General features: G+C 50.4%; 46 protein-coding genes, 1 tRNA gene and 1 pseudogene (1 of these 48 running past the window's edge). 14 read left to right on the plus strand and 34 right to left on the minus strand.

All coding sequences use genetic code 11. The annotated features are described in order from the left end of the window. Positions 1-363: hypothetical protein (locus tag C8N40_RS22925; RefSeq protein ID WP_211318067.1), on the plus strand; the 363-nt coding region annotated here is incomplete at its 5' end. A 389-nt stretch (positions 364-752) separates the two neighbouring features. On the opposite strand, the gene C8N40_RS08715 is transcribed toward C8N40_RS22925, so the two are convergent. The 4 genes from C8N40_RS08715 to C8N40_RS08730 are packed head-to-tail and all read right to left on the minus strand — an operon-like array spanning position 753 to position 5,087. Then, positions 753-2,036: an adenylosuccinate synthase gene (locus C8N40_RS08715; RefSeq protein ID WP_108211413.1), complete on the minus strand. Its 1,284-nt coding sequence runs from the start codon at positions 2,034-2,036 to the stop codon at positions 753-755. Positions 2,037-2,044: 8 nt separating this feature from the next. Then, the gene (locus C8N40_RS08720) at positions 2,045-2,395 is read right to left on the minus strand and encodes an STAS domain-containing protein (protein ID WP_108211414.1); all 351 of its coding nucleotides are present in this window, start codon (positions 2,393-2,395) and stop codon (positions 2,045-2,047) included. Further along, on the minus strand, positions 2,367-2,867 hold the full coding sequence (locus C8N40_RS08725; RefSeq protein WP_092104610.1) for a Fur family transcriptional regulator: 501 nt from the start codon (positions 2,865-2,867) through the stop codon (positions 2,367-2,369). Before C8N40_RS08725 ends, C8N40_RS08720 begins: the two co-directional genes overlap by 29 nt. Positions 2,868-2,894: 27 nt before the next feature. Further along, positions 2,895-5,087, minus strand: a complete 2,193-nt coding sequence (locus tag C8N40_RS08730) for a RelA/SpoT family protein (RefSeq protein ID WP_108211415.1) — start codon at positions 5,085-5,087, stop codon at positions 2,895-2,897. 243 nt (positions 5,088-5,330) lie between these two features. On the opposite strand from C8N40_RS08730, the gene C8N40_RS08735 reads away from it, so the two are divergent. From C8N40_RS08735 to clpX, 4 genes are all read left to right on the plus strand, one after another. Next, a tRNA-Leu gene (locus C8N40_RS08735) sits at positions 5,331-5,412 on the plus strand. An 86-nt stretch (positions 5,413-5,498) separates the two neighbouring features. Continuing rightward, positions 5,499-6,821: a trigger factor gene (gene tig / locus C8N40_RS08740; RefSeq protein WP_108211416.1), complete on the plus strand. Its 1,323-nt coding sequence runs from the start codon at positions 5,499-5,501 to the stop codon at positions 6,819-6,821. A gap of 93 nt (positions 6,822-6,914) precedes the next feature. After that, entirely contained in the window at positions 6,915-7,610 is a 696-nt protein-coding gene (locus C8N40_RS08745; protein ID WP_262502478.1) for a ClpP family protease, read from the plus strand. Between the two features lie 366 nt (positions 7,611-7,976). After that, positions 7,977-9,200, plus strand: coding sequence for an ATP-dependent Clp protease ATP-binding subunit ClpX (gene clpX, locus C8N40_RS08750; RefSeq protein WP_108211417.1), 1,224 nt, complete (start codon positions 7,977-7,979; stop codon positions 9,198-9,200). A 286-nt stretch (positions 9,201-9,486) separates the two neighbouring features. Here clpX and lpxB read toward each other — a convergent pair whose 3' ends face one another. The 4 genes from lpxB to C8N40_RS08770 all read right to left on the minus strand — a co-directional run bounded on the left by lpxB (position 9,487) and on the right by C8N40_RS08770 (position 12,994). After that, the gene (gene lpxB, locus C8N40_RS08755; protein ID WP_108211418.1) at positions 9,487-10,608 is read right to left on the minus strand and encodes a lipid-A-disaccharide synthase; all 1,122 of its coding nucleotides are present in this window, start codon (positions 10,606-10,608) and stop codon (positions 9,487-9,489) included. Positions 10,609-10,676: 68 nt separating this feature from the next. Further along, positions 10,677-11,099, minus strand: a complete 423-nt coding sequence (locus tag C8N40_RS08760) for a 6-pyruvoyl trahydropterin synthase family protein (protein ID WP_108211419.1) — start codon at positions 11,097-11,099, stop codon at positions 10,677-10,679. Further along, the gene (locus C8N40_RS08765) at positions 11,100-12,110 is read right to left on the minus strand and encodes a FecCD family ABC transporter permease (protein ID WP_245905051.1); all 1,011 of its coding nucleotides are present in this window, start codon (positions 12,108-12,110) and stop codon (positions 11,100-11,102) included. After that, positions 12,107-12,994, minus strand: a complete 888-nt coding sequence (locus C8N40_RS08770) for an ABC transporter substrate-binding protein (RefSeq protein ID WP_108211420.1) — start codon at positions 12,992-12,994, stop codon at positions 12,107-12,109. Before C8N40_RS08770 ends, C8N40_RS08765 begins: the two co-directional genes overlap by 4 nt. Positions 12,995-13,079: 85 nt before the next feature. On the opposite strand from C8N40_RS08770, the gene rfaD reads away from it, so the two are divergent. Next, on the plus strand, positions 13,080-14,045 hold the full coding sequence (rfaD, locus tag C8N40_RS08775) for an ADP-glyceromanno-heptose 6-epimerase (protein WP_108211421.1): 966 nt from the start codon (positions 13,080-13,082) through the stop codon (positions 14,043-14,045). Between the two features lie 133 nt (positions 14,046-14,178). After that, complete coding sequence (locus C8N40_RS08780) at positions 14,179-14,637, plus strand: YciI family protein (RefSeq protein WP_108211422.1); 459 nt, start codon at positions 14,179-14,181, stop codon at positions 14,635-14,637. Positions 14,638-14,723: 86 nt separating this feature from the next. Here the strand turns inward: C8N40_RS08780 and C8N40_RS08785 are convergent, their stop codons facing one another. From C8N40_RS08785 to C8N40_RS08875, 19 genes are all read right to left on the minus strand, one after another. Continuing rightward, a complete protein-coding gene (locus C8N40_RS08785; protein ID WP_245905052.1) occupies positions 14,724-15,158 on the minus strand; it encodes a GxxExxY protein in 435 nt (144 codons plus the stop codon). A gap of 134 nt (positions 15,159-15,292) precedes the next feature. Then, complete coding sequence (locus C8N40_RS08790) at positions 15,293-18,781, minus strand: TonB-dependent receptor (protein ID WP_108211424.1); 3,489 nt, start codon at positions 18,779-18,781, stop codon at positions 15,293-15,295. After that, entirely contained in the window at positions 18,771-22,481 is a 3,711-nt protein-coding gene (locus tag C8N40_RS08795) for a sensor histidine kinase (protein WP_245905053.1), read from the minus strand. Before C8N40_RS08795 ends, C8N40_RS08790 begins: the two co-directional genes overlap by 11 nt. A 187-nt stretch (positions 22,482-22,668) precedes the next feature. Next, positions 22,669-22,935: a hypothetical protein gene (locus C8N40_RS08800; RefSeq protein ID WP_245905054.1), complete on the minus strand. Its 267-nt coding sequence runs from the start codon at positions 22,933-22,935 to the stop codon at positions 22,669-22,671. A 29-nt stretch (positions 22,936-22,964) separates the two neighbouring features. Further along, positions 22,965-23,519, minus strand: a complete 555-nt coding sequence (locus C8N40_RS08805; protein ID WP_108211425.1) for a DUF420 domain-containing protein — start codon at positions 23,517-23,519, stop codon at positions 22,965-22,967. After that, positions 23,497-24,156, minus strand: a complete 660-nt coding sequence (locus C8N40_RS08810; RefSeq protein ID WP_108211426.1) for an SCO family protein — start codon at positions 24,154-24,156, stop codon at positions 23,497-23,499. Before C8N40_RS08810 ends, C8N40_RS08805 begins: the two co-directional genes overlap by 23 nt. A gap of 17 nt (positions 24,157-24,173) precedes the next feature. Then, positions 24,174-24,515, minus strand: a complete 342-nt coding sequence (locus tag C8N40_RS08815; RefSeq protein ID WP_092104635.1) for a cytochrome C oxidase subunit IV family protein — start codon at positions 24,513-24,515, stop codon at positions 24,174-24,176. 66 nt (positions 24,516-24,581) lie between these two features. Next, complete coding sequence (locus C8N40_RS08820; protein WP_108211427.1) at positions 24,582-25,328, minus strand: cytochrome c oxidase subunit 3; 747 nt, start codon at positions 25,326-25,328, stop codon at positions 24,582-24,584. 24 nt (positions 25,329-25,352) lie between these two features. Continuing rightward, entirely contained in the window at positions 25,353-25,934 is a 582-nt protein-coding gene (locus C8N40_RS08825) for a cytochrome c oxidase subunit 3 (RefSeq protein ID WP_245905055.1), read from the minus strand. A gap of 8 nt (positions 25,935-25,942) precedes the next feature. Then, complete coding sequence (cyoE, locus tag C8N40_RS08830; RefSeq protein ID WP_425440655.1) at positions 25,943-26,839, minus strand: heme o synthase; 897 nt, start codon at positions 26,837-26,839, stop codon at positions 25,943-25,945. Then, complete coding sequence (locus tag C8N40_RS08835; protein ID WP_108211430.1) at positions 26,836-27,912, minus strand: COX15/CtaA family protein; 1,077 nt, start codon at positions 27,910-27,912, stop codon at positions 26,836-26,838. The genes cyoE and C8N40_RS08835 overlap by 4 nt, the downstream gene beginning before the upstream one ends. A gap of 8 nt (positions 27,913-27,920) precedes the next feature. Continuing rightward, the gene (locus C8N40_RS08840; RefSeq protein ID WP_108211431.1) at positions 27,921-29,750 is read right to left on the minus strand and encodes a cytochrome c oxidase subunit I; all 1,830 of its coding nucleotides are present in this window, start codon (positions 29,748-29,750) and stop codon (positions 27,921-27,923) included. A 55-nt stretch (positions 29,751-29,805) separates the two neighbouring features. Continuing rightward, positions 29,806-30,843, minus strand: a complete 1,038-nt coding sequence (locus C8N40_RS08845; protein WP_108211432.1) for a cytochrome c oxidase subunit II — start codon at positions 30,841-30,843, stop codon at positions 29,806-29,808. A gap of 24 nt (positions 30,844-30,867) precedes the next feature. Then, positions 30,868-32,118, minus strand: coding sequence for a quinol:cytochrome C oxidoreductase (locus tag C8N40_RS08850; RefSeq protein ID WP_108211433.1), 1,251 nt, complete (start codon positions 32,116-32,118; stop codon positions 30,868-30,870). Positions 32,119-32,143: 25 nt separating this feature from the next. Then, complete coding sequence (locus tag C8N40_RS08855; protein WP_108211434.1) at positions 32,144-32,797, minus strand: c-type cytochrome; 654 nt, start codon at positions 32,795-32,797, stop codon at positions 32,144-32,146. Beyond that, positions 32,797-33,321, minus strand: a complete 525-nt coding sequence (locus tag C8N40_RS08860; protein ID WP_108211435.1) for a DUF3341 domain-containing protein — start codon at positions 33,319-33,321, stop codon at positions 32,797-32,799. Before C8N40_RS08860 ends, C8N40_RS08855 begins: the two co-directional genes overlap by 1 nt. Further along, positions 33,314-34,741 carry an NrfD/PsrC family molybdoenzyme membrane anchor subunit gene (gene nrfD, locus C8N40_RS08865; RefSeq protein WP_108211436.1) on the minus strand — a complete coding sequence of 476 codons (1,428 nt, stop codon included), beginning with the start codon at positions 34,739-34,741 and terminating at the stop codon, positions 33,314-33,316. Before nrfD ends, C8N40_RS08860 begins: the two co-directional genes overlap by 8 nt. A 20-nt stretch (positions 34,742-34,761) precedes the next feature. Further along, positions 34,762-37,752, minus strand: coding sequence for a TAT-variant-translocated molybdopterin oxidoreductase (locus C8N40_RS08870; RefSeq protein WP_108211437.1), 2,991 nt, complete (start codon positions 37,750-37,752; stop codon positions 34,762-34,764). Positions 37,753-37,795: 43 nt separating this feature from the next. Then, positions 37,796-39,067 carry a c-type cytochrome gene (locus C8N40_RS08875; RefSeq protein ID WP_425440658.1) on the minus strand — a complete coding sequence of 424 codons (1,272 nt, stop codon included), beginning with the start codon at positions 39,065-39,067 and terminating at the stop codon, positions 37,796-37,798. Positions 39,068-39,643: 576 nt separating this feature from the next. Here C8N40_RS08875 and rpsF point away from each other — a divergent pair. From rpsF to C8N40_RS08900, 5 genes are all read left to right on the plus strand, one after another. Continuing rightward, positions 39,644-40,012 (plus strand): 30S ribosomal protein S6, encoded by a 369-nt coding sequence (gene rpsF, locus C8N40_RS08880; protein WP_092104661.1) that lies wholly within the window; start codon positions 39,644-39,646, stop codon positions 40,010-40,012. Continuing rightward, complete coding sequence (rpsR, locus tag C8N40_RS08885; RefSeq protein WP_092104663.1) at positions 40,012-40,263, plus strand: 30S ribosomal protein S18; 252 nt, start codon at positions 40,012-40,014, stop codon at positions 40,261-40,263. Before rpsF ends, rpsR begins: the two co-directional genes overlap by 1 nt. Before the next feature lie 12 nt (positions 40,264-40,275). Beyond that, positions 40,276-40,719 carry a 50S ribosomal protein L9 gene (rplI, locus tag C8N40_RS08890; RefSeq protein ID WP_108211439.1) on the plus strand — a complete coding sequence of 148 codons (444 nt, stop codon included), beginning with the start codon at positions 40,276-40,278 and terminating at the stop codon, positions 40,717-40,719. Between the two features lie 249 nt (positions 40,720-40,968). Next, positions 40,969-41,949 (plus strand): GSCFA domain-containing protein, encoded by a 981-nt coding sequence (locus C8N40_RS08895; RefSeq protein ID WP_108211440.1) that lies wholly within the window; start codon positions 40,969-40,971, stop codon positions 41,947-41,949. A 191-nt stretch (positions 41,950-42,140) separates the two neighbouring features. Then, positions 42,141-44,207 (plus strand): thioredoxin domain-containing protein, encoded by a 2,067-nt coding sequence (locus C8N40_RS08900; RefSeq protein WP_108211441.1) that lies wholly within the window; start codon positions 42,141-42,143, stop codon positions 44,205-44,207. A gap of 46 nt (positions 44,208-44,253) precedes the next feature. On the opposite strand, the gene C8N40_RS08905 is transcribed toward C8N40_RS08900, so the two are convergent. After that, positions 44,254-44,991, minus strand: a complete 738-nt coding sequence (locus C8N40_RS08905; protein WP_108211442.1) for an SDR family oxidoreductase — start codon at positions 44,989-44,991, stop codon at positions 44,254-44,256. Positions 44,992-45,201: 210 nt separating this feature from the next. On the opposite strand from C8N40_RS08905, the gene C8N40_RS08910 reads away from it, so the two are divergent. Continuing rightward, on the plus strand, positions 45,202-48,504 hold the full coding sequence (locus C8N40_RS08910) for an amidohydrolase family protein (RefSeq protein ID WP_425440656.1): 3,303 nt from the start codon (positions 45,202-45,204) through the stop codon (positions 48,502-48,504). Between the two features lie 133 nt (positions 48,505-48,637). On the opposite strand, the gene C8N40_RS08915 is transcribed toward C8N40_RS08910, so the two are convergent. After that, entirely contained in the window at positions 48,638-49,168 is a 531-nt protein-coding gene (locus tag C8N40_RS08915; RefSeq protein WP_108211443.1) for an REP-associated tyrosine transposase, read from the minus strand. Between the two features lie 114 nt (positions 49,169-49,282). Further along, complete coding sequence (locus tag C8N40_RS08920) at positions 49,283-50,464, minus strand: serine hydrolase domain-containing protein (protein WP_108211444.1); 1,182 nt, start codon at positions 50,462-50,464, stop codon at positions 49,283-49,285. Between the two features lie 112 nt (positions 50,465-50,576). Here C8N40_RS08920 and C8N40_RS08925 point away from each other — a divergent pair, with 112 nt between their 5' ends. Further along, complete coding sequence (locus C8N40_RS08925) at positions 50,577-51,170, plus strand: DsbA family oxidoreductase (RefSeq protein ID WP_108211445.1); 594 nt, start codon at positions 50,577-50,579, stop codon at positions 51,168-51,170. A gap of 162 nt (positions 51,171-51,332) precedes the next feature. Here the strand turns inward: C8N40_RS08925 and C8N40_RS08930 are convergent, their stop codons facing one another. The 4 genes and pseudogenes from C8N40_RS08930 to C8N40_RS08940 form a co-directional block, all read right to left on the minus strand. Next, positions 51,333-52,121, minus strand: coding sequence for a TerB family tellurite resistance protein (locus C8N40_RS08930; protein WP_108211446.1), 789 nt, complete (start codon positions 52,119-52,121; stop codon positions 51,333-51,335). 228 nt (positions 52,122-52,349) lie between these two features. Further along, on the minus strand, positions 52,350-53,075 hold the full coding sequence (locus C8N40_RS22625) for a T9SS type A sorting domain-containing protein (RefSeq protein WP_211318068.1): 726 nt from the start codon (positions 53,073-53,075) through the stop codon (positions 52,350-52,352). Positions 53,076-53,462: 387 nt separating this feature from the next. Next, positions 53,463-54,677: pseudogene (locus C8N40_RS23425) on the minus strand (Ig-like domain-containing protein); the annotation flags it as partial. 550 nt (positions 54,678-55,227) lie between these two features. Continuing rightward, positions 55,228-57,671, minus strand: partial view of a T9SS type A sorting domain-containing protein gene (locus C8N40_RS08940; RefSeq protein ID WP_108211448.1) — the 3' end only. 4,735 nt of this gene lie beyond the right edge of the window; only the last 2,444 of its 7,179 coding nucleotides appear in the window; its start codon lies beyond the right edge, outside the window — the gene reads right to left on this strand; its stop codon occupies positions 55,228-55,230.

Genomic DNA, 57,671 nt, shown 5'->3' on the forward strand with positions numbered 1-57,671 from the left:
GACAACTTCCCTTGTTTGCCCATCTCACTCGATGGTGTCTTTCTTTATTTCCCTCCGGAGCCGTTCGCTCCGTGGCGGGGTGCAAAGGTCGGAAACTTCTTTTCAATCTCCAAAACTTCGCTCAACTTTTTTTTCTTTTCTTTTTCTCCAGGACAACCTCCCGAAGGCTTCTCGCTGAAGCGGGCTGCAAAGGTAAGCAACTTTTTCCATCCCGCAAGCACTTTCCAAAACTTTTTTTCTGACGCTTCCCGTCAGCGGCCTTCCTTCCGGAAGCGAGGACAAAGGTACGAACTCCTTTTTATCCGCCAAGCCTTTTTTCAAAAGTTTTTTCCTTCCTTCCCGGAGGCCTCCGCCAGGACGTGAACCCTGTGTTAAGAACCTCTCCTTTCAAGCGCTCCCGGTTGAAGCGGCTGCAAAGGTACGCATCCTTTTTTAACCCGCAAGCATCCGTGGAAACTTTTTTTTCAGCGGGCGGACTCTCGTCCTTTCCCCTGCCCCACTCCTGCTGAACGGGGAGGCAAAGGTAAGTAGAGTTTCCCCAGATGCAAGGCCCCCGCCCCTAAAAAAATGTTACCACAGCGGATATCGCTGAAAGCGAGGGGGAAAGTTTTTCCCGGGCTTGCCCTAGCTGCCCCCGGGCGTGGGAAGGAAACACCTCCACAGGCGCCCTTTGCTCCCCTAAGGGGCCACGAAAAAGCCCCGGATTGCTCCGAGGCTTGTGTTTTCTTTTCTTCAAGTACAGCTTTTATACTTTAAGCACTTACGGCTTCTCTTCTTAGTGTGCTTTTTCTGTCTGGACCTACCGATACAATGGTGATAGGCACCTGCAGGTGCTTCTCTAAAAACTGTAAGTAATTATTGAATGCCTCAGGCAACTCATCCACTGACTCTATCTTATTCAGATCAACCTTCCATCCTGGCAGCGTTTCATACACAGGCTGTAGTCCTGCTTCTTCTAAAGAGTGCGGTACTTTATCCGTTATCTCGCCAGATGGCAGCTTATAGTGCGTACATACCTGAATGGTATCGAACTCTGTCAGCACATCGGCTTTCATCATGTTCAATTGCGTTACCCCATTCAGCATGATACTATACTTTAGCGTTGGCAGATCTACCCAGCCCGTGCGGCGAGGACGACCAGTAGTAGAACCAAACTCACGACCAGCCTGGCGGATCTCCTCCCCTACTTCATCCAGAAGCTCTGTTGGGAAAGGGCCGCTGCCTACGCGGGTGCAGTATGCTTTGAATATACCGTATACTTCGCCGATGTGCTTTGGCGCCACGCCCAAACCAGTGCAGGCCCCTGCTACTATCGTGCTGGAAGAAGTCACAAACGGATAGGTACCAAAGTCTACGTCGAGCAATGCGCCCTGGGCGCCCTCGGCAAGTATGCGCTTCCCGTTCTGCAGGGCTTCGTTGATCATATACTCAGAATCCACCAACTGTAAGGAGCGCAGTTGTTCTACAGCCTCGAAGAAAGCCTCTTCCTGCTCACTTATATCCAGCGTCTGCCCGTAGAACTCTACCGTCTTGCGGTGACGCTCCACAAGCCTGTTATAACGATCACGGAAATCGTCAGCCAATATATCGCCTACTCTAAGGCCAACGCGGCCAATTTTGTCCTGGTACGTTGGGCCTATGCCTTTCAGCGTTGATCCGATCTTGCCACTTCCCAGCGCCTCTTCCGAAACGCGGTCAAGCACCTTATGCGACGGAAGTATAAGCGAGGCCTTCTTGGAAACGTAGAGGTTCTTAGTGGCATCTACTCCGCGGTCCTGCAGTTTCTGAAGCTCGGTGCGGAACACCACCGGGTCCAGCACTACGCCGTTGCCAATAATGTTCTTAATCTCTGGATGGAAGATACCCGAAGGGATTTGGTGCAATACATGCTTGGTGCCTTCGAATTCTAATGTGTGGCCTGCGTTCGGGCCTCCCTGGAAACGGGCTACTATATCATAGGTCGGGGCCAGTACGTCTACAATTTTGCCTTTGCCTTCGTCGCCCCACTGCAGACCTATTAAAATGTCAACTGCCATTTAAGTGTTTAGTATGTTGATTCCTTTAAGAATTGTGCTGCGAACTCGTCGTTCTCAGCTATTGTAAATATCGCGTTCAGCTTGGTAACTATAAGGAGTTTGCGGATGTGGTCAGATGGCTTTATCAGCACGAGTTCTCCGCTCCGGTTCCTGAACTTAGTCAGCAGCGACACCAGCACGCCCATCCCACTGCTGTCCATAAAGCGCACGTGAGACAAATCTACAGCACAGAGCAGCACCTTTCCCTCCTGCAAGCCGTCTACAGCATCAATCATCTGCTGCGTGTCCTTGCCCGCTATAAGGTCGCCCTCCAAGCGGATGTACAGAATCTCATCCTTCAGCTCTGTCTGATACTTCATGCTTTTGTTCCTCTGTCGCTTTTTTTGCCCGGCAATCGCCGCACACACCATATAAGTTCAGGGAGTGGTGCAAGATATGAAAATTTAGCAGTTCGCCCACCATACTTTGAATCTGATGAACCCGCGGATCACAGAACTCCACCACCTTGTGGCATTCGGTGCAGATAACGTGGTCGTGCTGGCGGTAGCCATAAGATTTCTCGTACTGCGCCAGGTTACGCCCAAACTGATGCTTGCTTACCAGATCGTTCTCTACCAGCAGGTCCAGGGTGTTGTATACGGTGGCCCGGCTCACGCGGTAGTTCTTGTTCTTCATGCTAATATAAAGCGATTCCACATCAAAGTGGCCGTCGCTGGAATAGATCTCCTCCAGGATGGCATAGCGCTCAGGTGTTTTACGTAAACCTTTGCTCTCCAAGTATGCCGTGAAGATCTTTTTTACTTCCTCGAACTTCTTTTTATCCAATGCCATTTTCTTTTTCTAAAGTATAAAACCTCTCTAGTCGAAGCGCTCCACGGTAAGTATACCGTTTACCTTGCTCATGCGCTGGATTAGTTTGTCGAGATGGTTGGTGTCGTTTACGAATACCATGATGTTTCCCTCAAAGATGCCGTCATTGGAGTCGATGGTGATGGAGCGCATGTTTACCTTAAGGCTCGTCGATATTACTTTCGTCAGGTCGTTCACCAGGCCCACGCGGTCAGTACCCTTAATGCGGATACCCACCAGGAAGGCCAGCTCCTTCTGCTCCGTCCACTTGGTTTTAACAATGCGGTTACCGTAGTTGGACATAAGCTCTATAGCCCGTGTGCAGTTGGTGCGGTGTATCTCGATACCGTCCTCCTCCGTCTGGAAGCCAAACACATCGTCGCCCGGAATGGGATTGCAGCACTTAGACATGCGGTAGTCCCAGTTATCGGTGGTCTCTCCTATCACGAGCATGTCCGAGTTCACCCCTCTAATCTTCTGCACTTCCCTGTCAAAGGATTTCGGATCGAGCATGGAAGCGGCCTTATCCGTGGCAGCCGTAAAGATAACCTCCTTGATGTTCTTGATATCGATATGGCCGGTGGCAATTCTATAGTATAAATCCTGCAGTGCAGCCACATTAAAGAAGGCCTGCAGCTTGTTCATGTTCTGCTGGTTGTCGGCCACACCTATGTGCTGCAGCCTGGCCTCCAGCATGGCCTTGCCCTGCTCCGACTTGTTTTTGCGTTCCTCGCGCAGGGCATCCTTTATGCGGGTGCGGGCCTTGGAGGTAACCACATACTGCAGCCACTCTTCGTTTGGCTTCTGCTTCTGCGAGGTCAGGATCTCTACTTGGTCCCCGTTCTTCAGTTTATAGCTGAGCGGCACCAGTTTCTGGTTTACCTTGGCACCCAGGCAGTGCAGGCCGATCTGCGAGTGGATCTCAAATGCAAAATCCAGGGCCGTGGACTTATCCGGAAGTATAATGAGCTCGCCTTTCGGTGTAAACACAAACACCTCTTCCACGAAAAGGTTTTTGCGGAACTCGTCCATGAACTCCAGCGCGTTGGCCGTGTTGTTCTCCAGCATGTCGCGCACCTTGTTTATCCACTGCTCCAGGGCCGACTCTGCCGAGGCGGCGCCTTCCGCTTTATACTTCCAGTGGGCTGCGTAACCGCGCTCGGCAATTTCGTCCATGCGCCGGGTGCGTATCTGCACCTCCACCCACTGCCCCGACTTACTCATCACGGTGGTGTGCAGCGATTCGTAGCCGTTGGACTTAGGCGTGTTTACCCAGTCGCGCAGTCGGTCGGGGTTCGGCTGGTAAAAGTCTGTTATAATAGAGTATACCTGCCAGCAGGCGGCTTTCTCGTTCTCCAGCGGCACGTCAAGTATAATCCGGACCGCAAACAGGTCGTAGATCTCATCAAAGGTGATGTTCTGCTTCTTTATCTTTTTAAGGATAGAGTAGATGGACTTAGGCCTGCCCTTGATGTTGAACTTAAAGCCATACTTGCGCAGCTCCTCCTCAATGGGATGTATAAAGTCTTTAATGAACTTGTTGCGGGCGCTGCGCGTCTGCCGGATCTTCCGGGAGATGTCTTTATAGGTAGCGGTGTCGGTATACTTCAGGTATAAATCTTCGAGCTCAGATTTAATCGCGTACAGGCCCAGGCGGTGCGCCAGCGGCGCATACAGGTACATGGTCTCGGAGGCTATCTTGAGCTGCTTGTGGCGCGGCATGCTGCCGAGCGTGCGCATGTTATGCAGACGGTCAGCCAGCTTGATAAGTATAACCCGCACATCGTCGCTCAGCGTGAGGAGCATTTTCCGGAAGTTCTCGGCCTGCTGGGAGCTGCCGTAGTCGAACACGCCGGAGATTTTGGTCAGCCCCTCGATAATCTTGGCTACGCTCGGGCCAAACTCGCGCTCAATGTCCGATATCTCCAGGTCGGTGTCCTCCACCACATCGTGCAACAGGGCGGCCACGATGGAGGTGGTTCCCAACCCAATCTCCTCCACGGCTATCTGGGCCACAGCCAGGGGGTGCAGAATATAAGGTTCGCCAGACTTCCGGCGCATGTCCTTGTGCGCCTCCAGGGAGGTATTAAAGGCTTTTTTGATAATCTTGGCATCGTTGTCCTTTAAAAAAGGCTTCGCATGCCGGAGCAACCTTCTGTAATGCCGCAGTATTTCTTTACGTTCTGCTTCTAAATCAATCATGTTTTACAACTATGACACGCATGTAGCCCGCTCTGCCGGCCCATACCTATAAGTATAAATAAGCTGGCTGTGTTATAAGTTTCAAATATAAGTGATTAAAACATGCTGCCAATACAACCTGCCTCCGAAAACTGAGGCCAAAATATGAGCCGGTGCAAAAATATTTAAGAAATTTAGAGCAGTATATTGCATTTAAGAAATCGTTGCTTACCTTTGCAACACTAAAACAAAGAGCACACGCAAGCGGATGTGGCGAAATTGGTAGACGCACTAGACTTAGGATCTAGCGCTGCGAGGCATGGGGGTTCGAGTCCCTCCATCCGCACAAACAAAACACGACGAACCCTCAACATTCCCTGTTGGGGGTTTGTTTTTAGTAGGTTATTCAGAAATCTTAAAAATTTATAAGCCTTGAATATTACATTAAACCAAACCGACAGCACCAATGCGCAACTGAAGGTGGTACTGGAAGAGGCGGACTACGCACCAAAGGTAGACCAGCAGGTAAAAGAATATAGCAAAAAAGCCCAGATCAAAGGTTTCAGACCTGGCAAAGTGCCTGCAGGGCTTGTAAAGAAAATGTACGGCAAGAGCATCCTGGTGGAGCAGATCAACAAGACGCTTCAGGAGGAGATCTCTAAGTACATCCGTGAAAACGACGTGAAACTGCTGGGCGAGCCGCTTCCGGTGGCAGAGCAGCCAGAAATAGACTGGGACAACCAGAAAACATTCGAGTTTACGTATGAGGTAGGCTTGCTGCCAGACTTCAACCTTCCGCTGGACAAAAGCGTAGAGGGCTACAAAGTTGAGCTGGACCAGAAAACAGTAGACGAGGCATACGAGAACCTGAAGCGTCAGTTCGGCAAAACAACTAACCCGGAAACAGTAGAGCAAGGCGACTTTGTGTCTGGCGAGCTGAAGCAGCTGGAAGGTGATTTCCAGTCTAAAACGCTTATCCCGACGAGCCGTATCGTGGATGGCGCAGACAAGTTTGTTGGCGCTAAAGTGGATGACGTTATCCGTTTCGACATCCGCAAGACGTTTGGCGACGACAACGCTGCCCTGGCACACGTAACCGGCCTGAGCAAAGAGGTGGTAGCTGACCTGAACGGTGAGTTTGAGTTTATCGTGGAGAAGATCAACCGCACAGAGCCTGCCGAACTGAACGAAGAACTTTTCGACAAGCTTTTCGGTAAAGACGAAGTAAAAACAGAGGAAGAGTTTGACGCCAAGATCCGTGAGACGATCCTGGAGAACTACGAGCGTGAGGCTGACAACCTGCTGTACCGCAACATCATCGACACCCTTGTTGACAACGTAGAGGCTGAAATCCCGACTGAGTTCTTCAAGCGCTGGATACAGGTAACGAACGACGGCAAGCTGACTGCCGAGCAAATCGAGGAGAACTTCGACAAGTATGTTCGTGAGCTGAAGTGGTCCATGATCAAGAACAAGGTAGTTGAGGAGAACGACCTGAAGGTAACGAACGAGGAAGTTGTTGAGGCTACCAAAGAGAAAATGCTGGCCCAGTTTAACATGCCAGAGGTGCCTGAGGAGCTGATGGAGAGCATGAATAACTATGCCCAGCAGTATCTGCAGCAGGACAACGGCCGTAACTATATTAATGAGTACGAGCAATTGCTGGCCGAGAAGGTGCTCGCAAAACTTAAGGAGAAGATGACTGTTGTAGAGAAGACCATTACATCAGAGGACTTCCGAAATATGTCGCTCTAAACGAGGCGCGCACATATAACTTTTAATAAAAAAGTCCTTCGGAATTAGAAGGACTTTTTTATTTTTGATAAAACCGTAAACCTAAACAAAATGATGTTTAACAAAGACGAGTTCCGCAAATTTGCTGTAAAAGGCCAGGGCATGAGCAGCCTGGGCGTAGACCAATATATTAATCATGTAGAAGGCAGAGCCATGCACACCATCGAAAGCATGACTCGCTCTGTAATTGAGGAACGCCCCACTAACTTCCGTGAAATCGACGTATTCTCGCGCCTGATCATGGACCGTATTATTTTCCTGGGCACGCAGGTGGATGACTTCATTGCCAATATCATCACGGCGCAGCTGCTGTTCCTGGAGTCGGCGGATGCCAAGAAAGATATCCTGCTCTATATCAACAGCCCGGGTGGTTCCGTGTATGCCGGCCTCGGTATTTACGACACCATGCAGTACGTAAGCCCTGATGTGGCTACTATCTGCACCGGTCTGGCTGCTTCGATGGGTGCTGTGTTGCTGGCCGGAGGTGCCAAGAACAAGCGCTCTGCCCTGCCGCATGCCCGCATCATGATTCACCAGCCAATGGGCGGTGCACAGGGCCAGGCATCGGATATTGAGATCACTGCCCGCGAAATCCTGAAGCTGAAGAAAGAGTTGTACGAGATACTGGCAGAGCACTCAGGCAAAACATACCAGGAGATCTATGACAACTCAGACCGCGATTACTGGATGCGCGCCGAGGAAGCCAAAGAGTATGGCCTGATAGACGAGGTATTGATCCGCAAGGCGTAAAAAGCCAAGCGCACAAAGTATAAATAATACAATATAGAGGCCTGCTCAGATATTCTGTGCAGGCCTTTTATTTTGTACCGCACACACACGGTGCTACTTCCTCAGAAGTTGCTTTTTGTAATTATTTTCAGGCGCCGCGAAAAACTTATCCACATACCCCTGTGTATATCATACAAACACAACTTGCTGGCTTAAAGCATATTACAATAAAATAGGAAAATATTTATTTTAAGATAAACACCCTCCTTTTAAATGTATCAGGAGATTTGGATTTAAATTTTTCTGCCTGCATAAGTGTTCAATTTTGTACCTTTGCTTTACGCATTTGTAAAAGCTGCGTAAACTACTCTGGATCAATCGTTTCTTATGGCAGAAATTACTTGCTCATTTTGCGGCAAAAACAAGAAGGACGTTTCGGTGATGATCTCCGGCATCAACGCGCATATCTGCGACCGTTGTATCGGACAGGCACAGCAGATTTTGAATGAGGAGAACAAGATTCGCGCAAGCAGTCGTACTCCGAAATTCAACCTGATGAAGCCGAAAGAAATGAAGGCTTACCTTGACCAATTTGTGGTAGGACAGGACGAGGCGAAGAAGGTGATGTCGGTGGCGGTGTATAACCACTACAAGCGCCTGATGCAGCAACCTGCCGACGACGATGTGGTGATCGAGAAGTCGAACATCATCATGGTGGGCGAAACCGGTACAGGCAAAACTTACCTGGCGCGCATGATGGCCGGTATCCTGCAGGTGCCTTTCTGTATTGCTGACGCTACTGTGCTTACGGAGGCTGGTTATGTGGGCGAAGACGTGGAAAGTATACTTACCCGCCTGCTACAGGCCGCTGACTACAACGTAGAGGCAGCCGAGCGCGGCATCGTGTACATCGACGAAATTGACAAGATTGCCCGTAAGAGCGATAACCCCTCCATCACCCGCGACGTGAGCGGCGAAGGTGTGCAGCAGGCCCTACTGAAACTATTAGAGGGTACCACCGTGAACGTGCCGCCGCAAGGAGGCCGTAAGCACCCGGAGCAGAAAATGATCACCGTGAACACGGAAAACATCCTGTTCATCTGCGGTGGCGCCTTCGTAGGAATCGACCGTTTGATCAAAAACCGTCTGAACACGCGTCCTATTGGCTTCTCGAAGTCTAAGATGGACGAAGTGGCCGAAAGCGAAAGCTTCCTGAAGTACCTGACAGCACAGGATTTGAAAAACTTCGGCCTGATTCCGGAGCTGATCGGTCGTCTGCCCGTACTCACGCACCTGAACCCATTGGACAAGGAAACCCTGCGCCTGATCCTGCTCGAGCCAAAGAACTCTATTGTGAAGCAGTACAAGCGCCTGTTCCAGATGGAAAACATTGAGCTGACGTTTGACGAGCAGGCCCTGGAGTATATCGTAGAGAAGGCTTCGGAGTATAAACTTGGCGCCCGTGGTCTGCGCTCCATCTGCGAGGGCATCATGACAGACGCCATGTTTGAGTTGCCGTCGGAGGAAGGAACCAAGGAACTGGTTATCACCGGCGATTATGCCCGTGAGAAATTTGAGAAATCGAGCCTGAAGCAGCTGAAAGTAGCCTAAGGTAATTAAAGTATAAAAAAGAGGGCTGGTCAAAAATTTGACCAGCCCTCTTTTTTATACTTTATTCTTTGCCCGTGCTTATACTTCCAGGTAATCATCCTCCCAATCTTCTTCCAAAGCCCTGTCAGAGGAGGCGCGGATGAGCAGCACGGATAGCATTAAACCAGTCAGCCCTAAGGCGATTAACAGCGATTTCATAGTTTCGGGGTTTAGGTGTACAGCGATTTCTCCTGCCAGCTTTTAGCAGTTTTTTCTATACGGTTACACGCTGCGGGTAGGTTTAGCTTTATACTTGCTCAGCCTTCAGATAGCCCACCATCAGCTCTGCGGCACGTTCTGCGGTTCTAAAATCGCCAATCTTTTTACGCACCAGCGCGTATCCCTCCTGCTGCTTCTGCATAAAGTGCTTGTCAAACAGCACCCGCTTTAGCTCTGCCACAATCTGCTTGGCGGTAAACTCCTCCTGGATCAGCTCGGTTACCACGGGCTTATCCGCAATCAAATTCACCAGCGAGATGTAAGGCACCTTTATCACCATCTTGCCGATAGTATAGGAAATAGCGCTTGTCTTGTAGCACACCACCTGCGGCACGCCGAACAAGGCTGTCTCCAAGGTGGCCGTGCCCGACGTAACCAGCGCCGCCTTGGCATGCGAGAGCAGGTCGTAAGTCTGATCGTAGACGATCTTGATATTGGGGTCTTTGTTATACTGCTCGTAGTAGTCTTTGGAGAAATTGCTCACACCGGCCACCACAAACTGAAAATCGCGGAAGTTGGGCAACACGCTCAGCATCACGTGCAGCATGTTCTCTATCTCTTGGCGGCGGCTGCCCGGAAGTATGGCAATGATGGGCTTGTTGTTGTAAAGCTTGTTTTTAGTGCGGAAATCAGCGCAGGCTACGTGGTCGGTTACCGAGTCGTTCACGGGGTTGCCCACATAATCCACCTTGTAGTCGAAGCGGCCGTAGAAATCCTCCTCAAAGGGCATGATGACGAACATGCGGTCCACCACTTTCTTGATGCCGTGCACGCGCCCCTGGTTCCAGGCCCAGATTTTGGGGGAGATGTAGTAGAATACCTTTATTCCCTGTTTTTTGGCAAAACGGGCAATGCGCATGTTAAAGCCAGCATAATCCACCAGGATAACCACATCCGGCTGGTAGCGCCGGATATCTTGCTTTGCCTCTTTCAGGAAACCCAGGATCTTACGCAGGCTCCTGAGCACCTCGGCAAATCCCATGAAGGCCATTTCCTGGTAGTGGCGCACCAGCTCCATACCGGCTGCCTGCATCATATCACCACCCCAGCCCCTGATCTGCGCCTCCGGGTCTTGCTTGCGGAGTTGTTTGATCAGGTTAGACGCGTGCAGGTCGCCGGAGCGCTCGCCGGCTATGATATAATACTTCATGGGGTAAAGGGTCTTTTGGAGATCGTAAAATAAGGATAGCTGCGGAAAAGTATAGGCCGCTCACTAAATTATTCTCCAAAGTACTCTACGTAGTTGCGTGGGGTTTCGTAAAGCTTCAGGCTGTGCAGCGTGGCGTTGTTTTTAGAGATTTCCTTCACGCGCGGCTCCAGAATTTTCCAGAACTCCACTACCAGGTTCTCAGTGCTGGCCAGCTTGTCCTCCATAAAGGCCACATCCAGGTTCAGGTTTTTGTGGTCCACCTTCTCGATGATGTGGGTGCGGATAAGGGTGCTGAGCTTCTTCAGGTCGATCACAAAGCCAGTGTCCGGGTCGGGCTTGCCCTTTACCGTCACGATCAGCTCGTAGTTGTGCCCATGCCAGTTGGTGTTGGCGCATGGCCCGAAAACCTCCTTGTTCTTAGCCAACGACCAGTTCGGGTTGAATAACTTGTGAGCTGCGTTAAAGTGCTCTAACCTGCTAACGTAAATCATTTATTCTTTAAAATTGTAATTCTTTTTGAACAGCAAATATACAAAGAAAGGAACACCAAAGAACGAAGTAATAATTCCGATAGGCAGCCCGGCAGGCGGATAAATTATGCGCGAGAGCAAATCGCAGAGCAGCATGAACAAGCCGCCGATAAAAGCGCACAGCAGCAGGTTGCCCCTGCCCGTTGCGCCCAGCAGCCCGCGCGTGACGTGCGGAATTATCAGCCCAACGAACCCAATCGGCCCGGAAGTAGCCACGGCAAAGCCCGTCACCACTGACACTGTGCCCAGTATCACCCAGCGCGTTTGCGCCACTTGGATGCCCAAGGCCTGCGCCCTTTCCTCGCCCAGCAAAAGTATATTCAATTGTTTCTGGTAAAAGGCAAACAGCAGCAAGGCTATACTTAACGCCGCCGCCGGGTAGGGCACCATCTCCCAACTGGCCCGCTCAAAGCTCCCCATCGACCAAAACACCACCGACCGCAGCTTGCCCTCCGAGTCGGAAAGAAAGGTGAACAGCCCCACCATGGCCGTAACCAGCGAGCTAAGGGCAATGCCCGCCAACAGCAGCTGCGCCGGAATGATTTGCCGTTTGCGGTAGCCCAGTATCACCACCACCAGCGTTACTAAGAAGGCACCGGCCAGCGCAAACACTGGCGGCAAGTATAAACCGGCCACCGTCATCGGCACAAATCCAAAGAACACGACCACAGCCCCCAACGAAGCGCCCGAGGCTGTGCCCAGCAAGTAGGGGTCGGCCAGGCCGTTATTCACCATCGCCTGCATCAGGTACCCGCAAAAGGCCAGCGAGGCCCCTACTACCAGAGCGAGCAGCAGCCGCGGCAGGCGCAAATGAAGTATGGCAAAGTGCGTGGTATCGTCGGGGTTGTAGTGGAAGAGGGCGCTAAAGATGGTAGCTGCGTCGGTGTCAAAAGAGCCGACCTGCAGCCCCAGCAGCATGACCACCAAAATCAGCAATAGGGCAAGTATAAAGTATAAACCCCGCCGCATCATGGATATAGGAAGCCCTCCAGCTCCCGCAGCGACTCCACCACCCGCGGGCTGGGCCGCGACATCAGGTTATCGTCTGGTTTATAGAGGCGGTTATGTTGATAGGCTTTGATGCGGCGCAGCTCCGGGTACAGACTGAAGAACCTTTCCTCCAGCTCCTCCTTGGTGCCACCTAGCAGCACATCCGGGTTGAGCTTCAGCACGTACTCCCGCGTGAGCGCCGGGTAAGGCTGTTCAAAAACTTCCTGCACGGCATTCTCCGCACCCAGGATGCGCAGCTTATCAGTGAAGATGGTGTTTTGCCCGTACACATAAATTGGGTCGCTCCAGGTAATGGCCAGCACTCTTTGCGGTTCATCTTTCTGGTGACGCGCCTTTATACTTGCCACCTCCTGCCGCAGCGAGTCCGTCAGCTGCCGCGACTGTTGCTCCCGGCCCATGATGCGGCCAATGTCCTCTATCCCCGTAAAGATGTCTTCTACCGTTCTATACTTTTGATAGTATACCGGCACGCCCAGTTGCTGCAGGCGCTCAGCCACCTCCAGCGGGGTAATGCCCTCCACTGTAAAAATCAGGTCCGGCTTCAGGACCAGCACCTGCTCGTAATCCACGGGGTAGTTGCTCACCAGCGGTTTCCGGTATACCGCTTCCGGGTAATCGTCGGTGGGCGTGCGGGCGATGATGGTGCTGGTGTCAAGCACGGCGTAGAGCATCTCGGTCATCGAGGAGGCAAAGGCGAACACGCGCTCGGGCTTTTTTTGAAGCGTCAGCTCACGGCCCAGGTCATCGGTCAGCACCAGCGCCTCTTGCGGCTGCCTCTCCGGCTGGCTGCACGATAACAGCAGCAGGCAAAGTATAGTATGAAGTATAAATCTGGCTCGTCTCAACGTATAGATGCCTGGCACGGGGCAGGCGGCTCGGTTTATTTTCGTAAATTTAACGCAATTTTAGATACAGGCTTAACAAAGACATATGATAGTAGTAACAGGCGCCGCCGGTTTCATTGCCAGCTGCCTCGTAGGCAGACTGAACCAGGACAACTTCAACGACATCGTGGTGGTGGACAACTTCTCCGTCGCCAAAAAGGAAGATAACCTGAAGGGCAAGAAGATAAAGGAGTACGTAGACCGGGAGGACTTTTTTGAGTGGCTCGACGAGCATTACGAGGACGTGGAGTTCATCTTCCACCTGGGCGCTCGCACCGACACCACCGAGTTTAACAAGGATGTGTTCGACCTGCTGAACCTGAACTACTCCAAGCAGATGTGGAACGCCTGCGCCGAGTACCAGATTCCACTGGTTTATGCCTCGTCGGCGGCTACGTACGGCTCCGGCACGCTGGGCTACGACGATAACGAAGAAATCATCCCGCTCCTGAAGCCGCTGAATCCCTACGGCGAGTCGAAAAACGACTTTGATATCTGGGCGCTGCAGCAAACTGCCAAGCCGTTCTTCTGGGCCGGCCTCAAATTCTTCAACGTATATGGCCCTAACGAATACCACAAAGGCAAGATGGCTTCGGTTATTTTCCACGCTTATCACCAGATAAAAGAGCGCGGCAGTATGAAGCTGTTCCGTTCCCACAATCCCGAGTATGCCGACGGCGAGCAGATGCGCGACTTTGTGTATGTAAAAGATGTAGTAGACGTGTGTATGTTCCTGATGCACCACCGCAAGAACTCCGGCATCTACAACCTCGGATCCGGTAAGGCCCGCACTTTTATGGCGCTTGCCCTGAATACGTTTGAGGCCATGGGCGTAGAGGCCAACATCGAGTTTATGGACACCCCCGAGAACCTGCGCGACAACTACCAGTACTTCACCGAGGCTAACATGCAAAAGCTGCGCTCCATCGGCTACGACAAGCCTTTTTATACCTTGGAGGAAGGCGTGAAAGATTACGTGCAGAACTACCTGATACCGGGGAAGTATTACTAGACCGGTGATTTAAGGGGATTATCCTGATTGCTATGATTTTTAAGGTCAAGTATGGCTTGAAGCTATACTTGACCTTTTGATTTGATGCTGTATCTTGGAGCACTTTATACTTCAATAAACCAGATTTATACTTATGAAGCACCTGTTAGCCCTTCTCATACTTTGCTGCCTTGGCTTTAGTGCCCAGGCACAGTCATCAAACCCCAGCTATAACAAAGCCCTTGCCGACTCTTTGGGCGCTGACGCGTATGGCATGAAGCAGTACGTGCTAGTTATACTTAAAACCGGCACCAACACCACCACCGACAAAGAGAAGCTGAACGCATACTTCCGTGGGCACATGGAAAATATTGGCCGTTTGGCTAAGGAAGGAAAACTGGTGGTAGCCGGCCCGCTGGGCAAAAACGATAAGAACTACCGCGGCATTTTTATACTTGACGCCAAGACGGTGGAAGAAGCACAGAAAATGGTAGAAACGGATCCGGCCGTTAAAGCAAAGGTTTTTGAGGTAGAACTGTACCCCTGGTATGGCTCCGCCGCACTGCCGCTTTACCTGGAGACGCATAGCAAGATTGAGAAGGAGAAACCATAACCAGTGATTAAAGAGGATTTTTCTGATTTACAAGATTCTACCCGAAGCATAGTTAAACGGAGTTGGCTGATTTTTGTGCTCCTGTTTTAACCTATTGTTTCAAATTTATGCTTGGCATTGTACAGCCTGCGAAATTCAAGGCTTTTTGAACCGAAGTTAATTAATAAGCCTATTTCAAGGCCATAGGCCTCAAGGTAATTTATGGCCTGAGCAATATGCAGATCCTCAAGCTTAGCTACAGCTTTGAGCTCAACAGGAATTTTAGTATCTACCAGAAAGTCAACCCTTCTATTACCAACCTTTTCGCCTTTATAAAGAACAGGTATTTCAAACTCACGATGAATCTTTAAATTGCGTAGCAGCATCTCCCTTTCCAGAGCTCTTTGGTAGATTACCTCAGGGAACCCACTTTTCAGGGTAGAATGCACCTCCATGGCAGCACCAATTATCTGAGAGGTTAAATCTGCATACTTGTAGTTATAGGAAGGCATTGTTTTTACAGATTGAGAAGACCTACTCATAGTTAAACCTTTAGCTCTCCGCTTAACTACAAATTCTATTATTAAATTCAGAATCGCATAAAGTATTTTGATAATCTTTTAGAATTACCTTACGTCTAATCATCTTCATCAGAAATATCCCACTAATCACTGGTCTAGAAGAGCACCGACACCTGGGTTCTGCCGGTATGCACGGCCCCTACCCCGTTGGCTTTGCGCCCATCGTAGTTGAGGGAGATATTGAGGCCGTTGCTCAGGCGCTGCTGTACTATCAAGGACCAGGTCATGTTGTTGCCGGGGCGCAGGGCGTTCAGGATTTCATAGCCTACATAGGAGGTCTCGTCCCCCTCAAAGTCAATGTTCACATACTTTACATTGCTGGTTACGGTACGCTTGCCCACCTGGCTCAACTTTGCTTCCAGGCCCAGCTCATGGAACGTACCCTCCTGCTCTACCTCCGATGCCTGCAGCACATCCTGTTTCAGTGAGAGCTGGTACTTGCTCGTGAAGCGCAGTTTGGTGTTTGGCTGGTAGGCCAGCTCCGGCGACACCTCCCGCGACTGTATCTTAAAATTCTTGGAGCTCAGGAAGTTCGACTGATTCTCGCGCACATTATAACCCAGGTTCAGCTGCGAGCTCAGCACTTCGGTCAGGTTCAGGCGGCTTATCAGCAGGTGGCTCAGCACGTTGCGGGTCTCCGTGCCGTTGGTGAGCAGCTGCTTTTGCTCGTTTTGCTGCACGGTATACTCCATGCCATACTTGGGGCTGCTGCGGTTAAAGTATACCGTGTGGCGCAACTGCTTCACCAGCGAGATAAGGAACTCATCCTCCACATCCTCACTGAAAGGATTGAAGCGCTGCCCAAGGTCGTTGTCGGTGGTTTTCTTGTTGATGCTGATAAAGCTGAGCATCGAGAAGTTGGAAAGCCTGGCCTTGATACCTGGCTCGTTTCGCCAGCTTCGGGGCGCGTTGGTCGTGAGGCGGTAGGTAAAAGTGTTGGTGTAGGCGTTCACGTACTCATCGGTGGGCAGGTAGATTTTGATGTAGCGACGCTGATCCACCGTTTGCGCCTCCAGGTAGTCGTTCAGGTTGTTGGGGTCGCCGCCGTCGCGCAGGTAGTAGGTGCCCAGCCCCGGCAAGGTCTCCTGAAAAATGTAGATGCGCTTGAGCTGCCGGCCGGTGCCTGTAGCATAGCTGAGTTCTGAGCGGAAGGCCCCGTCCACAAACGTGCCGTTGTAGTCAACTCTGGACTGGATGGTTTCCTCGTTTTTGCCGTTGCGCACCTGCAGCTTGCGGTAGGTGGCCTGCGCCTCCAGCGTATGGTCCTGCTTTAGCTTCTTCTGAAGTATGGCATTGTACGTCTGCGCCACCTCCGGGAAACCCATCGTGCCCACCCCGGTTGGGTAGCGGTCGCGGCGCTGTGCATAATCTAGGCGGAACTTCGTCTTGGTGGTATCGCCGCTTTCCAGGTAAAACAGGTGCTGTTCAAAGTACTGTGCCGAGCCTACCACAGAGTCGGTGTTGAGGGCAGTGAGACGGTTTTTGTCGAAGCTATACGTATAGCCAGGCGATATTTTACCCAGGTTATATTTCACATCCATACTTCCGCGGTACCACTGCGACTCGCGCTGCCCTTCCTTGCTGTCGAGCAGGAAAAAGCTGTTCTTAAACTCCAGCTTGCCCAGTTTTTTCAGTACATCCAGATGATGCTGCACCCCGTCGAGCTGCTCCTCGCGGTGGCGCCGGCTGATGCGGTAATTGAACAGGTTGGCGGCATCCTGCGCCGCCCCTACTGAGAAGTTGAAGATATGGTCCTCGGCCTTTTTGGTGTTGGTTAAGCTCCAGTCACGGTCAAATTCAATGGGGCGGTAGCGGTCGATAGGTTCAAAGTATTCGTCGGTATACTCATAGTTGAGCGTGCTGTTAAGTTTATACTTGCCCAGGAAGGCAATAGGCCTATCCTGCACCACGTAGCCCACGCGCAAGCCTTTGCCATTGTCATCCCCTGAGTCGATGTCGGAAAAGCGGTTAAGGTCATGTTGCGAGGCAGCCCCTTCGGCAAAGAAACTCACGCCTTTCTGCAACTCATAGCTACCGCCAAACGTGATGAGTTGCTTCTTGCGCGGCGTGGGCAACACCCGCACCGGTGCGTAGCTTCCCTGCCTTACACCATTTATAGGAGCTACCCAGCGGTAGGCACGGCCATTTACGGCACCATTCACCGCCACATAGTCGCCATTGCCGGAGCCCACATTGGTAAAGCTGACGCTGTAGTGCGCCGAATCGGGGTGGGTAGAGTATACGTAGATGCGTTCCAGGTTTTGGCCGTTGCTGTAGGCCGTGTCGCGGCGGGCGTACAGGATCTGGCCCGGGTCATAGGTCACACTGTCGGCACCCGAGGCGATGGCCTGGTTCAGGCTGTCGCCTATACTTGCCAGCAGGCGCTTTTGCTCGGAGTTCAGGCTCAGGTTCAGCAGACTGTTGGGGTTGTCGCTCTCGTTGTAGTAGTTACCGTATACTTTCAGCTTGCCCAGGTTCTGGTAGTGGTTCAGGTGGTAGATGCCCCGGCTGTAGTTCTGGTCCGAGTACTCAAAATCCACCCTAATCCGGGAGTTCTTGGTGATAACGTGCCGCGTGGTGAAGGTGATCTCCGCCTGGTTATAGTCTATCACATAATCGTAATCGTAGCCCCGCTGCAGCAGCACGCCATCCAGAAACACCCGTTCCGAGTTGGCCAGTACGATAATGAACAGTTCATTATTGGGGCCGCGCAAACGGTAGGGGCCCATCACGCCTTCCTGCGGTTGTATGGTTTGGGAGGCAAACTTTCCCTTCGATACCGAGGCCGCTACCGTAGTTACCCCCTGCCGTTCCGGACTTTTGCCCGTAACATAGCTGAAGGCGCCGCCCTGCACGTTCTTGTAAAACTGCATAAAGTAGGATGGTTTGCTCCGGAGAACCACATCGCCGGCGGTTAGCTGCCACAGCCGGTGCTGCAGTGTGATGTATACTTTGTCGAACTCCTGCAACTGCTGCGTATTGCCCTCCGGCTGAAACGGGATGTTTTGGTCGGTGATGGCTGCCGTTATACTGATGTCGTCCGTCAGCTTTCCGTCGAGCTGCAGGTTGAGGGCGGAGTTCACGAAAACGTTCTGCGTATTGCCAAACGACACGCCCCTGGAAATACTGCCCGTCTTGTTCAGCCCCGGCGTGCGAAAGATTTCCTCTTTGGTGCTGATATTCTCCTCGTAGAAAACGCCGCGCGGCGACCTTGTTTCCAGCTTGGCGATATCGCGTTTGAAGGCAGGCCGGGTCAGGCTCAGGGGCATCACCCTGAAACAGACCAGCACAGAATCAGGCAGCGGCAGCATGGTGCCCAGCGTATCGATGGCGACGGAGTCCGGGGCCGGAAAACGGGTAAAGGTGATGCTGTTGGAAGTATAATTATACTCGTAGCTGAAGGCCTCTGGGTTGGTGTGCTGCAGCGTAATGGAACTGGGCATAACCGTGAGGCTATCCAGCTCCTGTGGAAAATCGGCAACGGGCAACCACTTGCAGCGCTGGTTGCTGAGCGGGACCTGGGCAAGCAATGGCAGGCTCAACAGCCACAGCATCAGCACTATGCCCAGTCCTTTACTGTTCATCCTGAAGCGGTAGCTGAATAAAGAACGTTGTTCCCTGCCCTTCCTCCGTTTCGAACCAGATCTTGCCTCCGGCGCTCTCAATGCCGCGCTTGGCCACAGCCAGCCCAATACCCGACCCAGTATACTTTGTACTGAAGTTCGGGATAAATACTTTACCCTGTATCTCTTTGGGAATGCCGCTGCCATTGTCTCTGATCGAAATCAACACCTGCCGGCTATCTTGCAGTTCCAGGCGCACCTTTATATGCGGCTTGCGGCTGGATGGCACCGCCTGAATAGCATTGAGCAGCAGGTTGTTAAACGTGCGCACCATCAGGCTCTCATCCGCGTTCACCACCACCTCCCGCTCCGGAATCTGCTTGGTAAGTATGGCCGTGGCCGGGTCGTTGTGCAGGTCAGCGGCTTTGTGCAGGGCGGCGGCAATATCCATCGGCTCTGGCTTCGGCTCCGGCATGGAGGTAAAGCTCGAAAACGAGGAGGCAATGTCGTTGAGGATGTTTATCTGGGTAATGAGCGTATGCGAGATTTTCTCGATGAGTTGCTCGGTGTTCGGTCTTTTTTCCGCAATGGCCTTCTGCAGGTATTGCAGCGAGAGCTTCATAGGGGTAAGCGGGTTCTTGATCTCATGGGCCACCTGCCTGGCCATTTCGCGCCAAGCGGCTTCCTTCTCCTGCATGGCCAGTTCCTGCTTGTTTTGCTCCAGCGTCAGCAGCATGCGGTTGTACTCGCTCACCAGCATCCCAATCTCATCGGCGCCTTCATAGGCCAGCATCTCGTTCCTGCCCGTCAGGGAGGTTCGCTTCAGTTTTTCGGCCAGCATGCGCAACGGTACCGTGAGGGCGCGTGAGGCAAAGAAGGTGAGCACCAGGAACAGAATAAACATCACGGAGAAGATGTTCATGATGGTGGTAATCAGGTCTATCAGCTTTAGATCCAGCTCCTTCTCCGAATCAAAGAACGGGATACCGATAAAGCCGGCCAGCTCCGTTGGGTATGCTTCGTCGCGCAGGGGCAGGTAAATGGAGTTGAAGCTCAGGTTTCCGGCCTGCTCCTCCAGCAGCACACGCAGCGCCTGCCGCTCCGAGATAGCCGCGAAAGCCTCCGGGTTCACGAGCTTGGACAAAAGCCCTGTCTCAAATATCAGGGGTTGACTGGTTACCAGCAGCATGCCGTTACGGTCGTAGATGTTGATGTCTGCCTCTGCGATGGCGGCAATCTCGGTCACGCTTCGCTGCAACTGCCGCTGTCGCTGCAGCAGCCTGCGGCTAAGCTGCTGCGACAGATGCTCCTGTATGGCCTCACCGCGCTGCTCATACCTGGTCATCAGGTCTTTCTTATAGGAGGCCGTCACCAAGCCTGCCGTGGTTATACTTACCAGCAGCAATGGCAGCAAAATACCAAAGTTGAGGAAAATCTGGATTTTGGCACTGAAGTTCGGCCTGAAGTCGCGCAGCCGGTGCCGCTGCAGCAGCAGGTACAGCAAGCCGCTTAAGATAAGCCCCGCCACATAACTCAGAAACAGGAAAGAGAAATTCGAGAGCACCTCGCGCCCGCCATACTTGCCTGTGGTGATGATCAGGGTTTGCCCGTTGGTGCTCTGCACCCCGTAATGGTGCGAGTCATCCTGCGGAAGCCCCAGCCGGAACAGTTCCGGCTTGCTCAGCAGGTCGCGGTCGAAGTTGGTGGCGTAATCATACTCGCCCTCGCTGTAACGCAGCTTGTTGCCGCTGTAGATGGCATAACTGAGCATCTCAGGCCCAAACGGCTGGTTATACTTCTGGTCCACCAACAGCTCGGGCACCACACTGTTTGGCAAAAGCCGCTTCAGTGTCAGTTGCAGGGCTATGGTACCATAATGCGTGGCGCTGATAGGTACCTGTATCAGTTTGAGGTATGTCCTGGCGTTGTAGCGGGTGGGGTCTTTTAGCAGGAACAGATCCCTGTGCTCGGTGCGCATCTGCGGATGGTCAAATACCTGCCGGAGTTGTTGCAGGGTAATGGCTGAGGTGTCAGCGCTCTCCAGTGTTCTGCCCTGCCCGTCGAACAGCATGACGTTAATCTCATACTTGTCGAAGTAATCGCTCAGGTACTGCCGGGTTATTTTTCGCCTGATAAAGGAGGCATCCACATAGGGTCCCATCATCTTCATCCTGATCAGTTCATCCCCCGCAATCTCCGAGGCCACCTGGTTCAGCTGGTACTCCCCCAGAATATCGTTATCCTGCAGAATATTGAAGGCGAGGTTCTGCTTGTAGGTCTTCAGGTCGTTGTGGTAATGGGCAAACTGCGCCACCGCCCCGGTGATTGCACTCACAATCACCACCAGAAAAAAGAGCAGATACGTGCGGTAAGCAAAGCTGATGGCGTGCTTATGCTGGGAGGCAAGTATGATGATAGCCCAGAACAGGAGGCCTAGCAGGAGAACAGAAAACAATTCAGGCGTGAAAACCGCTGCAAACAGCAAGAGTATCGCTGAAATGATCATCAGCGCCTTATAGGGCCAAAACGTTGACTCCTTGGGCACCAGAACCGACACCATCGTGGCCAGCACATAGGTAAACATGCAAAGCGACAGGGTGTTGATCACCATAATGCCATACAGCACCACCTTGTACCTTGTAATCTCCAGCGACTGTGTTACATCCAGCAACAGGGGCGAGTTGTGGTAGATGCTGTAATAGAACCTGAACTGCAGCAACAACAGGAAAAAGAAGATCAGCATGCTCATGATAACCAGGTAACGGCTCCGCTCCCTTGGCATGGCCTGCAATTGAGAGGCCACACGGTTCATCCTGAAGAGGTAAATACCTGACCCCGCAACTGCTGCCAGCAAAAGTACATTCAGCAGCAAATCGCCCACCGACGGCGACCAGAAGGAGGCCGCGTAAAGCTTAGGGTCAAACAGCTCTACATCTACCACCGCGAAAGGAAGGTTCAGCAAGATCAGGGCCACCCGCATACTTCCCAGCAGCAACAGCAACAGCAGTATACCATGGCTGTAGGCCCCCTTCCGTAAAAACCGCCGACTGACACTGCTGGCAAAAAGTATAAAAAACACGATCCCAGCCACAAACAAACCTACCTGCAGCCGCACATAGCCCGAGGTTTTGTGCGATTGCTCAAAGTTCAGGGAGAAGAGGAACTGCCCCTCAGCCGTATAGACCTGCGGCAAGGAGGGCTCGGGGGTAAGGATAAGCTGCAGGTTTGCCTGCTGAAACACCTCCTCATCGAGTTTCGGTTTCAGGTAAGCGTTGTTAATCCGGTAATCTATCTGCAGCGGAATGTATACATCTATGGTATACGGTAACCTTTGCTGCCGAACCACCACAAAGCGCCCATACTCGTTCTCAATGGCAAAAACGCCCTGCGCCACGGGCGGAAGGTCTGGCTGCGGCGCAATGGTGTGGCTGGACCAAAAAACCAGGTTCTGCATGCGGTAAACGAAAACCGGGTAATCAGCCTTCTTCAGCAGCGTCGAAAAGGAAATAGTGTTCTGCCCCAGGTTAGCGAATATACGCTCTCCCTGTTGGTTAGCCTTATCGATGCAGTGGTGTACGCGTTGGGTAATCCGTTCGGCTTCTTCCTGATGGTCCTGCTTTGTAGAGCCTGGCGAAAGCCAGTTAAAATGCAGTGTCGCTATCGCTATAAAGCACAGCAACGACGCGAGGAATAGCAGAAATGGCGTAAGCTTCCGGTTCAAGGCAAGGTAGTTTAACCACTAAAGTAAGTAAAAGACGGGATAAGCGCTATACTTCAAGAATCGTGCTAATGTATCGTTACCAGAGGGCGGGCCTCCAAACATGAAGCATGGCAGCCATAAAAAAGATGCCTATACACTGCAGCAGTGGCTGCAGTGTATAGGCATCAACCTCTTAGAGCCTTTACCCTTAGGCTTTATTCGTTTTTTTACGGCTATTCTTGTACCACAGGAAACCGACAGTACCGAGCAAAACATAGGGTATAACCATCAGATAGAGTATACCCATGTTCAGGCCACTGCCTACTTCGTTGCCCGACGCATCACTTCCGCTTCCTACGTTAGACTCCACTGTAGCCCGGCACATGGCACACTGGCTGTACGCGTCCGTGGAAACAAACACGAGCACGAATGCCAGTGTTAAAGCCATCAGTACTTTCGATATGTTCTGTCTCATCACTTCTGGGAAATATGGTAGTAAGATAATTATGCGTAATAGGGTGAGATCAGCAAGTACACCAATACCCCTGTTACGGCTACATATAGCCAAATAGGGAACGTCCATCTAGAAATACGACGGTGGCGCTTGAGTTGATTCGTAATGCCAAAGTATACTGACAGCAGCACCAACGGTACAATCACAATTGCCAGCACAATATGTGTTAGAAGTATAAAATAGTAGATGTACTTCAGCAAACCGTCACCTCCGTAAACAGTGCGCTGCCCCAGGAAGTGGTAGGTTACGTAAGACACCAAAAACACCGCCGACAAACCGAAGGCAAATAGCATGGCCCTTCTGTGCACTTTCGTGTTGCCGCGTTTCACGTTCACATACCCCACTACCAGCGTAATAGCCGTGATAGAGTTGATGAAGGCATGGAAGCCAGGCAGGTAAGACACGTCCACATTCGCGTCACCTGATTTAGGCATAAAAAACAACAGCGCCACGAGTACCGGTATGGCCACCGAAAGGATGGCTATTACGGTCATGAATTTGCGATCGCGCTCGTTTGTCAGGTTATTTTCTCTTACTGTATTCATCCAGCAACACGTTAATTTCAAGTACAAGGCGGTCTACATCTTCAGGATCGGTACCTAAATAAACGCCACGAACTTTTTTTTCTTTATCAACCAGCACAAGCCGGTTACTTGGCATGTACCTATCTTCCTGCTTCTTGTAAGGCTCCTTAAAGCCAACGGCTAGGGCGGCAACTTCTGCTGTATCACCTGTTAGGACGTACCATTTAGCTTCCAAAGGCTTATACTCCTTCGCTAGTTGCTTCAATCCGTCGTTAGTACCGGCACTGTCCTGCATCGCAAAGGTAACAAGTTTCACCTGCTCAATGTTTGCAAAAGCTTCCTGCACGCGCACAAACTGTGAAAGTATGGTCTGACACTCGCGCTCACACGCTGTACCGGTAAAATGTGCCACATATACAGTACCATCCAGGTCTTGCTGGGTAATGCTTCCACCTGAAAGCTTTTCCAGCTTAAAGGACGGCACCTGCTGAAACACGGTATCACCTGCAGCATCGTATACCACATCACCTTCCCTATCGAGTTTGGGGTAGTATGTTTTCAGTGAGAAATGGTGCGTCCCGAAGACACTGATAAACACAAAAACAAGAATAGGCACTAATAGTAGGAGACCTAATATTAGTGCCTTTATAGGTTTCATCAAGAAAGTATACTTTGCTATTTAAAGTAGTTCGTTATGGACTCGTAGTAATAGCTACCCTCTGCCAGCAGTGCCACCATCAGCCATACCACCAACGCCAGCGGGATGATGATAGACCAGATAAGCGACTTTGCCTCATGCTTCAGGTGCATGAACTCCGCCACGATGTAGAATGCCTTAAAGATCGTCAGGATGATGAAAATAGCGTTACGGGCTGTACCTGCGTCCATTGTAAAGGCGAAGAGGAACTCAAGTGCCGTTAGTCCAACAAGTATGAAAAACGTTCTCCAGATAGCCTTTGTCTGCGGCTTAGGAATCTCAGCTGTTTGTTGAAAATCGTTTTCGATGTGATGTGCCATAGTGCTGTGATATGTTTCTGTGATGCCGGCTTTTTAAACGGCATCAACCAAAAGCTTTCTTTAAAATTAGATCAGGTAGAAGAAGGTAAACACGAATACCCAAACAAGGTCAACGAAGTGCCAGTAAAGGCCTATCTTTTCAACCATCTCATAGTGTCCACGTTTGTGATACACTCCGTTTACGGTGCTGATGAAGGCGACAATCAGCAGCGTCCAGCCAATAAATACGTGGAAGCCGTGGAACCCTGTGATAAAGAAGAAAAGGTTAGCGAACAACGGCGGGCCATACTGGTTAAAGGCCATCGAGGCACCATGGTATGTAGTGCCATCCGGCAGCAGCATGCCTTCATCTGTACCAACTATAAAGTGCGTCCATTCCCAGGCCTGGCAAGCAAGGAAAGTAGCGCCAAACAGAATTGTCCAGAGCAACCACTTCTCAACATCCTTCTTGTCCATGCGGTGTCCTGCCTCCACTGCCAGCACCATCGTTACTGAGCTGAAGATCAGGATCATCGTCATCAAAGCCACAAAAGCCAGTGGCAGGTCTACCCCATGAAAACCAGGGAAGGCGTTAAATACTTTTTCCGGGATTGGCCACCACTCCGTGGAGAAGGTAAACGCTTCAGCTTCACCAGTGTATGGTGTGTGCGCATGGCGGGTCAGTCCGTAAACAATAAGAAAAGCACCAAAGGTAAAAGCGTCAGAGAGCAGGAAAAACCACATCATGAGTTTACCATAGCTCGCCTTCATTGGTTCGTTACCACCGTCCCAAGTACCCGACTTAGGTGCTTCCAGCGTAGTTGAAGTAGACATAGTGTTATGTATTGAAAAGCGTGTTTAGTGATTTAATCTTAAGAATACGTACAAATATAGCCAAAGTCCACCTAAAAAGTGCCAGTACACCGTGCACAATTGTATACGCAGCATTTTCTTAGAATGCACCCGGTATTTCAGGCTGCTGCTCAGCACAATCGCCACAAATATTAGCCCCGTAATGAGGTGGAAACCGTGAACACCGGTGAGAACATAGAGAAAAGAACCTGCAGGGTTACTGCCTGTACCGCCAAAATAAATGTTATGCTGCACCAGGTCCGCCCATCCGTACCACTGCCCTACCAGGAAAGCAATGCCCAGGCCAAGGGTCAGAAATAACATCAGCTTCAATCTTCCCACGTTGTTTTCCTTAGCTGAGTTATGAGCCAGTTGCATGGTCACGGAGCTAAGTATGATGACAATCGTGTTCACCAGAAGTATACCTGGAAGGTTAAACTCCAGCCAGTTTCCTTCTTCTCTTCTTACGATGTAAGCACTTGTAAAAGCCGCAAACATCATAATAATACTAATAATAATCAACCACAGGGAAAACTTTAGCGGATGCACGCCGTGGTCGTTATCTTCTTCTATAGGAAAATTAGCCATTACCATACCTAAATTTTATCTAACACAAAGGCAATCTGCACAATAGGCAGATATAAAAATGATCCAAACATGATACTCATGGCCGCTTTCTTAGAGCAGGTGCGCATCAGGTAAAATGTCTGAGCCAGGAACAACACGCCGCATACAACCGCAATCATAGCCGAGGTAATCCCTGTCATGCCGAACTGCAGCGGCAGCAGACTCATCGGAATCAACACCAGCGTATAAGTCATAATCTGGATAGCTGTTTTCAGGTTTTTACCACCAGCCATTGGCAGCATCTTAAAACCAGCTTTCTTGTAATCATCATCCAGCACCCAGGCAATGGCCCAGAAGTGCGGAAACTGCCAGAAGAACTGTATGCCGAATAGTATGACTGCCTCGATCTCAATAGCGCCGGTCGCAGCTACCCACCCAATTAGTGGAGGCATTGCCCCAGGTATGGCACCGACAAATACACATATAGGGCTAATTTGCTTTAGAGGCGTATAGATAAACCCATAAAGCACCAGCGACAGGAGCGAAAGTGCAGCAGCAAGCGGGTTAAAGTATAAACCTAGCAGCAAAGTACCTGCAGCTGCCAAAAGCAGGCAGAAAACTGCAGCCTCTGTTACAGTTACGTTCCCTGTCGGAAGAGGCCTCTTGGCTGTGCGCTTCATCAGCTTGTCCAGATCTTTTTCTATGATCTGATTGATGATGTTTGCTGCACCCGTCACCAACAATCCTCCAAGCATTACCAGCCCGATATCAAACCACCGGGCATTCGGGTTTCCTAGTATAAAACCTATAGCACTGGAAAAAGCAACAGTTAGGCTAAGCCTGAACTTCAGTAACTGAAAATATGCTGTTGCTTTATTCATGGTAGAATCATGCAGTAGTGTATCGGTCTTGGTCGTATACATCATTTATGAACAACTACTTGCGGTACTGGTGCCTTTTTTGAGGCGTAATAATAAATAATCAGAATCTGAAACTGCACCCCGAACAGCAAAGCTGCAAAAGTAAGGTGTAGTGGTTGTAGTACTGGTGGAATGGCAAAGTATGCCATAATGATACCGAATACTATCTCTGCCCCAACCAGCATAAGCATTACATTTGTCAGCTTTGAAAGTTGCCTGTTCTGTAATTTATAGAGCTGTAGGGCCACATATACATGCAGGGCCACCAACAATATTGAAAACGTTCTGTGGACATAGAAGCTAACTCCTAACTGATCAACCCACGTTTCCCTGTTAGCTCCTCCCGTCATGGAGGAAATAAGATCTACCTCTTCTCTTACCTGTGTTCCTATAAGGATCTGACCAAAGGTTAAAATAGCCAACAACCACATTCCAGCGCCAATCTTCGGCATGTAATTATACTTCACTGTAATGCTGTCTTTGCTGGCACGTGTCACAGCATACTGCAACATCGCCACCAAAACCAGCGCCAGTGCCATATGGATGGTGATGGTAACGGGAAGTAAGTTTGTAGAAACTACAATGGAACCAAGCCAGCCTTGAAACCCGACCAACACCAAGCTTCCCAGGGCCAGGTAAAAGACTGCTTTATCGCTCTTTAAATAAGGACGAGCATAAATAACAGTCAGGAAAATAAAGATACCGATCAGTGCCCCCACAAGCCGATTGATGTACTCGATCCAGGTTTTCGTTACATTAAACTCCGTCTCAATGTACTGGCTGGGATGCGAGAAAATGGCGTCAGCAACTTTATCAAAGCCCAGTTTATCCAGGTAGCCCGCAAGCCTTTGGTTCTTTTCGATCCGCTGATGCTTGTAAACCTCCAGGTAATCCTCTGGCAATTGGCTAACATCAGTCGGAGGAACCCAACTGCCAAAGCACTTTGGCCAGTCCGGGCACCCCATTCCTGAACCTGTGCTTCGCACGATTCCTCCGACTAATATTAGAAAGTAAACAGCAAATACTGTTAGTACTCCAATTCTTCTAAATCTTTTGTATTGAGAAGATTTGTTAGCCATTATAAGCCTTATTCAAAATCTTTCTCGTTCGGCAAGTTGGAAGACTGCGTCTGTGAGAAAGGAACTGTCTGTGGAATATAATCTTCAGCAGCACCTGGCTTGCTGTAGTCATATGGCCATCTGTAAACTGCTGGAATCTCGCCGGGCCAGTTACCGTGGCCTGGCAGAACAGGTGTAGTCCACTCCAGCGTGTTAGAGTGCCATGGGTTCTCGGTAGCTCTCCTACCGCGGAAGATACTGTACACAAAGTTGAACAGGAAGATGAACTGCGCAACAAAGCCAAAAATCGCAGCAAGACTGATAAAGGTGTTCAGGTCGGTGAAGATGTTGAACGTTTCAAAACCTGTCCAGTTATAGTATCTTCTTGGGAAGCCGGCAATACCGATGTAGTGCATTGGCATGAACACCAGGTATACGGCTATAAATGTCAACCAGAAGTGAATGTAGCCGAGCTTTTCATCCATCATTCGGCCAAACATTTTAGGATACCAGTGGTACACACCGCAGAACATACCAAAGAATGCAGCAGCACCCATTACCAGGTGGAAGTGAGCCACTACGAAGTAGGTATCGTGCAACTGAATGTCCAGCGCTGAGTTACCCAGGATAATCCCTGTTAAACCACCTGAGATGAAGAGTGATACGAAGCCAATGGCAAACAACATGGCTGCCGTGAAGCGAACATTGCCTCTCCAAATAGTAGCAATCCAGTTAAACACCTTCACCGCCGACGGTACGGCAATGATCAGGGTCAGGAACATGAAGACCGAACCCAGGAAGGGGTTCATGCCGGTCACGAACATGTGGTGTGCCCATACTACGAAAGAAAGTACAGCAATGCCCACCATTGAACCAATCATAGCTCGGTAACCGAAGATCGGCTTACGGGCGTTAGTAGCAATTACTTCAGAAACAAGACCCATAGCAGGAAGGATCACAATGTATACTTCCGGGTGGCCCAGGAACCAGAACAAGTGCTGGAAAAGGATAGCGCTACCACCTGTGTTTGACAGAGCTTGCCCTGCTATATAAATATCAGAAAGGAAAAAGCTTGTCCCGAAGCTACGGTCAAAAATAAGCAACAGCGCTGCGGATAGTAACACCGGGAATGCCAGAAGACCAAGTACTGCAGTCAGCAGGAATGCCCAAATCGTGAGCGGAATCTTGGTCATTGACATGCCTTTGGTACGCAGGTTAATTACTGTGGTGATATAGTTTACACCGCCCAGCAGCTGCGATACAATAAACAGAGCCATGGAAATCAACCACATGGTCATACCATCCCCTGAGCCCTGGATAGCTTCTGGAAGTGCACTTAGTGGAGGGTAAACCGTCCAGCCACCAGCTGCAGGTCCTGTCTCGATGAACAGCGACCAGAACATGATAACACTGGCTATAAAGAACACCCAGAAAGAAAGCATGTTCATAAAGCCGGAGGCCATGTCGCGGGCCCCAATCTGTAACGGAATCAAAAAGTTACTGAAAGTACCGCTCAGGCCCGCCGTCAGCACGAAGAACACCATGATGGTACCATGCATGGTTACCAGTGCCAGGTAGAACTCCGGGTTCAGCTTTCCATTTTCAATCCAGCCTCCCAGGATTGGCTCCAGGAAAGTGAACGTTGCCTCTGGCCAGCCCAGTTGCAGACGGAAAAGGATAGACAAGAAACCACCAACAAATGCCCAGAAAATACCCATAAACAGATACTGCTTGGCAATTACTTTATGGTCTAGGCTGAAGATGTACTTCTCAAAAAAGTTTTGATCGTGGTGATGCTCATCATGCTCTTCATGCACATGATGTACATCCCTGGTCATCGAAATATCTGTACTCGACATATTCTTTAAAGAATTTTATATGCTACAACTCAGTTTTCAATTCTTCAGCTGTTCCCTATTCTGCATCAGCTACCAGTACTGCTGAAGGCTCCTGCTGGAATTTAGCCAGTACCTGTGGGTTTTGCTCCACAAAAGGCTTTTGGCTAGCCAGCCATGCCTCGTAATCCTCTGGCTCATCTACGATGATAACATAGCGCATCGCAAAGTGACCACGACCGCAGATCTCAGTACAAGCCAGCTCATACTTAAAGTCCGGGTTACCGGTCTCGGTAGCCATCTCAGCTGTAGTCTTGGTTGGTACAAACCAGAACTTAGTAGGCATGCCTGGCACTGCGTCCATTTTCAAGCGGAAGTGCGGCATAAACACACTGTGAATCACATCTCTTGATCTGATTTTCAGCAATACCGGTTTGCCCTTCGGAACATGGATCTGAAGCGGGTTGATGATGTCATCGTGCGAGTTTGGGTCACTGAAATCTACACCCAGTTCATTAGTAGCATCAATCAAGGAAGTTTTGGCCACGCCAAGTTTGCCATCCGGTCCAGGGTAGCGAACCATCCAGTTAAACTGCTTACCCACGATTTCTACCACCACTGCGTCTTCAGGGGCAGCGCTGGTGATTTTTGTCCAGGTTTGCCAGCCACCGAATACCAGCAGTGCCATAACAACAGCAGGAATCATTGTCCAAACGATCTCTAGCTTGTTATTGTGCGGGTAATAATATGCGCGCTTGTCATCTTTGTGCTGGTACTTGTAAGAGTAGATAAACAGCAATATCTGTGTAATGACGAACACAATACCGATAACAATCATGGTTGTCCAGAACAAATTGTCTGTCCATTCACCATGCAGAGATGCCAGCGGAAGGTTCATGTCATCCCAGGCATCTACAAATGACCAGGCAAACGCTGCGCCACCTACTATCAGGAAGAGTAGCAGCATCATACCATTCACGCGGTTGCTAACTTTTGTTGTACCGGCTGCCCGCTCCGTTGATCCTCGGAAAATCGACGCAAGCGTTCCTATCCTGAAAAGCAGGTACAGGATAACCAGTAATAGAATAATGGATAAACCAATGGCGATCGTAATCATTATATAACGCTTTTAGTATAGTCTCTAAACATGATGGTGTACACTCTCCTCCAGGAACGGGTGATTTACAGGCACCAAAGAGGCTTTTGTGAGTCCCTTTGTGAAGGCCAGCAAGAACACGCCTAGGAATACGAGCGCTGTGCCGATCTCAATGAATCCAATACCTGCATCAGTTCGTAATGTGCCTGGCATCATCATCAGGTAGAAGTCGAACCAGTGTCCGATAAGGATGGCAATCGTCACGATTTTCAACATGATCATCTGACGCTTCGCATCTCTTGTCATCAGAACAAGGAAAGGGAACACAAAGTTAACCACAAGGTTCGCATAAAAGATCCAGGTATACTGGCCGTTATTTCCGCTAAGTCTTTCAGTAAAGTAAATTACCTCTTCCGGCATGTTAGCATACCAGTACAGCAGGAACTGGGAGAACCAGATGTATGTCCAGAAGATGGAGAAAGCAAACACAAATTTACCCAGATCGTGCAGGTGGTTGGCGTTTACCATCTTAAGATACCCGTTCTGCTTCAGAATGATTACGGTAAGCGTGATAGCAGCAAGGCCCGATACCCACCAGCTTGCAAACACATACCAGCCAAACATCGTAGAGAACCAGTGGGTATCAATGGACAACACCCAGTCCCACGCTGAAGTAGAAGAAGTAATACCAAAGATTACCAGGAAGATAGCTGAAATGCGAATGCTTTTATGGTAGGAATTTGTGCCACCATTCAAGTCTTCATTGAGAGCCTCTTTTCTAAGCCACAGAGAAAACCAAATCCACAAACCGAAGTATAAAACCATTCGGATCAGGAAGAAGGCTGTGTTCAGATAGCCCGACTTTCCGGCAATGATTGGATCGTAACGGTCATCGTTGATATCATACAGGTAATCGTGTGTCCAGTGGAAAATGTCATGTCCGCCAAACAGGAAAACCACCAGCATTACCGCACCACCTATCGGCAGGAAGTAGTTTAGCGCCAGTGCAACCCTTTTAATCAGTACAGACCAACCTGCATACGCCACATATTGTACGGCTACGAAGAAGGTGCCAATAAGGGCGATACCCGTAAAATAAACGTTATTCAGCCACAAGTTCACGAACAAGCGCTTCGACCATGAGGCAGGCTCATGACCCGCAGCCTCACCGTGACCTGCTCCCCCACCTGCGGCCATAAAAATGATACCTGCTATAAGTAAAACCACACCTACAGCTATCATTAAGAAAAACTTGTTATTTGTTTTTCTGGAAATGATGAGTCTTTCTTCTGTCATTATCCCTTTATTTTATGCCTTAGTCTTAGTTATTAGGAGTTCCGGTTACAGGGTTTTCGGTTCCGGTTTCAGCAGCTTCCTGAGAAGCCTCATCAGAAACTGTTGTGCCTGTCTCCCCTTTCTGTAGTTGCTGTACATACATCACGATTTTCCAACGTTCTTCGGGGTTTACCTGAGAACCGTGTGGAAGCATACGGCCGCGGCCATACGTGATAACATGGTAAAGATGACCGGCAGGAAGTTCAGCAACTCGACCGGCAGTATAGGATGGCACACCTTTGAACTTCTGCCCTACCAGGCCCTGGCCATCACCTTCAGCACCGTGGCAAGGTGAGCAAAAGCGAGTATAAAGCACCTTACCCTCGGCCAGGTTTGCTGATGTCGGTTTTAGAGGATTCTTTAACTCTGCGCCGGCAGATTCGGCATTGTCTTCAGATAAGTACAGGTTGTACCCTTGCTTTCCACGCGCGATGGTGCCTTTCACAGGCTCACGCATGTTCATACCAGCCGGGTTAAACTTGTTCTCTTTGATTTGAGAATAAGGGTCCAAAGGTACTGAGTGGTACATGTCCGGGGCGAACTCCAGCCCTGGGTCTTGATCGTTACTGCAGGAAATGAGAACTGCAGCAGAGAAAAGTACAGCGGAGGCTTTAAAGCCAGTGTTTATGAATCTTTTCATTATTTTACTACCTCCTTCTCATTAACCTCAATAGCACCGTTAGAGCGAAGCAGGTCATTCAGAGCGGCCACATCGGTTACCCCTTCCTTTACTTCTATTGCCATTACAAACTTATCGTCTGTTGAGCGCTTGTCAAAAACATTCACTTTCATTGAGGGTTTCAGCTTGGACACGATGAAGAATGTGATCACCATGCCGAACGCACTGAAAAGAACCGTTAATTCAAATGTTACCGGGATGAACGATGGCAGTGCGATGTGCGGCTTACCACCAATAATCATCGGCCAGTCAAAGCCCATCATCCAAATCTGCATCCACAAAGCGAAAGACATACCTGTAAGGCCTGCAAAGAAAGCCACAATCGGCAGCCTTGAGCGCTTAATGCCTAACACATCGTCAATGCCGTGCACAGGAAAGGGAGAAAATACGTCGTAAATCTTTGTACCGCCTGCGCGGATGTTTTCGATGGCTGTCAGCAGCACATCTTCATCATCATAAATGCCTAGAATAAACTTTTTATTCATTGTGATGTGTATTAGAGTTCAAATCCTTATCAGTGGCATGCATTGTAGCAGCGCTTTTCGGGTGTTTCACCTCCGATGAAGACTTCAGGATGGCCTTCACCTCCGCCATATTGATCACCGGGAAAAACTTACAGAACAGCAGGAAGAGCGTAAAGAACAGTCCGATAGTGCCTACATATACCCCAACATCGATGATGGTTGGCGAGAACATTGCCCAGGAGGATGGCAGGTAGTCTCTGTGAAGCGATGTTACGATGATTACGAAACGCTCGAACCACATACCGATGTTTACGAAGATAGAGATGATGAAGGTGGCGGTCAGGCTTCGTCTGATTTTTCTGAACCAGAAGAGCTGAGGGGTAATTACGTTACAGGTCATCATAGACCAGTAAGCCCACCAGTAAGGACCGAAAGCACGGTTGATGAAGGCATACTGCTCATACTCCACGCCTGAGTACCATGCAATGAAGAACTCCGTTGTATAAGCAATACCTACAATAGAACCCGTCAGGATGATTACCTTGTTCATCGACTCGATGTGCTCCAGCGTGATGTAGTCTTCCAGGTAGAACACCTTTCTGGTGATAATCATCAGGGTAAGTACCATCGCGAAGCCAGAGAAGATTGCACCAGCCACAAAGTATGGCGGGAAGATGGTAGTGTGCCATCCCGGAATTACAGAGGTAGCAAAGTCGAAGGATACGATAGTGTGCACTGAAAGTACCAGAGGGGTAGCCAGACCAGCCAGAATCAGGGAAACTGTTTCGTAGCGAGACCAGTGCTTGGCCGAACCAGTCCAGCCGAATGACAGTAGCGCGTAGGCTCTTCTGGCAATCGGACCAGTTGCTCTGTCGCGGATGGTGGCAAAGTCCGGAATCAGGCCAATGTACCAGAACACGAGCGATACCGAGAAATATGTCGAGATCGCGAATACGTCCCAGAGAAGCGGTGAGTTAAAGTTTACCCACAGTGAGCCAAACGTGTTTGGCAGTGGGAGTACCCAGTAAGCCAGCCAAGGGCGGCCCATGTGCAGTACAGGGAACATAGCCGCACAAATTACGGCGAAGATCGTCATCGCCTCAGCTGCACGGTTAATGGAAGTTCTCCACTTCTGGCGGAACAGCAAAAGGATGGCTGAAATCAGCGTACCAGCGTGACCGATACCCACCCACCACACGAAGTTGGTGATGTCCCATGCCCAACCTACTGTCTTATTCAAACCCCATTCGCCGATACCATACCAAAGTGTGCGGTATACAGAGTAGATAAATATAGCTAAGCCAACCAGTGCAACGGCAAGGGCAGCCGCCCAACGAACGTTGGGCTTGGCCTCCACCTGTCTGCAGACATCTTCCGTGATGTCGTGGTATGTTTTACCCCCCGTTACCAGAGGCTCTCTTATCGGAGATACATGCTGCATAAAGCTCTCAGTATTTAATGTTAAGCTAAGTTTCTAATTTTAGTCAGGTATGTGATGTTCGGCTGAACGTTCAATTCTTCCAACACGTGGAAGGCACGCTCACCCTGCTGACGGGCCAGTATCTTAGAGATACGGCTTTCAGGGTCCTTCATGTCACCGAACACGATTGCCTCAGTAGGGCAAGACTGGGCGCAGGCCGTCACGATTTCGCCGTCTTTCGGTCTTCTGTTCTCGCGTTTTGCCTCCAGCTTACCTAACTGCACACGCTGCACGCAGAAAGAGCATTTCTCCATCACACCCCTGCCACGCACTGTCACATCCGGGTTCAGCACCATCTTGCCAAGGTCGTTGTTCATCGGCTCGTTAAAGCCGAACTTATCGTTGTTGGCATAGGCAAACCAGTTGAAGCGACGCACTTTGTAAGGGCAGTTGTTCGCGCAGTAACGTGTACCTACGCAGCGGTTGTAAGCCATCTGGTTGATGCCTTCCGAGCTGTGCATGGTAGCGGCAACAGGGCACACTGTCTCGCATGGCGCGTGGTTACAGTGCTGGCAAAGCATCGGCTGGAAGATAACGGTTGGGTTATCGGCCGGGTGCTCCATCTCAGCGTAATCCTTCGGCTCATGCTCCTTGGCGCTGTAGTATCTGTCGATGCGCATCCAGTGCATCTCACGACGCATCAGCACCTCGGCTTTACCTACCACCGGAATGTTGTTCTCCACGTTACAGCTCATCGTACAGGCGCCACATCCGATACAGGAGTTCAGGTCGATGACCATACCCCAGTGGTGGTTCTTGTACTCGTAGTCATCCCAAAGAGAGATGGCAGCCGGTTTAGCCGGACCCTCGTGTGTGGCAATGCGCACATACTTGGTCACCTCTTTCGGGTTCTCCTTATACTTAGCGAAGGAGTTCTCCTGCACCACAATACGGTCCATGATAGTATGGTGCGTCTGTGTTTGTGCAATAGGAGAAGTAGCGTTAGTTTTCTCAAGCTTAACGCCGCTTGTATACAATACAGCGCCGTCATTTACCGTTGCTATACTATAAGCGCTTGCGCCCAAGCCTTTGGCAACTGGCATTACATCCAGGTCACGGCCAAAGCCCATAGCAATAGCCACTGTGCCGTTAGCCTGTCCTGGTTGGATAAGGGCTGGCAATTCAATGCTTTCGTTGTTTGCAAACGTAACTTTCAGCACATCGTCCTGCTTAACGCCCATATCCACAGCCATCTGGCGCGGCATCGCCACGTAGTTACCCCAGGTAGCCTTAGAAACCGGATCTGGAAGCTCTTGCAGCCATGGGTTGTTCGAGTTCTCGCCTCCGGCACCCATGGACACTTTCTCATATACTACGGCCTCAATAGCGGATGGCTGTATTTTTCTGATAGCGCTTGATGCCGTTGAAGCAGGTGCGCTTACTTTCAGCAGACTCGTGCCGTTTTCCAGCACGCCATCGTGCACCGCTTTTTCCCATCCTTCGTTAAAGTTTCCGCTGATAACCGTTCTCCAGTTATTGCGCATGTACTCGTAGAAGTCTGTGCTTTGGTTGCTCCACACCAGCAGGCTGTCCTGCATCTGGCGCGTTGTAAAGATTGGGCTGATTACCGGCTGAGAAATGCTCAGGAAGCCTCTCTTCGGCTCAAAGTCGTTCCAGGACTCCAGGTAATGGTGGTCCGGCGTTACGAAGTCAGCCAGTTTAGCTGTCTCCTCTACCCTATCTGCAAAAGAAACCTTCAGACCTACTTTCTGTAAGCCGGAAGCTACTCTGGCAGCTAGCGGGTGGTTGTAAACAGGGTTCGCATTGTAGAAGAACACAGCACCTACGGAGCCAGCGTTCATTTCTTCAATCAAACGGAGCATCGCCGCGTCGTTACCCTGCTTCACATAGTATGGCGCAGCAGTATCGATCGTAGAGCCTTCGGCGCCAAGGGCCGTGTTGATGGCCTTCACCAGTTCCTGAACACCTGGGTCGTTCGAGCCGGATACTACCAGCGCTTTGCCTCTGTTTGCCTGCAGGTCTTTCACAACAGTAGCCAGCAACTTGGCATCCACAGCCGTTCCTGAAGCGGAACCACCTGTTACCGCGCTGTGAAGTGCAGACACGAGGGCTGCCTCCTCAGATGGCTTGATAGGCACGCGCACGTCGGCGTTTGAACCAGTAAGCGACAGGATTGTCTCAAACTGGTAGTGACGCGACATTGCTGGGTTGTCAGGGTTAATTTTTCTGGTCTCGATGTATTGCTTTGCAAACGGAACCGGAGCTACCCAGGTGCCCAGAAAGTCAGCGTTGATACCTACAATGATATTGGCTTTGCTGAAATCATACCCTGGGATAACACCGCCGTTAGCCTGAAGCAGGCCGGAAGCAGAGTTAACATCATAAGTCACGTGCTCAAAGTTGCCGAAGCGGGAGCCGAACTCATCGATAAGCTTTTTAGTGGACGGGCTGATGATAGTAGAAGACACGAAAGCCACTTTGCCGCTCACATTGGCAAGGCGGGACTTAATCTGGTTATCAACCTCCTCCCATTTCGCCTCCTTTCCAGCAATCAGCGGGAAGCGCAGGCGGTTGTTATCGTACAGGCCAAGCAGGGAGCCTTGTGCCTTCGGGCTTGTTCCCAGTGGCGTAAGTCCTGAGCTTGGGTTTGGTTCAATCTTAATTGGACGAGCTTCACGGGTCTTTACCAGGATGCTGTTGTAATCTCCGCCCTGGTAGAACGTAGAAGCATACCAGTTGGCAACGCCTGGCTCAACGTCAACGGGCTTGTTCAGGTATGGGATTGCCTTACGCACCGGAGCCTCACAAGAAGCCAGTGATACGGCTGCCATGCTAAAGCCCAGCAGTTTTAAGAAGTCACGGCGGTGAGTTTTTCCGCTTGAAGCAGATTCTCCCCCCTCCGCTCCATTGATCGGCAGGAATTCTGGAAACTCGTTATGAGCATGCTTTTCGAATTCAGGAGTGTTTTCCAACTCCTCAATTCCTTTCCAGTATTTTATTCTGTCTTGCATATTATATCTAGAAAACTCGAATGCTAAATAAAATGGATATTGATTAGTAGTGGCACTTAGAACACTCCGAGCCACCGTTGGAAGACACTGTGAAGGCACCTTTAGAAGATGATTCGTGCAGCTCTACCAGCTTATCGTAGTAGCCGTTACCCTCTGTGTTCAGCGGCGTTTCGCGGTGACAGTCTATACACCAGCCCATGGTGAGGGGAGAATACTGGTAAACCACATCCATTTCCTGGATTGGGCCGTGGCAGGTCTGGCACTCTACGCCACCCACCTGCGTATGCTGCGAGTGGTTGAAGTAAGCCAGGTCCGGCAGGTTGTGGATACGAACCCACTGAATCGGCTCGTTGCGCTCAATGGCTCTGTAAATCTTCTGGATCTCGGCCGACTCCGTTTTGATCTGGCTGTGGCAGTTCATACAGATGTTTGCCGAAGGAATGCTGGCGCTTTTGCTCTCGTATACTGTTGTGTGGCAGTAGTTACAGTCAATCTGGTGCTCACCTGCGTGCAGTTTGTGCGAGAAAGCGATTGGCTGCTTCGGCGCATACCCCTGCTGAATACCGATGCCCATTGTCTTCTCAATAGTCAGATCCAGCAACACTACCACAAAGATCAGCACAACCAATGAGCGGACAGCGTTGGATTTGTACACTTTGGAGAAGTCGAAGCGCTGGTTAACCACCTCAGCATCATACTCGTTCAGCTGACGGTTCTTGTTCAGGTAGTTCTTCAGGAGGGAGGTAATCAGAAGCAGTGTCACCACCAGCACAATCAGCACGATAATCAGCACCACCAGCACAATGTCCAGGTAACCTCCTATGGCGCCAATGGCGTCCGTTCCTACATTCTCTCCGGCAACAGCTCCCTCTGGACCGGCAGCAGGTGCAGAAACCACACCTTTACCTGAGTCGATGTAAGCGAAGATAGACTTGATCTCGTCGTCAGAGAAGGCGAATGAAGGCATCGCCTGCTTGTTGAACTGATTGTAGATAGCCACTGCATCAGCATCACCCGACTGGATGAGTGCCTGTGAGTTTTTCGTCCAACTGATCAACCATGACTCGCTGCGCTTCTTTGTCACACCCTGCAAGCCTGGGCCTACAATCACGTCGCTGCCAGCAGAGTGGCAAACGGCACAGTTGTTCTTAAAAAGCGCCTCGCCTGCCGAGATCACCGCCGGATCCCCGGTCGTCACTTCCGCACCTTCGGTAGCACCAGGGTCTACACCTTTCTGGGCCACCTCCGCCTGTTCACTTGCCTGTGCAAACGCACCGAACGAAACCACCAGGGCTAACAGGAAGGTGTACAAAATTTTGGATTGAGTTTTAAGTATACAGCTAATCATAGCCAAGATCACTTGTGTTTAGTATATGATATGGTGAATTTACTTTACGGGCACAAATCTACTATGCGAATTCCATTATTCAAACAGAATAGGTTTATTATTTGCCCTCATCGGCCCCCCCCCTCTTTTACTCCAGTAACACCCTCTAAAAACCCATTTTCACACTGATTTAAGGGTTTTTATTTATAATCATTCTAAATAACTACAACCTTCCAATCAGAAACACCCACTTGTTTTTACTATATTTTACATAGATTTATCACCATTTACAATACTACTTGTTTGGCTTATCTCATTTTAACTTACACATTAAATTATTGCACTATTTTATTCATGAATTATTTATATATGGGAAGCCTTCATATATAATAAGTGCTGTTCAACGAGCTACCTTTATATATATATGTATACTTGGCGCCTCCCGCCTGACGATTACTTACCTGCAGGATACCATGCTTTACTTAATAATCAAAACTACCTATTGATTATTTAAAATAAGCAGCTTACCTTTGCAGGCTAAATTTATAACCATAAATCGAACCGATGGAATTGAGAAATTACGAAACTGTCTTCATTCTGACTCCGTTGCTCAACGAGACTCAGATGCAGGAAACGGTCGAGAAGTTCAGAGAGGTGCTAAAGGAAAATGGCGCCGACATTATCCACGAAGAAAACTGGGGTCTTCGTAAATTGGCTTACCCAATCCAGAAGAAGTCTACAGGCTTCTATCACCTGATCGAGTTCAAAGCGCCTACTAACGTAGTTGACGCGCTGGAACTGGCTTATCGCCGTGATGAAAAAGTAGTTCGTTTCCTAACAACCGCCCTTGATAAGCACGCAGTGACTTACAACGAGCGCAGAAGAAACGGCGAGTTCAAATCACAAGCTAAAAAAGAGGAGGTTAAAGGATAATGAGCTTAGTTAACGAAAAAGTCCACAAACAAGAGAACCGTCAGAAATACTGCCGTTTCAAAAAGAGCGGTATCAAGTATATCGACTACAAGGATGGTAACTTCCTGCTGAAGTTCGTGAACGAGCAGGGCAAGATCCTTCCAAGAAGACTTACAGGCACTAGCCTGAAGTTCCAGCGCAAAGTGTCTCAGGCGGTAGCCAGAGCAAGACACCTTGCCATTTTACCTTATGTAACGGATTCTTTAAAATAAGGAGGTCAGACGATGGAAGTAATACTGAAAGATGACGTTAAAGGCCTCGGCTATAAGAACGATATTGTAGAGGTAAGACCTGGTTATGGCCGTAACTACCTGATCCCGCAGGGTCTGGCGGTTATCGCTGACAAATCAAGCAAGAAAGTAGTAGCCGAAAACATCCGTCAGGCTGCTCACAAAGCTGAGAAAATCAAGAACGACGCGCAGGAGCTGGCTAACAGCATCGGCGACTTGACAGTTGAGATTCCTGCTAAAGTGGGTGAAACTGGTAAGATCTTCGGTTCTGTAACTACGCTGCAGCTTTCTGAGGCCCTGAAGGCCAAAGGCTTTGATGTAGACCGTAAGCGTATCTCTTTCGACCAGGACGTGAAGTCTGCCGGCGAGTATACTGCTACCCTGAGCCTGCACAAAGAGGTGAAGCACCAAGTGAAATTCAACGTAGTGGCTGAGTAAGCCTGCTTGAGTATATTATTATGAAAAGCGTCCTGTCCCGAAAGGCAGGACGCTTTTTTTGTACAGCCAAGTTTAAGACACCCGGAAGTAAAAGGTTTTTGGGGTTGTTGCGGATAAGGAACTGAAGCAGTTTATACTTTATTACTCCGAAAAAATCCTGGAATCACGTAATCCTAAAAACTCTGGTCCGTTTCATAATATCAAAAAGTCTTTTGTCCTTTGTCTCATACTCCATTGTCATAGTAAAGTATGTTCCGAACCGAAGTACAGGTCTCCCCCTCCACCTTAAGCCTTGGCCTGCAGCAGCCGGTGCTGACTGTTGGCTCCTGCTTTGCCGAGGTAATTGGCGCTAAGCTGCAACAATACAAAGTGGATGTGCTGGTAAATCCTTTTGGCACCATCTTCAACCCTATATCGGTAAGTTTGCTGTTGCAAGCAGCCGCGGGCAGGTCTTATACTTTTGAGGAGCACTTGGTGCAGCAAAACGGCATCTGGTACGCCTACGACCTCCACTCCTCCCTCTCCAGCGCCAGCAAAGAAGCGCTGCTACAAAACGTGCAGAAGAGGCTTTCCCAAACAAACCAGTACCTGCAAAACGCCTCGTTGCTGATCATCACCTTAGGTACCGCCATTGCCTACCGGCTGCAGGAAAGCGGCAAGCTGGTAGCCAACTGCCACAAGCTACCCGCCGCCAACTTCACGCGCGAACTGCTGACGGTAGAGGAAATGAAAGCCGCTTTTGAGCAAATGCTGGCACAGCTGAAACAGGTGAACCCAGGTATAAACGTGCTGCTTACGGTAAGCCCGGTGCGTCATATAAAAGAGACGATAGAGCTGAACAGCGTGAGCAAGGCCAGCCTGCGTGTGCTTTGCCACCAACTGCAGCAGGAGCATGAGCAGGTTCTATACTTTCCAGCCTACGAGATAATGATGGACGACCTGCGGGATTACCGCTTCTACAAGGAGGACATGCTGCACCCGACGACGGTGGCTGAGGCCTACATCTGGCAGAAGTTTGTGGACGCCTATTATGCACCAGAGTTCCGGCAGTTTATGGGGCAGTGGGAGAAAATACAGCGTGCCGTGGCCCACAAGCCGTTCCATCCGCAGTCGGAGGGGCACCAGCAATTCCTGAGAAACACGCTAAACCAGCTGGAGACCCTGCACCAGCAGTACCACATCGACACCAGCCTGGAAGCAGAAATACTGCAAAAACAGCTCCTGCCCTAGCTACAAGGGCTTTCCGGACACCTTTGCCGGCCAGGCCCGTACAATCCTGTGACCGGGCCAAAGCCACAGACGTTTCTACGATAGTCTATTTATACTTTGCTACCATACTCCTGCAACGTATAAAGTCTATACTTTCCGGCCTTGCTAAAGTATAGCCAAGCCGCTGTGCCTCCCGCTTAACCCTTAGAGCCATGACAGGAAACAAGAAACCCAACAGACTGATACACGAGAGCAGCCCCTACTTGCTGCAGCACGCCCATAACCCGGTGGACTGGTACCCCTGGGGCGAGGAGGCGCTGCAGAAGGCAAAGCAGGAGGACAAGCCTATCTTGGTAAGTATAGGCTATGCCGCCTGCCACTGGTGCCACGTGATGGAGCGCGAAGCCTTTGAGCATAAAAGTATAGCCGAGCTCATGAACAGGCACTTTGTCTGCATAAAAGTGGACCGGGAGGAGCGCCCGGATGTGGATGCCGTGTACATGGACGCCATCAGCGCGATGGGCCTGCAGGGCGGCTGGCCGCTGAATGTGTTCCTGACTCCGGAGGCAAAACCGTTTTACGGGGGCACCTATTTCCCGCCCAAGCAGTGGAAAGAGCTGCTTGACAGCATTGCCGAAGCATACACCAGCCACAGGCAGGAACTGGACGAGTCGGCGGAGCAGTTTGCCCAGCACCTGAACCAGAACGAACTGGCAAAGTATGGCCTGCAGCAAAAGAACTACCATGTGCGTGAGGATGACTTCAAGCTGATTGGGCATAACCTGAGCAGGAACTTTGACAAAAAGTATGGCGGCCTGGGTGGCGCGCCCAAGTTTCCGATGCCTGTCAACTACCTCTTCCTGCTGCGCTACCACCACCACACCAGCGACCAAACCATCCTCAACCACATCAACCTTACCCTGCGTGAGATGGCCTATGGCGGCATCTATGACCAGGTTGGCGGTGGCTTTGCGCGCTACTCGGTGGATGAGGAGTGGCTGGTGCCGCACTTCGAGAAGATGCTTTACGACAATGCCCAGTTAGTCAGTTTATACGCCGAAGCTTACCAGGCCACCCGGGAGTCGCTGTACCATGATGTGGTGTACCAGACCATCGGCTTTCTGGAGCGCGAGCTGATGAGCGAAGAGGGCGGCTTCTACTCCTCCCTCGATGCCGACAGCGAAGGCGAGGAAGGCCGGTTTTATACGTTTACCAAGGATGAGCTGCAGGACCTGCTGGGCGACGAGGAACCGCTTTTCTCCAAGTACTACCACGCCACCGTGACGGGCAACTTTGAGCACGGCCGTAACATCCTGCACCGCCGCATCCCCGACGAGAAGTTTGCCAAAGAGAACGAGCTGGAGCAGGATGTGCTGGAGGAGATGGTAACCACCTGGAAGGAGAAACTGATGGAGGTACGTGCCCACCGCGTGCGCCCGGCGCTGGACGACAAGGTGCTGACCTCCTGGAACGCGCTGATGCTGAAAGGGCTTGCGGATGCTTACCTGGTGTTCGGCAACAAGCATTTCCTGGAGCTGGCCCTCCAAAACGCGCGGTTTATACTTGCCAACCTGAAAAAAGGTGATAAGCTCTACCATACTTACAAGGCCGGCAAGGCGAGCGTAGACGGGTTTCTGGATGATTACGCTTTTCTGATACGGGCGCTGCTGCGCCTGTATGAGGTAACGTTTGAGGAGCAGTGGCTGCTGGGGGCCAGGCGCCTGACCGATTATACCTTGGAAAATTTCTTTGATGAGACAGAAGGTTTGTTCTTTTACACTGATAAGACAGCCGAGCAACTGATAGCCCGCAAGAAGGAGATTTTGGACAATGTGGTTCCGTCGTCTAATTCGGTGATGGCCACCAACCTGCACCTGCTCGGTTTATACTTTGATGAGGAGCGTTATACTTCCCTCTCCGACGACATGCTGGCCAGCGTGAAGGAGCTGCTGCTGAAGGAACCCTCGCACATGGGCAACTGGGCTTCTTTATACTTTCATAAGCTCACACCTACCGCCGAAGTGGTGATTGTGGGTCCGGAGGCACCGGAGATGCGCGCCGAGCTTACCTCCTTCTACACCCCAAACATCATACTCGCTGGCGCAGAAGGGGCAGGCAATACAAACATTCCGCTGCTGGAGCACAGAACCGCCATCAACGGAAAAACAACGGTGTATGTCTGTTATAACAGAACCTGCCAACTGCCGGTGCACACGGCTGCCCAGGCCCTGAAACAGTTGCAGGGCGCTGAAATGCAGCCTAAGTTTCCTTCGTTGTAACCTGAACAGGCGATGAGAAATAGCCCCAGCTCATCGCCTACTTATATTACGAATTGCTCATAATCCGCACCATTTCGTCTATCTCCTCCCGGCTGGCCAAGCGCGCCTTCTCCGACCGGCCATAGCCCACTTCCAGCTCGCCGGCTGCCATGCGTTTCATAATGCTATCGGTGAACTCATCTACCGGTACACCCATGGTATGAATGCCTACTCCTCCCAGGTCGGTATCCACGGCGGGCGGCACAATTTCGATGACGTTTATACTTGTGTGGGCCAACTCATGCCGCAGCGTCATGGTAAAGGAGTGAATCGCGGCTTTGGTGGCACTATATACCGAGGCAAACGTGCCCGGGGTAAACGCCAGCCCGGAGGACACGTTGAGGATAGCGGCCCGCTCCTGTTGCTGCAGATGCGGGATAAACAGCGCGGAGAGGTGAATCGGCGCCTCCACATTGATAGCAATCTCCTGCCTCCGCACCGACCAGGGCTCCCGGTCCTCCAAAAAGCTTCCCCTCCGCTGGATGCCCGCGTTGTTGACCAGTACATTCAGCTTTGGAAATGCCTTCGTGGCCCATTCGAACAATTCCAGGCGTTGCGCTTCCTCGGCCACATCACACACCCGGATGTGCAGCGCCGGGTGCTTCTGCCGGGCTTCCTGCAGCTTATCTTCCCTCCTGCCACAAATAATCACTTCACTTCCTGCTTTCAGAAAGCGCTCGGCCAGGGCAAAACCAATGCCAGTGGCGCCCCCTGTTATCAGTACTGTATTTCCGCCTAAATTCATGCTTTCTCCTTACTGCTCTGCCCTTTTTGTTGAGCTTAACTTTGTTGTAACACGTAACCTATCCCCCAGTTTGTACTCCTTTTCCGTCGGATAGGGTGCTCAGAATATAGGAAATCTGTTTATAGTTTAAACTCCTATCTGGCTACACTTCCCTTTGTGACTCTGAATGCTTAAATTACGTGCTGAAACCAACTAATCTTCAATCTACTAATGATGAAACGTACCTACCTGGGTATGGTACTGGCTGCGGCGCTTGCTCTCCCTTTCGGCGCGGCTCATGCTCAGGACTCCAAAAAAGAAGACGCTAAATGGAAAGTGGATGCCGCACACGGCCCACAGAAGGAAGTCACCATCACCACCAACGAAGGCACCTGGATGAGCGTGGATGTGAGCCCGGACGGCAAAGAGATCGTATTCGACATGCTGGGCGATATCTACATCATGCCTATCTCAGGGGGCAAAGCCAAAGTGTTGCGAACAGGACGCCCGTATGAGGTGCAGCCCCGCTTCAGCCCCGACGGCAAGTATATTTCCTTTACCTCTGATGCAGGTGGTGGCGATAACATCTGGGTGATGAAGCGCGACGGCTCTGATGCCAGGCAAATTACCAACGAAAACTTCCGCCTGCTCAACAACGCCGTCTGGACACCGGATGGAGAGTTTATCGTGGCGCGCAAGCACTTTACCAACACCCGCTCTTTGGGAGCTGGTGAGATGTGGATGTACCATCGCACGGGCGGCACGGGCGTGCAGCTGACTAAGCGCAAAAACGACCAGCAGGATGCCGGGGAGCCGTTTGTGTCGCCGGACGGCAAGTATGTGTACTTCTCAGAGGACATGAGTGGTGGCTCAAACTTTGAGTATAACAAAGACCCGAACGGGCAGATTTACGTGATTCGCCGCGTGGACCGCAACACAGGCGAGATTGAGAACGTGGTAACCGGCAACGGTGGCTCCGTACGCCCTGTCGTAAGCCGCGACGGCAAGCAGATTGCCTTCGTGCGCCGCGTACGTACCAAGTCGGTGCTGTTTGTGCACGACCTGAAAACCGGCGAAGAGTGGCCGGTTTACGACAAGCTGAGCCACGACCAGCAGGAAGCCTGGGCCATTTTCGGCGTATACCCTTACTTCTCCTGGACTCCGGATAACAAGCACATCGTGTTCTGGGCCGATGGTAAAATCAACAAAGTAGATGTTGCCTCCAAGCAGGTTTCCAATATTCCGTTTGAGGCCTCAACCACCCACTACATTACCGACATTGTGCGCCACGAGCACAGCAAGAACGGCGGCGTTTCGCCGGATAAGTTTACGGCCAAGGCGATTCGCCACGCCGTGACCTCGCCGGATGGCAAGACGCTGGTGTTTAACGCGGCAGGCTACATCTACAAGAAAGAGCTGCCAAACGGCAAGCCGGAGCGCATCACCAAGAGCCAGGAGTTTGAGTTCTATCCTTCCTTCTCTCCGGATGGCAAGCACATTGTGTACGCTACCTGGCACGACGACAACTTCGGTGGCCTCTACAAGCTCGATATCCGCAAGAAGAACGCCAAGCCGACGAAGCTGACTTATGAGAAAGGCTTTTATACTTCGCCTAAGTTCTCTCCGAACGGAAAGTATATCGTCTACAGCAAAGAGGGCGGCAACAACCACATGGGTTACGCGCACGGTAAGGAAAAAGGTATTTTCTACATGCCGGCCGATGGTGGCAAGGCTACGCTGGTGCAGGAGCGCGGCTCCAACCCGCAGTTCAACGCCACTTCTGACCGTATTTTCTACACCGGCTACCAGGATGGCAAGTATGCCTTCAAGAGCATCGACCTGAACGGCAAAAATGAGCAGACGCACTATACATCCAAGTATACCGACCAATTCTACCCAAGCCCGGACAACAAGTGGATTGGCTTTGTGGAGCTGTTCAACGGTTACATCGCACCGTTTACGGCCAACGGTTCCGGCGCGGACCTGAGCGCCGACTCGAAGGCTGTTCCGGTAGCCCGCTTCACCCGCGACGCCGGCACGAGCATCCACTGGTCAGCTGACAGCAAGAAGATTAACTGGGTGCTGGGCGACGAGTACTTCTCCAACGACCTGAAAAACCGCTTCAAGTTTGTAGAAGGCGCGCCGGAAGAACTGCCTGCCATCGATACGACAGGCACTAAGATTGGCCTGGAGCTGAAGACCGACATCCCACAAGGCAAAGTGGCCTTTACCAACGCCCGCATCATCACCATGAAGGGCGATGAGGTGATTGAAGGCGGAACGATTGTAGTGGACGGCAACCGCATTGTGGCGGTGGGCAAAGGCATCAATGTGCCAACTGACGCGAAAGTGATTGACGCTGCCGGCAAAACCATTATGCCGGGCCTGGTGGACGTGCACGCGCACCTGGGCACCTTCCGCCTGGGCATGAGCCCGCAGAAACAGTGGTCCTACTTTGCCAACCTGGCTTATGGCGTTACCACCACCCACGACCCATCTTCTACGACCGAAATGGTGTTCAGCCAGTCGGAGGCCGTGAAGTCGGGCGCAATGGTAGGGCCGCGTATCTACTCTACCGGTACGATTCTCTACGGTGCCGACGGCAACTTTAAAGCCGTAATCAACAGCCTCGACGATGCCCGTTCGCACCTGCGCCGCATCAAAGCCGTGGGTGGTTTCTCGGTGAAGAGCTACAACCAGCCACGCCGTGAGCAGCGCCAGCAGGTAATTCAGGCAGCGCGCGAGCTGGACATGAGCGTGTACCCGGAGGGCGGTTCTACCTTCTTCCACAACATGACCATGATTCTGGACGGACACACCGGCGTGGAGCACAACATTCCGGTAGCCCCGCTTTACAAAGACGTGCTGGAGCTGTGGAAAGCCTCCAAGGTAGGCTATACACCAACGCTGATTGTAAACTACGGTGCCACCAACGGCGAGTACTACTGGTACCAGAAAACCAATGTATGGGAGAAAGACCGTCTGCTCAAGTTTACGCCACGCTCTGTCATCGACGGTCGCGCCCGCTTCGTGACGCAAGTGCCGGACGAGGAGTATGAGAATGGCTACTTCGCTACCTCCCGTGCAGCCAAAGCTCTGACGGATAATGGCGTAAAAGTGAACCTAGGTGCACACGGCCAGTTGCAAGGCTTGGGAGCCCACTGGGAACTGTGGATGCTGCAGCAAGGCGGTATGACGAACCACGAAGCCCTGCGCGCTGCCACGCTGAACGGAGCTGAGTACATCGGCATGGGCCACGAGCTTGGTTCCCTGGAAACCGGCAAGCTGGCTGACCTCATCGTACTGGACGCCAACCCGCTGGAGAATATCCAGAACTCGGAGCAGGTGAAGTATACGATGGTGAACGGTCGCCTGTACGATGCCGCCACCATGGCTGAAATCGGCAACTACAACAAGCAACCGGGCAAGTTCTGGTGGGAGAACGACAAGTACGCCACCGCGTTTGACTGGCACGAAGGCACCGACACCCGCTTTGAGGGTATCGCCGGTGAGCACTGCACTTGCCGCCACTAACAGGCGTAAGTATGAAGTATAAAAAAGGGCTGCCCCATCCGGAGCAGCCCTTTTTCCTTCAATTAAGTCAAGTATGGCGCGAGCGTCCTCGCTCGTGTCTAAGTATAGCAGGGGCCTCTGGCCCTGTTATGATTTATACTTCTGCCAAATTTAAATCACTGTCCGGATTGGCACTACTAAAAGTATAATAAGCAGCATCTGTTACCAAGCCCGCTACCACAGGATTTTGTTCAATATAGTCTATCTTCTGCTGGAATATCTTTGTATCAGTTAAGTCTATGGGATGGTTGTGCTGCTGCCAAAACTGGAATTCTTTATTGTGCCTAATACTTTGTTTAAAAAAGCGAAACAAGTGTAATAACCACTCCTTTCTGCTTTCCATCGGATTGTTCTCAATTAAGTTGATGATACGCTTTGCTGTATAGCTTTTAAAATCACGTAGTATATCACTTAGGTTGCCCCTCTCTGCAGAACAAATTATATACAAATGGCTGGGCATAAGACAGTAGCTATAAATCCTTAGGCCCTTTTGCTTGCTGCAGTAATTGAGGTTTGCAACTACTTCATCGGCATATTCTCTTCTGGTAAAAATGTCAATCCAGCCAACAACTGTTAGTGTGACGAAGAATGTGCCATCCGGATGAATTTTATACTTTTCAGACATGCCAATTAATACGGACCCAACGTTGTAAAGTATAAAATGTAAAGGGGCCAGAGGCCCCACTATAGTAGGTCACGAGCGTGGACGCTCGCGCCATGATCAATCAACAACCCACAATTACTTCACCGCCTCCAGCACGCGCTTGAACAACTCGTTCTGCTTGCCATCATGCCAGCGCCATACTATCACAAGGTTATGCTCGGGGTCTACCCACACGGTATTTTGGCCGGCACCTAAGGCAGCGTAACTCGTAGCTGGGGCATCGGGCCAAGCTTTGCCTTCCGGGTTAAGCCACCACAGGTAGCCGTAGTCTGCCTTTATGGGGCCTGGCGAAGTTGCTTCCTTCACCCATTCCTCCGCTACCAGCTGCTTATCTTTCCAGCGGCCGTTGCGCAGGAACAGGTACCCGAAGCGTGCCTCGTCGCGGGTGCTTATCCAGAGGCCGCCGCCCCAACGCGTGCCGCCGCTCACCGAGGGCATCTGCTGGCCGTTTACCATTGCTGTAGAATTGCGGTAAGACACCCATTGCCAGGTTTGGGAAGCACCGATGGGGTCCATGATTTCGTCTTTGAGCACCTGCGGCAGCGGTTTCTCCCACACCCGCAGCAAAGAAAGGGCAAAACGATTGATACGCGTATCGTTATACTCGTAGAAGGTGCCCGGCTCCTGCAGCTCGCGTGGTTTACGCTCCCCACGGCCAAAGGCTTCCTTCCCAACAAAATCATGTTTCTTACCCCACAGTTCGCCCTCCCACTCGCTGGTTTGGTGGGCATGGTGCGCCCAGGTAACCTTGCTGTTGTGCTCCGACTCATACCCTCCGTCCTGCGCATACTTCGCCACGGGGTCGTTTATACTTTGAATAATTCCCTTATCCAGAGCCAAACCAAGTATGGTAGACAGAAAACTTTTGGCCACACTGTAGGTGGGGTCCGCGGCTTTGGTATCGCCCCACTCCGCCACAATATAGCCGTCTTTCAGGATGATGCCATTGGTACTAGCCCTGGTAGCGGGGAGTGGCCCCAGCGGCTCCCCGAAAATCTCTTTCTGCGTGGAGAAATCCTTCTCCATTTGCGTGGTTTCCTGCTGCTTCGCCCACTCCACGGCCTTCTGTAGTTTGGCCGCATCCAGGCCTACCTCCTCAGGGCTTTTCCGCTCCCAATCCTCTCCCGGACCCGGATAATAATATAAAGATTTCGTTTGCTGCTCCGGCAGGCTGGCCGTAGTAGTGCTTTGCGGTTGCGACTGGCAGGACGAAAGTCCCAAGGCCAGGAGCAGCGCGAGGTAGGTGTGCTTCAGCATTTTCAACGTATGGATTTACCGCACAATCTACTAAAATTCTGGATGCGCGCTACAGGACCAGTAACCTTAACACAGGGAGAGCGGTTGATAGATTTAACAAAGTATAAATCCGATGTTACAGATAAAAGTATACTCCGACTATGTGTGCCCTTACTGCTTTCTGGGCGAGGTGGTGCTGGAGCGGGCGCTAAAAGGGCTGGAAGACAAGGTGCAGGTGGAATGGATGCCCTTCGAGCTGCGCCCTTACCCTACCCCCACGCTAAAACCCGAGGAGGATTACCTGCAAACTACCTGGGCCAACTCTGTGTACCCTATGGCCAAACAACTGAACGTGCCGATTGTACTGCCCAAGGTATCGCCGCAACCCTACACGCACCTGGCGTTTGAGGGCTACCAATTTGCCAAAGAGCAGGGGCTGGGAGAAGCCTACACGCACCGCCTGTTCACAGCTTTTTTCCAGGAGGAGCAGGATATTGGAGATATAGCGGTGCTGGTAAAACTGGCAAAAGAAATAGGGCTGGACGAGGCGGCTTACCGGCAGGCGCTGGAGACACGAAAGTATAAAGCGGTACACGCGCAGGAGTTGAAGCAAGCTTATGAGACCCGTATCACGGCAGTGCCCACCTTCATCATTGCCGATAAGCAAGTGCGTGGCCTGCTGCGCGAAGAGGATTTGCGCCGTTTTATAAAACTGGAGCTGGAGTAAAGTATAAAAGTATGAGAGAGACAAATGTGCCATCCCTCTCATACTTTATAGCTCGGGTTGATTTAAAACAATCATGAAGGTGTAAACCCACCCCTACCCCTCCAAGGAGGGGAATTTCTAAGTGAACAGAGGGGGATTAATCACGACTTTATACTTCAAAATTTACCACCCTCCGCGGCGCTTGCCTCCTCCAAGTATGCCTCCTAATAAACTACCCAGCCCGCCGGAGCCCATGCTGCTGTAGCCTTTGCGGCCGTTCAGCCCGCCAAGAATAGATATCAGGGAGCCCATGCCTCCGCCGCTTCGGTACCTGCCGCCACCCATCATACCGCTTCCCAATAGTCCGCCAAGCATACCGCCCATCATACCGCCACCATAGCGCTTGCTCCGACGGCCGCCCATCATATTGGCAATTACAAGAGGCGCCAGTATACCCAGCATGCCCTGTACCATCTGCGGAGAGATACCGGCATTCTTAAACGTATCGCCGAAACCATTCTTGTTCAGGAAGCTCTGCGACGTTGGGTCCTCGCCTTGCTGTTGTGCTTGGTCGGCCTTTTGCACGTAATCCTCCAGGATGCTGTACTGCTTCTGGTCCACGCCCAGGTAGGTGGCCATGTCTTCTATATGCTTCTTTTCTTCGGGCGTATACTGGCCGTCGGACTTGGCAAAACTGATGATATCCGTGATGAGCGAAAAACGGAGCGGACTGGACTTCAGCACGTCCAGGCACTTTTGCAGGCTTATCTGGGAGGGGTTCTTGGCTACTGCCTCCACCTCCTGCCGCAGGTTCTCGGGCAGTTCTGCCGCCTCCCCCATCATGTATAAAAATTCCAGTTCCTCGTCTGAGGCGTGCCCGTCGGCCGAGGCCATACTTGCCAAAGCGCAAAAGTATGCCCCTTTCTCCTGTATCGGGTAATCTTTAAGTAGCGTGGTTTGCTCCTGTTCCATGTGCGTGTATACTTAGTGTGCTTTGTTTAAACGGCTGAGGATGAAGCTAAGTTGGCATCAGGAGAGGCTATACTTTACCAGAATCGCATTTTATACTTTGGCTATCTTTTCATGCCCATACTTTGCAGCGCCTTGCAGACAGCTAGTTGACATTTATACTTTTCAGAAGTCCATAAATGCAAAAAGCCGGGCTAGTACCCCGGCTCTTTTTCTTTAAACCCTATTACTCTATTTCTTCAAAAGCTTGAAATTATTGGCCTGGCCATTCATTTCAGTTCTTACAAAATAGATTCCTTTCGGCAGCGACTGCCATAATATTATCTTCTCCAGCGAGCGGCCTTTGCTCACCTCGAATTGCTGTGTCATAACGGACCTGCCCATGGCGTCCAGCACCTGCACGTTCAGTTTGCCCGACTCGTCTGCGTTCAGTTCCAGGTTCACCTCGCTCTCAAACGGGTTCGGGAAAGCCTTCAGGCTGTAGTTGCTCACCTCGCCAAAGCTCACGGCCTTGGTGGTGAAATACTCGAATTGACCATCCATGTCTATTTGCTTGAGGCGGTAATAGCGCGTGCCATACTTGCCGTTTTCGGTGTCTTTGAAAGTATAAACCTGCTTGATAACGGTGTTGCCGTTCCTGGTCGGCACGAAGTCCAGCTTGCGGAAGTTGAAGCCATCCTGAGACACCTGCACCTCAAAGCCGGTGTTGTTCTCCTCAGAGGCCGTGGCCCACTCCAGCAGCACGTTGTTCCCCTGCTTGACCGCCGTGAAGTAGATGATTTCTACCGGGAGGGGGTTGATAGGAGTTGTCTCAATTCGTAGTGGGGTTGGATCATAACATACGCCTGAGATTGGTGTGATGTCGCATCTTAAGTAGAACTCCTCATTAGGCACGCTTGGAATCTCCAATATTTCTGAATTTCCACCAACTACTGTTTCTAAGCCATTTCTTATCATGTACCATCTAAAGGACTGTGCATCGCCCCTATTCTGCATATCGGAGAACACCTGATAAGTTGCTTGCTTTCCGGGTTCTACAGTTGTCTGTCCAACTAAATTTATAGACCCGTTAGATGTTAAGACCTCCTGCAGCACCATATTTACCGGATTAGATGTTGTGCTACATCCATTCGAATTTGTGACCTTAACTATGTAGGCACCTGTTTCAGATGGTGTGTGGTTAAATCTGGTAGCGCCCGGAATTTCCACACCATCTCTGTACCATTGGTAAGCATAAGCTGGGTCTGTAGCTACAGACAAGTTAGTTCTACTAGCCGCTGTAGCCGGACAGTAGGACGTGGGGCCATTTGCCGTTATGCTAGCCGGAGGAAGAGGATTTACCGTAACTTGCATACTTGCCCTAGTTGCACTATGGCAACCTTGAGCACTAACAGCTGCTACTGATACTTGACCAGACTGTGCAGAATTAGTAAAGTTTACAGTAATAGTATTAGTATTTGCTCCGCTAACTATGCTTGCTCCAGTAGGAACTAGCCAGTTGTAGGTTACACCTGTTACCTGAGGCACGGAATAAACAACACCCTCCGTGCCTACACAAACACTAGAATTACCTGTAATGGAACCGGGTGTTGCCGGAAGTTGATTAACAGTAACAGTAACTGATCTTGGACTGCTTTCGCAGCCTGCTGCAGTAGCAACAGTAGTATAGTATGTAGTCGTTTCGCCTAAAGATGGAATTGTTAAAGTAGCTCCTGTTTGATTTGGAATATGTACACCATTGTTATAATCAGCTTGGGATGCATACCATCTATATGTTTCACCTGCTGTAGCATTAGCTCCCGAGGCACTTAATACAGCTTGTCCTGAGCCACATGCAGGTGGAGCCGTGGAGATGCCAACAGTAGGAACAGTAATATTTGCAGGGCAGGACTCTTCTGTGATGACAATGTCATCTACGTACATCCATGATTTATTGTCAGTAGATGTATGTAATCTAAAACCTACATATATAACTTGTTCAGGAGTCTGAAGCACGTTTCCGCTAAATTGAAAGCTTTTGGTTGAATAACTCGAAGAGTTAACATTAACATTTGCTCCATGCGACACAGTGCCCGTCATATTAGTAAAATTAGGGTCAGCAGATGTCACCAAAGTGATTTGTCCTGAGGATGCAGACTTATTACCACCTGTACCAGTACCACTTTTGGCTTTCAAAGTAGCTTTATAGGTATACCCTTTTCTAAAGACAAAACCATTAGTGAGCTTAATTAAGCCATTGTACTGACGGTTGTTTGTGCCATTGTTACCGACACCAGGAGTAGCCTCAATCCACGCAGCATTCCCAGTACTGACATTATTTATAGTTTCACCACCATCTGTAGCAATCTCAAAATACTTTGTGTTATCATAAGTAGGAGGGTTGCTACCTGCATCAGGTAATATAATTAGTTGAAAACCTGTACCGCTTACATCACCTTTTGTAGTATTATTAAAATTCTGTATTTCTGAAAACTGCCCAACCGCAGTCCCACTACTAAAAACAGCAGCCAGCAGCAAAGCCCAGAACAAACAGGCAGAACGAGTAAAAATTTGTTTCATAAAAAGGGGTTTAAAGGGTTTTTGGTTGTATTCAGTTGGTTGTGTGTATCAGTTTTTGCTGAAATTTTTAGGCAATAGCATTCCACCCACGCTTTTGGGCGTGCTATTTTAAATCGGGTTATTTCCAGCTTTGGGTGCTACCTGTTGGAGAGCCTGGCAGTGAGGCATTTCCATACTTTGTTACACCATTTGGCTATGGCTGGGCTACCTGAATTGCCTGAAAATTTTACTTAATAATTACAGAAACAGTCTATTTAACGAGACAAGTATAAAGCAAAAAAGTGATACAGTATATATAGAAGGAGTTAATTTTTTAACTAACCCAATTATAAATTGCACTGATATTTAATTATGTTAAAACAATAAACAGGTAAGTTATAGTGTAATCATTCCAATAGATACACTACAAAACCATACCATAAATGGTATATATTAAATAAACAATATAATCGTTTATCCTATGTTAAATTGTGTCAAAATATTTTCATAAAAACGCAAAAGAGCCGGGTAAAATACCCGGCTCTTTCAGCTTTAAACCCTATTAATGTTCTTATTCTCTCAGCATCTTAATCTGGTGCATCTTGCCGTCCAGGTAAACCCGGAGGAAGTACACACCGTGTGGCAGGTCACCCCTGATGTCAAGATTCACCGTGTTGAAGCCCTCTTCCACCACCACGGTCTGCTCCATCAACTGACGGCCGACGGCGTTCCACATGGTTACCTGCACCTGCCCGCTGTTCTCGGCAGCAATGTCCAGGGTAATCTTCGTGGTGAATGGGTTCGGGAAGGCTTTCACCTTGCTGGCCACCTCACTGAAGGTTACAGCCTTGGTAGTGAAATACTCGAACCTGCCATCTTCATCAATCTGCTTCAGGCGGTAGTAGCGGGTGCCGCGCTTGCCGTTCTCCTTATCGTTGTACTGGTACACCTGCTTGATAACAGTGTTGCCATTCTTGGTCGGCACGAAGTCCAGCTTGCGGAAGTTGAAGCCGTCCTGCGACACCTGCACCTCGAAGCCGGTGTTGTTCTCCTCAGAAGCCGTAGCCCACTCCAGCAGCACGTTGTTACCCTGCTTGGCCGCCGTGAAGTAAATGATCTCTACCGGGAGGGGAACTGCAGGCACTGTTGTATACCTTCCTGCATAAACCGTATAGCAAGCACTTTCATCGGCGACCACATCCACTCTTACAGCGAATGTACCGCCTGGTATCGATTGTATGGTCAATACTGGCCCGTTTACTTCCGGCACAACTACCCAATTACCGTCTTCGCCGTCGCCAGTGTACCAGGTATAAGAGATAGCATCGCCGTTATCCTCGAAAGTGTTACTTGCCGTGAACCTGGCTAGCTTACCTGACTCCAGTTGCTTTGACTCAATCACTTCCCCAGCTTCATTGGTGATAATGATATCTCCTTTCGGTTCTATGCGCTTATCTTCAATTACAGTTGCCTGTCCTACTGTAGTTGTACAGCCGGTAGTGCCGTTGGTTCCACGAATGCTGTAAGTTCCGGCAAGCACTGGTCCGAGTGTAATTTCTCCTCCTGTGCCATTTGCCGAGCTACCCACAAGCTGTCCGGATGAATTGAGCAACTGATATGCTACCCCACTTTGCGAATTAGAGATAGTAACCATAGCCCCTGAGCTTGGGTATTCCGTAGTTACCTCGCAATAGCTGCCGCCAGTGGCTGCAATGGCAAGTGGAAGCGGGTTCTCTGCTACAGTTATTGAACCAGACATGTCTCTCGGACAGGCCGCTCTGCCAGGCTGGCTGGCTACCGTTATTGCTCTTACAGCATAAGTACCTGCCGTGAAGCTTCCGGTGAAGTTGAAAGCCCCTGATTGACTCGCAGTTCTTGTAACTGTTGCCACCTGTGTACCATTTCTCAAAAGGTTATAAGTGGTATTAGGCTCTGACCCACTTAGGCCTATCGTAACACCTGAACCTGCACAGTAGCTTGTGGCACTGCTGGTAATATCATAGACAGTTGGCAATGGTGTAATATTCAGCTGCAAGTTTTGTGAAGTCACTACTGGTGGGCATGTACCTCTTACCTCCACATAGTATAAGCCTGCATCTGCAGCGGTAGCACTGGCAATGTTAAGCGTTGCTGATGTAGCACCTGAGATTCTACCGCCATTACTTAATAGACTTCCCGCACTATTAGGATTATCGCTGGCGCGCTTGAACCACTGGTAAGTCAAGCCGGTTCCCGTTGCATTTACAGAGAGTGTAGCTGTATTACCCACGCAGGCAGCATTTACTGTCGTGCTAGTTATAGCAGGCACAGTATTGACGTTCATGGTTACCTCAGTAGAGGTAGTGCCTCCTGCACAGTTCCCACTTAACGGGTCTTGGCTGTCTGTATCAGAGGTAAACACTATTGTTACCACATCGCCCTGTACAAAGTTCCTATTTGGACCAACAGTCGTCCAGGTTAATGCATCAGCATTGCCTGAGTAGCGGGTGGTATTGAATGTGGTTCCATTTATACGCCACTCTAACACCAGATTGATGTTGCTCCAGAACGGAAACTCTGAATTGAGGTTAGCTGTAAATGTAACTGCATCACCAGGGCATATCGGGTTACTGTTAGCCGTTAGTGTAATATCATAGTTGTACAGCTGCGAGGTATAAGTTCTGGAGGATATTCTTCTGTTAAAGTTAGGTCCGCATGCAGTTGTGTTAGATGTCACATAAACTGCGTAATAATCCAGAGAAGACAAACCTGCATTACTAAAGATTGGAGTTCCAGGGCCTATATTATTCTCCTGGTTCTTAGTCCACTGGTAAGTAAACCCACTCTCTAACCGCACCCCGTTTGCACCGAAGTTGATAATCGGGTTAAAGTACCTGTAAGCGTTTTGTTTGATAATATCTGGCGTATTTGCTGGGAATGGGTAGTTAGGGTTAGCAACCGGTAACTCTAAAGGCCCAATCAACCTGCCACTTGCATCCACTGGATCTCCATTCGCATTGGTTAAGTATGGATAGA

The sequence above is a fragment of the Pontibacter mucosus genome (assembly GCF_003054055.1).
In the GTDB taxonomy this organism is placed as follows: Bacteria; Bacteroidota; Bacteroidia; order Cytophagales; family Hymenobacteraceae; genus Pontibacter; species Pontibacter mucosus.

Excerpts from the sequence above, each read along its gene's own strand:
- C8N40_RS08715 (WP_108211413.1), bottom strand. The coding sequence starts at position 2,036 with ATGGCAGTTGACATTTTAATAGGTCTGCAGTGGGGCGACGAAGGCAAA.
- C8N40_RS08720 (WP_108211414.1), bottom strand. The coding sequence starts at position 2,395 with ATGAAGTATCAGACAGAGCTGAAGGATGAGATTCTGTACATCCGCTTG.
- C8N40_RS08725 (WP_092104610.1), bottom strand. The coding sequence starts at position 2,867 with ATGGCATTGGATAAAAAGAAGTTCGAGGAAGTAAAAAAGATCTTCACG.
- C8N40_RS08730 (WP_108211415.1), bottom strand. The coding sequence starts at position 5,087 with ATGATTGATTTAGAAGCAGAACGTAAAGAAATACTGCGGCATTACAGA.
- C8N40_RS08745 (WP_262502478.1), top strand. The coding sequence starts at position 6,915 with ATGTTTAACAAAGACGAGTTCCGCAAATTTGCTGTAAAAGGCCAGGGC.
- clpX (WP_108211417.1), top strand. The coding sequence starts at position 7,977 with ATGGCAGAAATTACTTGCTCATTTTGCGGCAAAAACAAGAAGGACGTT.
- lpxB (WP_108211418.1), bottom strand. The coding sequence starts at position 10,608 with ATGAAGTATTATATCATAGCCGGCGAGCGCTCCGGCGACCTGCACGCG.
- C8N40_RS08760 (WP_108211419.1), bottom strand. The coding sequence starts at position 11,099 with ATGATTTACGTTAGCAGGTTAGAGCACTTTAACGCAGCTCACAAGTTA.
- C8N40_RS08765 (WP_245905051.1), bottom strand. The coding sequence starts at position 12,110 with ATGATGCGGCGGGGTTTATACTTTATACTTGCCCTATTGCTGATTTTG.
- rfaD (WP_108211421.1), top strand. The coding sequence starts at position 13,080 with ATGATAGTAGTAACAGGCGCCGCCGGTTTCATTGCCAGCTGCCTCGTA.
- C8N40_RS08780 (WP_108211422.1), top strand. The coding sequence starts at position 14,179 with ATGAAGCACCTGTTAGCCCTTCTCATACTTTGCTGCCTTGGCTTTAGT.
- C8N40_RS08785 (WP_245905052.1), bottom strand. The coding sequence starts at position 15,158 with ATGAGTAGGTCTTCTCAATCTGTAAAAACAATGCCTTCCTATAACTAC.
- C8N40_RS08790 (WP_108211424.1), bottom strand. The coding sequence starts at position 18,781 with ATGAACAGTAAAGGACTGGGCATAGTGCTGATGCTGTGGCTGTTGAGC.
- C8N40_RS08800 (WP_245905054.1), bottom strand. The coding sequence starts at position 22,935 with ATGAGACAGAACATATCGAAAGTACTGATGGCTTTAACACTGGCATTC.
- C8N40_RS08805 (WP_108211425.1), bottom strand. The coding sequence starts at position 23,519 with ATGAATACAGTAAGAGAAAATAACCTGACAAACGAGCGCGATCGCAAA.
- C8N40_RS08810 (WP_108211426.1), bottom strand. The coding sequence starts at position 24,156 with ATGAAACCTATAAAGGCACTAATATTAGGTCTCCTACTATTAGTGCCT.
- C8N40_RS08815 (WP_092104635.1), bottom strand. The coding sequence starts at position 24,515 with ATGGCACATCACATCGAAAACGATTTTCAACAAACAGCTGAGATTCCT.
- C8N40_RS08820 (WP_108211427.1), bottom strand. The coding sequence starts at position 25,328 with ATGTCTACTTCAACTACGCTGGAAGCACCTAAGTCGGGTACTTGGGAC.
- C8N40_RS08825 (WP_245905055.1), bottom strand. The coding sequence starts at position 25,934 with ATGGCTAATTTTCCTATAGAAGAAGATAACGACCACGGCGTGCATCCG.
- cyoE (WP_425440655.1), bottom strand. The coding sequence starts at position 26,839 with ATGATGTATACGACCAAGACCGATACACTACTGCATGATTCTACCATG.
- C8N40_RS08835 (WP_108211430.1), bottom strand. The coding sequence starts at position 27,912 with ATGGCTAACAAATCTTCTCAATACAAAAGATTTAGAAGAATTGGAGTA.
- C8N40_RS08840 (WP_108211431.1), bottom strand. The coding sequence starts at position 29,750 with ATGTCGAGTACAGATATTTCGATGACCAGGGATGTACATCATGTGCAT.
- C8N40_RS08845 (WP_108211432.1), bottom strand. The coding sequence starts at position 30,843 with ATGATTACGATCGCCATTGGTTTATCCATTATTCTATTACTGGTTATC.
- C8N40_RS08850 (WP_108211433.1), bottom strand. The coding sequence starts at position 32,118 with ATGACAGAAGAAAGACTCATCATTTCCAGAAAAACAAATAACAAGTTT.
- C8N40_RS08855 (WP_108211434.1), bottom strand. The coding sequence starts at position 32,797 with ATGAAAAGATTCATAAACACTGGCTTTAAAGCCTCCGCTGTACTTTTC.
- C8N40_RS08860 (WP_108211435.1), bottom strand. The coding sequence starts at position 33,321 with ATGAATAAAAAGTTTATTCTAGGCATTTATGATGATGAAGATGTGCTG.
- nrfD (WP_108211436.1), bottom strand. The coding sequence starts at position 34,741 with ATGCAGCATGTATCTCCGATAAGAGAGCCTCTGGTAACGGGGGGTAAA.
- C8N40_RS08870 (WP_108211437.1), bottom strand. The coding sequence starts at position 37,752 with ATGCAAGACAGAATAAAATACTGGAAAGGAATTGAGGAGTTGGAAAAC.
- rpsF (WP_092104661.1), top strand. The coding sequence starts at position 39,644 with ATGGAATTGAGAAATTACGAAACTGTCTTCATTCTGACTCCGTTGCTC.
- rpsR (WP_092104663.1), top strand. The coding sequence starts at position 40,012 with ATGAGCTTAGTTAACGAAAAAGTCCACAAACAAGAGAACCGTCAGAAA.
- rplI (WP_108211439.1), top strand. The coding sequence starts at position 40,276 with ATGGAAGTAATACTGAAAGATGACGTTAAAGGCCTCGGCTATAAGAAC.
- C8N40_RS08895 (WP_108211440.1), top strand. The coding sequence starts at position 40,969 with ATGTTCCGAACCGAAGTACAGGTCTCCCCCTCCACCTTAAGCCTTGGC.
- C8N40_RS08900 (WP_108211441.1), top strand. The coding sequence starts at position 42,141 with ATGACAGGAAACAAGAAACCCAACAGACTGATACACGAGAGCAGCCCC.
- C8N40_RS08905 (WP_108211442.1), bottom strand. The coding sequence starts at position 44,991 with ATGAATTTAGGCGGAAATACAGTACTGATAACAGGGGGCGCCACTGGC.
- C8N40_RS08910 (WP_425440656.1), top strand. The coding sequence starts at position 45,202 with ATGATGAAACGTACCTACCTGGGTATGGTACTGGCTGCGGCGCTTGCT.
- C8N40_RS08915 (WP_108211443.1), bottom strand. The coding sequence starts at position 49,168 with ATGTCTGAAAAGTATAAAATTCATCCGGATGGCACATTCTTCGTCACA.
- C8N40_RS08920 (WP_108211444.1), bottom strand. The coding sequence starts at position 50,464 with ATGCTGAAGCACACCTACCTCGCGCTGCTCCTGGCCTTGGGACTTTCG.
- C8N40_RS08925 (WP_108211445.1), top strand. The coding sequence starts at position 50,577 with ATGTTACAGATAAAAGTATACTCCGACTATGTGTGCCCTTACTGCTTT.
- C8N40_RS08930 (WP_108211446.1), bottom strand. The coding sequence starts at position 52,121 with ATGGAACAGGAGCAAACCACGCTACTTAAAGATTACCCGATACAGGAG.
- C8N40_RS22625 (WP_211318068.1), bottom strand. The coding sequence starts at position 53,075 with ATGATAAGAAATGGCTTAGAAACAGTAGTTGGTGGAAATTCAGAAATA.